Source organism: Chimaeribacter californicus (genome assembly GCF_002858675.1).
GTDB classification, from domain to species: Bacteria; Pseudomonadota; Gammaproteobacteria; order Enterobacterales; family Enterobacteriaceae; genus Chimaeribacter; species Chimaeribacter californicus.
On the sequence record NZ_PJZF01000013.1, the window covers coordinates 1 to 57,671 of the forward strand.

Genomic DNA, 57,671 nt, shown 5'->3' on the forward strand with positions numbered 1-57,671 from the left:
ACCAGGCGGGCCGGTTTAAAGTCAAACCAAGCGGCTTCGTCGGCGATTATGTGCTGACACTGGGGGACCCGACCAAAGCCCACCAGTGCCAGCAGCACTTTGATGTCTTCCAGCGTTACCGTCGGGTTGAGCAACGTCATTTTCAGGCAGGTGACGCCGTCAAATTCCGTTACGCCCACGTTGGCACGCCCGGAGTCCAGCAGGGCATCGCCAATCCGCTGGTTGAGCAGCGCGATGGCGGCATTGTCTGTACCGGCCAGCGCGGCCGGACGGTAGCGGAACAGCACGCTGGCCAGCTGCGGCTGCATCACCAGCTCCAGGGCCGGTTGCTCAGCGACATAGGCCGCGACCTGTTGCGCCAGGGTCACGCCGTGGTCGATGATCTCAGCGTATTGCTTCTGACCCAGCGCTTCCAGGCCCATCCAGAGTTTCAGGGCATCGAAACGGCGGGTGGTCTGCAATGACTTGGAGACCAGGTTCGGCACACCCTGCGCTTCATCGAACTCGGAGTTCAGGTACGCCGCCTGATAGCGCATCAGCTCATAGTGGCGCGCCTCTTTCAGCAGGAAAGCCCCGCAGCTGATGGTCTGGAAGAACTGCTTGTGGAAGTCCAGGGTGATGGAGTCCACCAGCTCAATGCCGTCCAGATAGTCGCGGTACTTCTCAGAGAGCAGCAGCGCCCCGCCCCAGGCGGCGTCCACGTGCAGCCAGATGTCGTGCTCAGCCGCCACGGCCGCGATGTCACGCAGCGGGTCGATAGCACCCGCATCGGTGGTGCCGGCAGTCGCGACGATCGCCAGGATCTGTTCGCCGTTGGCCTGTGCCTGTGCCACTTTCTCTTTCAGATCGCTCAGATCCATACGCGCAAAGCGGTCAGTTTTCACCAGCGTCACGGACTGGTAACCCAGCCCCAACAGCGCCATGTTTTTCTGCACCGAGAAGTGGGCATTTTCAGAACAGAAGACTTTCATCTTTCTGAGGTTGCCCACCAGCCCATCCTGCTGGATGGAGTGGCCCTGGCGGGCGAAGAAGGCGTCACGCGCCAGCATCAGGCCCATCAGGTTGCTCTGGGTGCCGCCGCTGGTGAACACCCCGGCGTCGCCCGGCTGGTAACCGACCTGGGTACGCAGCCACTCAATCAGCTTCATCTCAATGATGGTGGCTGACGGGCTCTGGTCCCAGGAGTCCATGCTCTGGTTGGTGGCGTTAATCAGCACTTCAGCCGCCTGGCTGACGACCAGGCTCGGGCAGTGCAGGTGCGCCACGCACTGCGGGTGGTGTACCGACAGGCTGTCTTTCAGGAAGTACTCAATCGCGCGTTCAATCGCGGCCTGGTTGCCCAGGCCCTGCGGATTGAAATCCAGCGTGATGCGTTCACGCAGTTCCGCAACGCTTTTCCCCTGATACATCTCAGGCTGTTGCAGCCACTGCACCACGGCTGCGCTGCTCTGGGCGATAGCCTGCTGGTAGGCCTCGGTGCTTTGCGCGGAGGCCGCCAGAATCGGGTTGGTCATGTTCTCTTTTCCACTCAAACCGGTTTAACGCCGGCAGCCAACAGGGCGTGTTCGAATTTATCCAGGAAGATCTCCAGCTCGTCGTTGGTGATCAGCAGGGAAGGCAGCAGGCGCAGTACGCAACCGTGGCGGCCGCCGCGCTCCAGGATCAGCCCGGCTTCGAAGCATTTTTTCTGCAACAGGGCAGAGAGCTCACCGTCAGCCGGGTAGCAGCCCATGTGATCCTGCGCTTCGCCGGGTTTCACGATCTCGATGCCGATCATCAGGCCCAGGCCGCGCACGTGGCCGATTACCGGGTAACGTTTCTGCATCTCAGCCAGTTTGCCTTTCAGCCACTCACCCTGAGCCGCCACTTTGTCAGCCACCTGGTTATCTTTCAGGAACTTCAGGGTGGTCAGGCCGGTGGCCATCGCCAGCTGGTTGCCGCGGAAGGTGCCGGTGTGGTGGCCCGGCGCCCAGGCGTCGAACGCTTTCTTGATACCCAGCACGGCCAGCGGCAAACCGCCGCCGACGGCTTTGGACATCACGATGATGTCCGGCTCGATGCCCGCGTGCTCGAAGGCAAACAGTTTGCCGGTGCGCGCAAAGCCCGCCTGAACTTCGTCGATGATCAGCAGAATGCCGTGTTCCTGGGTCACTTTACGGATGCGTTGCAGCCACTCGACCGGGGCCGGGTTCACGCCGCCTTCGCCCTGTACCGCTTCCAGGATCACCGCCGCAGGTTTGCGCACGCCGCTCTCGACGTCGTTGATCAGGTTTTCGAAGTAGTAGGTCAGCGCTTTCACACCCGCTTCACCGCCGATGCCCAGCGGGCAGCGGTACTGGTGCGGATAAGGCATGAACTGCACTTCCGGCATCATGCCGTTGACCGCTTCTTTCGGGGAGAGGTTACCGGTCACCGCCAGCGCGCCGTGGGTCATGCCGTGGTAGCCGCCGGAGAAGCTGATGACGCCGCTGCGGCCGGTGTGTTTCTTGGCCAGTTTCAGGGCAGCTTCTACTGCGTCCGCGCCGGACGGGCCACAGAATTGCAGGCAGTACTCCTGGCCCGCACCCGGTAATAAGGAGAGCAGGTATTCGGAGAACTGGTCTTTCAGCGGCGTGGTCAAGTCCAGTGTATGTAACGGCAAGCCGCTGGTAATGACATTTTGGATGCTTTGCAGTACATCAGGGTGGTTATGGCCGAGCGCCAGCGTACCTGCGCCTGCCAGGCAATCAAGATATTGATTGTTTTCAACATCGGTGATCCAAACGCCCTGGGCTTTTGCGATCGCCAGCGGCAATTTACGGGGATAACTCCTGACATTCGATTCGAATTCAGCCTGACGCGCCAAATAAGTTTCATTGTTACTGTTTAATGAATTAGCACCTAAAGTATCAATACGGACTTTATCCGTCATCATATCACTCCTACAACCAGGGTTATTGTGAATGCCCTGATTGAATAATTGAATTAAAAAAAGGCGTAGCCATGGGTAAAGCGCGGCCAATATAGGTTTTTTTACCCCGGTACTCAATACTTTATTTTGTTTAGATTTGTTTACATTTTTTATCCTATTAATCAACAGGTTGGTGAGTTAATCGCCACCCAAAATGTTATCATTATGTTACACATATTCCGTTAACCGATAAAAACCGCTTTTTATTGCCTATCAGGAGGTAACGGCTGCCATGCAGTACCGCTATCCATTGCCGGCGAAAGCGCAATAAAGTCAAATTTATTATTGCTGTTGAGCAAGGGCTTATTTAACGCTCTGCAACTGGCGGGGAAACGGGGGGAGCTTTTTTAACCGGCACCGGCAGAAGAAAATGGCGCAGGGTCGCCATGTGTTTCATCTACCCTTCCGGCTTATTGCCCTGCCCTTCACCGCTGCGGCCCTGTCTGCCCCAAAAACCGGATCGCACAAAAAAACGCAGCGCAACCACCTGTTAAATAATAAAAAACATCACAAGAACAACCTGGTAACACTTTGTCGTATAAATTCCCGCGCGCAACGCAGGTGCTTCTGGCAGGATACGCGCCACTTAGCGTGCACCGGTACGATCCTTCCATGAAGTGGCTTTCAAAAAACGCAGTTCTGTTCTCTGTAAAAACCTGTCTTGCTGCCTTTCTGGCCCTGTTTATTGCCCTTGAACTTAACCTCGAAAAACCGGCCTGGGCATTGACCACGGTCTATGTGGCATCACAGCTCTATTCCGCTTCGACGCTCTCCAAGTCAGTGTTCCGCCTGCTGGGCACCTTGCTGGGCGGGCTGTTTATTTTCCTGATTTACCCCATCACCGTGCAAAGCCCGATGCTGTTTAGCCTGTGCGTCTCGTTGTGGGTGGCCGTCTGTCTCTATCTCTCGCTGCATGACCGCACGCCGAAAAGCTATGTGTTTATGCTGGCCGGTTACAGCGCAGCGATTATGGGCTTTCCCAGTGTCGCCTCGGCCGGTTCCATCACCACCACGGTGATTTCACGCATTGAAGAGATCACGGTGGCGATTGTGTGCAGCTCCCTGGTACACCGCCTGATCTTTCCGGTGTCGATGCGCAGCCTGCTGGAGCAGAGCGTCAGCGTCTGGTATCAGAATGGGCGCAAGCTGTGCAGCGAGCTGATCACCGTGTTACCGAAAGACAAATCCCTGGCGCGGGAAGATATCCTGATCCAGATGGCGAATTTCCCGCTGAACGTCGAAACGCTGATTACCCATTGCGTTTATGAAGGGGATGCGGCGCGAAAATTGATCCGGCTGGTGAGCGTGCAGTATCAACACCTCTCCTACCTGATCCCGACACTGACGGCCATTGAGGTGCGGCTGAACCTGCTGGGCGAACAGCAAATCCGCTTTCCGGAGCCGGTGGCGCAGGCATTCGGGCAGTTTCTGCACTGGCTGAACGGGGGGGACACCCAGCATGAGATTGACGCGATAAAAGAGACGCTGCACGGCTGCCAGACGCAGCTGCAACACGCCTGGCAGCAAGGCACGCTGAGCACGGAAGAGAGCATCCTGCTGATTGGCCTGCTGGAACGGCTGGCGGACTTCGTGCGCATTGCCGGGGCCTACCAGAGCGTCAGTGTGCTGGTCAGCGATCTCTCCGGTGATACGCGGCTGGCGAAAAAGGCGCGGGCGCACCGCCACATTGATAAGGGGATGTTGCTGCTCTCGGCGTTAACGGCTTTCCTCGCTACCTTCGGCTCGTGCCTGTTCTGGATCGGCAGTGGCTGGGCGGATGGGGCCACCGCACCGATGATGGCGGCGATCCTGAGCTCCTTCTTTGCCGGGGCCGATACGCCGCTGACCCCGATGAAGCTGTTTATTAAAGGGGTGCTGATCGCCCTGGTGGTCAGCGTGCTTTATATTGCACTGCTGATCCCACAAACGGTGACGTTCGAGGCGCTGCTGATTTGCCTGACGCCGGGGCTGATGGCGCTGGGGCTGGTGATCGCCCGGCCCTCCACCAACATGATTGGGCTGAGCGTTGCCACGCAACTGCCGGGGTTTATCGGCATGAGCCACCACTTTACGCCCAACCTGCCGGGGGTGATTAATACGGCGATGTCCGCCATGGTGGGGATTCTGTTTGCGGCGACCATTACGGCAATCATCCGTAACAAGCGCCCGGCCTGGACGGCCAAACGTGCGCTGCGCAAAGGGCTGCGTGACCTGCTGCGGTTTATCAAAGAGATTGAGCGCAACGCCTCATCCTTGCTGGCGCGTCAGCAGTTTATCGCCCGGACGCTGGACAGGGTGAACATTATCCTGCCGCGCAAGCGGCTCGACCCGGACGCTGACCTGGAATCCGGTGGGAACCTGATTGCAGAGGCGTGGATGGGCGCCTACTGTTACGATTTCTATGCCCGCCACCGCGACGTGCTGGAGCAGCACCACATCGACAGCGGGCAGATGTTCCATGAGCTGGGGCTGTACCTGAAACGGCGCATGAAGTCATTACAGGCCGCCCCGCACCCGGCGCTGCGCGAGGAACTGGACTTGCTGCTGTTCCGGCTGGAGATGCTGGCCGCCCGCGACGACCGCGCCTTTATGCCGATGTTCTACCTGTTCAACATCCGGCTACTGCTGTTCCCGCAGTTGCGCTGGCCGGGCCATGAACAGGAGCCCCACGAACCGGCCTGATAACGCCCCCAACCTGCCCGGCGGGCGCGACGCCTGCCGGGCTGCCCTCATGAAAAGTCATAAATCAGTTTAAAGAAGTTCTCTTCATTAAAGGGCGTGACGTGATGCGGCTTCTGGTGGTCAATAATCGCCCAGTTTTCAAAGTTCGCCCGGCTGTCCTGCATACGCAGTTCGAAAAGTTTTTTATCACTGCGGTCGTTGCCGATCGAGACCAGAATACAGCCTTTCGCGCCGCCAAAATAATACAGCCCCTGCGGCACAATATAGAGACTTTTGTTGCCGTGGGTCAGGCACAACTCCTGAATCTGATAGCGGGCGTGAGGCGCATTTCCGGCGGTCAGAAAGATCTCTTTCCTTTCGCACCGGACCCCGGAATCACGGAACCATAACTCAATGTTTTCAAAAAGGAAGGCGATTTCACGTTGAAATACTGTAATATCGTCTTTCACCGCGTCTACCGCTGCCCTCTCCTCTTCCACGTTTTCCCGCATTTTTTTAAAGAAATCATCTTTGGCTGACATAGGAGAGCTCCTGTATTTTTTGCAGGCTATGGATATTTTTACAGAATAAACCCGGGCCGGGTTAAACGCATTTACCAGCATGTCATTTCATCTCACTGATGTATTTATCCGCCATCCTGACCTCTCTTTTTTCTCATTTATACACCGGCAGGCAGCGGTTATTTACCGGCACAGTCAGGTATGGCGGCAGGCGGGGGATCGCGCTCCTCATTTTTACTCACAAATGAGTGTAAGCCGGTAACAAAGCCCCGCACGCGGCGCGCTACTGCCCCCTGTGATGAAGGGCGCAGCCTGCGAAACCCGGCCGCCCCGGGCATGGCTGAGCACACCGGCCCGCTTTTTTTGTTATATAACATGGGGTACAGCCAGTGGCCCATCAGCGTTATTTTTCCGAACGCTAAAGAATACGCACTTTTTAAAAAAAGCGGGTTGACATTATAGTTAAAAATACTACATTTAAGATGACGATGAGATGACAAATGATGAAGACACAAAACGTCACTGTGTTGTTGTTTATATCTTGTTGTTGCAATGTGTAATAGTGAAGTGATGTGCGATAAAGGCCACGAAGTGAATGTTGTATGGGAAGGTTACGCCTGGGGAATAATCCCGGTGTTTGATAACGTAACCACGCTTTCAGGCCATGTAACAGCAGTTTATCATCGCACGCAGGGGGAACTACCGCGATAATCAGGTTCTTTATTGCCGTGGTGTCTTTCGCGGCGCGGTAATATTACGTAACGGCTGCACCATTATGGCCGTGAAATAAAGAATGCCTATCGCAGGGCGGTGTACTGAGCCAGCCAGCATCCGGGCTGGGGGTATAGTGGAGTATTTTCCTACGCGTTTATCTTTTCCGACGCGTTATAAAGGAGGGCATAGTTATCGGGTGTCATATATTCCTGTTATCGCAGTGCACCTCATAAGATGTGCAAATTGAAGTATCATGTTGTTAAGTCATTGAATGTTAATTAGTCAAAATGCAGTACCCTAAAGGCTCCCGCTACACAGTGGGGGCCTTTATCATTTCTGCTTTCTGCCTGGGGTTAAACGCCTGTCCCTGTAGAAAAACCGCACCACACCCTCTTCATACAAACCATTGAATCTTCAAGACAAAAACTTTAACCCTTCTCCTGGCGCTGTTTAACCACCGTGATATTACTCACAGATTTATATCAAGTTTTTCTTGTGGATGCCGATTTAGTGAGCCTCGGCGAGCGTAAAAATTTCCTGCCGCTATTGGCCGGGGCGCTGCCGGTGGGCACTGTACTTGGGCGTTATCCGGGCATACCCGGCATTAAAGGGTGACCGCGCTGCCGCATTCTATTTTAAAGGGGAAGAAGTGATGGTTTCAGTGAAAAATATGAGAGTGGGCCTCCGTCTGGGTGCCGCATTCGGGTTGGTCATCCTGCTTTTGATCATCGTCAGCACTACCGCCATCGTGAAAATCGGCAATATTAATTCCGCCGTGGACAGCATGGTCAATGACCGCTACATCAAGGTCAGGCTGGCGTTTGATGTCCGGGACGGCGTGAACGATCAGATTAAATTCTTGCGCGGCATCGTGATTGATACCCCTCGCCCGCAGTTTAATGAAAAACGGTTTGGCCAGCTTGCGGCGGCCACCACCAGCACCAACGATGCCATTGAGCAAATTGCCCGGTTGCAGACTACCGTCGTCGGCAAGCAGAAAATCGCCGCCGTCAAAGAGGCGGCTGACGCATTCGAAAAACAAAAGCAGAGCCTGCTCACCCTGGTGCGTGCCGGAAATGAAGAAGCCGCCGCCGAATATGTCCTGCTGAAAATTACCCCGGCGCAGAACGCGTTTCTGGACAGCGCGGTGAAGTTTGCCGATTCCCAGTCCGGCCAGTTGCAGTCTGAAGGGGCAAAAGCGCTCGCAGACGGCAGAACAGCCATTAACGTCACCCTGATTTTCTCCGCGCTGGCGATTCTGGCCGCGCTGCTGCTGGGTTATCTGCTCACCCGCTCCATTGTCAGCCCGCTGCGTGATGCCGTCCGTATTGCTGAAAATGTGGCCGCGGGCGATCTGCGCACGGTGATCCGCGTGACGTCCGCGGATGAAACCGGCCAGCTGATGCAGGCGCTGAAAAATATGAACGATAACCTGCTGAAAATCGTTAACGAAGTCCGTAGCGGTACTGACCTGATCGCCACTGCGTCCGGTGAGATTTCCGCCGGGAACATGGACCTGTCGGTACGCACCGAACAGCAGGCCAGCTCGCTGGAAGAGACAGCCTCCGCCATGGAACAGATGACCTCCACCGTGCGGCAGAATGCCGACAACGCCCGTCAGGCCAACCAGCTGGCCGCGCAGGCCTCGCGGGTGGCGGCAGAAAGCGGGGATGCGGTGAAACAGGTGGTCAGCACCATGACTATGATTAACAACTCCTCGAAGAAAATTGTCGATATTATCAGCGTGATTGACGGCATCGCCTTCCAGACCAATATCCTGGCGCTGAACGCCGCCGTCGAAGCCGCGCGTGCCGGTGAACAGGGTCGCGGATTTGCCGTGGTGGCGTCTGAAGTGCGCAACCTGGCGCAACGTTCCGCCTCGGCGGCCAAAGAGATTGCCCAGCTGATTGAAGATTCCGTCTCGAAGGTGGATGAGGGCGGCAAACAGGTCGCAAAAGCGGGGTCGACCATGGAAGAGGTGCTGGCCAGCGTGAAAAGCGTGACGGAAATCATGGGTGAAATCACTATCGCCAGCGCGGAACAGCGCACCGGCATTGAAGAGATCAACACCGCCATCACCCAGATGGATCAGGTCACCCAGCAGAATGCGGCGTTGGTGAATGAGTCTGCCGCGGCGGCCCAATCCATGCAAGCGCAGGCTGACCAGCTGACCCGGGCAATCCGGGTGTTTAAGGTTAAGGCAGGCGCTCACGCCTGATCGGCTGGCACAGCGTTTTACGGTTTACACCGGCCGGTCAGCTGACCGGCTTTTTTATTGCCAAAAAAATGCCTGTATATTTCTTAACCTTTTGTTTACAGGTACCTCTTTTTGCTATAGCGTTTTTTTGAACCAAAATGGTACTTATTAAGCATCATCTTTACACTTTTTTAGTACCAAAAGAGTATCTTTTTCGGTGGTGGGCTCTACGCTTAAAGCAAGGCTCGTCTCTTCAGGCCGGACAGAAAAGCCATTGCCTCTTGCCTGCCCTTCCCGCTTCTCACCTGCCTATGAATGTACATAATTTAACCTACCCACTATCTTAGTAGATATCGCTGGTATTTCCCGCACACGCGCATAAACAACAATAGTCACAACACGTTATTACCCGTACAGTTTGTCGGGCAGCCGCGTGTGACCGGGCGATCCCGGAATTAGACTTACCGCCTCACCTTTGATGTCGTTTGACGAACACAGCGCCTGGTTTTCCGATCAGGAAAGAAAAGTGACCCTGGTCACTCTGTTATGGGGCAGCCTGCCGGTTGGTATGGGCTGCGTCTGTGAACCACCTAACACGCGAGAGTCGCCATGTTCTATCGACGTTTAGAAAGGTTGATTGATATTTTCCAGGCTGCACCCAGTGAGGCGCCCCCGAATAACGTCTTGTCTTATTACCTCTACTACCTGCGCCAGGTCTGGCCGAGCTTTACCGCACTGATGATTGTCGGCCTGATTGGCGCATTGATTGAGGTGATCCTGTTCAATTACCTCAGCCGCATTATCAACATCGTCAGCAATACGGCGGCGGTGGATCTGTTTGACGAGTATGGCGGTGAGCTGATGTGGATGGCGGTGGTGGCGCTGGTGCTGCGGCCCCTGTGCGTTGGGCTGCATGACATGCTGATCCACCAGACTATCAGCCCCGGCATGGGCAGCCTGATCTGCTGGCAGAACCATAACTATGTGATCAAGCAGAGCGTGGACTTCTTCCAGAGTGATTTTTCCGGCCGCATCGCCCAGCGCATTATGCAGACCGGCAACGCCCTGCGGGACTCGGCCGTGCAGGCGGTGGATGCCGTGTGGCATGTGATTATCTTCATCATCAGTTCGATGATTTTGTTCGCCACCGCTGACTGGCGGCTGATGCTGCCGCTGATCACCTGGCTGCTCTGTTACACGCTGACCCTCTGCTACTTTATCCCGCGGCTGAAACAGCGCGGCGTGAAATCGTCCGCTGCGTATTCACGGCTGGTGGGCCGCATTGTCGACAGTTACACCAACATCACCACAGTAAAACTTTTTGCGCACACCTCGCTGGAACAGCAATACATCCGCAAAGCCATCAGTGAACAGACGCAAAAAGCGCAGCAGGCCGGGCGGCTGATCACCGGCATAGACCTGCTGATCACCGTGCTGAACGGGCTGCTGATTGTGGCGACCACCGGGCTGGCGCTCTGGCTCTGGACGCAGTCGCTGATAAGCGTCGGCGCGATTGCGCTGGCGATCGGGCTGATGCTGCGGATTGTCAGCATGTCCGGCTGGTTGATGTGGGTAGTGAACGGCGTGTTTGGCGGCATCGGCGTGGTGCAGGACGGCGTAAAAATGGTTTCGCAGCCGATCAACGTGGTAGACCGCCCGCAGGCCCCGCCGCTGGCGATCCCTCGCGGGGAGATCCGCTTTAATAAGGTCAGCTTCCGTTATGACAACTACAACGCGGTGATCCAGAACTTTAACCTGACCATCCGCCCCGGCGAAAAGATTGGCCTGATTGGCCCGTCCGGGGCCGGGAAATCCACGCTGGTGAATCTGTTGCTGCGGTTTTATGACGTCGAGGACGGCGCGGTGCTGATCGATGACCAGAACATTGCGGATGTCAGCCAGGAGAGCCTGCGCGCGCAGATTGGCATGATTTCTCAGGACACCTCCCTGCTGAACCGTTCACTGCGTGAGAACCTGATGTACGGTAACCCGGCGGCCACCGAAGAGGCGATTATGCATGCGCTGCGGCAGGTACATGCTGATGAGTTTATCGGGCGGTTGTGTGATGCCGAAGGGCGCACCGGGCTGGCGGCGCATGTGGGTGAACGCGGCACCAAGCTTTCCGGCGGCCAGCGCCAGCGCATCGCCATTGCGCGCGTATTACTCAAGGATGCGCCGATTCTGATCATGGATGAGGCGACCTCCGCGCTCGATTCTGAAGTCGAGGCGGCGGTGCAGGAGAACCTGGAGCCGATGATGCAGGGGAAAACAGTGATCGCCATTGCGCACCGCCTGTCGACCATTGCCCGCATGGACCGGCTGATTGTGCTGAACCAGGGGCAGATTGTGGAGATGGGCACCCATCAGGAGTTGCTGGCGCAGAACGGCCTCTATACGCGGCTCTGGCAACACCAGATTGCCGGCTTTGTCGGTGGGCCGTAAGCGTATTTTTATGGTGCCATAATGATGCGTTAGTGACACCAAAAGAGCACTTTTACAGCGCCTTATTGGTACCAATAAGGCGCTATTTTTATACAACTTAACTATGCCCTGCTGCCTGCGTCCGGGCTTTTAAAAAATCGATAAACGCCCGTACTTTTTCCGGTACGTGGCGGGTATTGGGGTAGAGGGCGGAGATCGCCTGCGCCGGGAAGCGGTGATCGGGCAACAGAATGGTGAGCCGCCCCTCATCGATCAGCGTTTGTGCCAGCCAGTCCGGCAGCAGGGCGACCCCGCTCCCCTCTAGCGCGAATGTCAGCAGGGCCGCAGCGCTGTCCGCCAGCCACGCTGCACCGCCCGCGACCTCAAACGTCATGCGGTTGCCCTCCGGCGTTGTCACCGGCCAGCCCGCGCATCTCCGCCGCTCCACTGTGGTTTTCAGCCACACCAACGCCGGATTACTGTGGCGCCATCTGCATGAAACACCGGCCAGCACAGCCTGACAGGATGCGATTAACAAGATACTAAAACCACACTTAATTAGCACCAAAAAGGCACCTTTTTGGTGCCTTTTTTAGCCTTTTTCAGTACCAGATTAGTGTGATGCACTAAAGGCGGCGAGCACCTGCCGGGTGGCGGTCGCCAGCACATCGCGGCGGGCTTCGGCGTCCGCTTTTGGCTGTGTGAAATAGATGGCCAGCACCAGCGGTTTACCGTGCGGCGGCCAGATAATCGCCAGATCGTTGGTGGTGCCGTAGTCACCTGACCCGGTTTTATCGCCGACCTCCCAGCCCGCCGGCACCCCGGCGCGGATACTCTTCGCACCGGTCTGGCTGTTTTTCAGCCAGCCAATCATCTGCTGTTGTTGGGCCGGCGGCAAGGCGTCGCCCAGCGCCAGGTGTTGCAGGTTGCGCGCCATTGCCTGCGGCGTGGAGGTGTCGCGTTCATCACCGGGGATGGCGGTATTTAATGCCGGTTCCCAGCGGTCAAGGCGTGTCTTGTCATCATGCAGACTGCGCGCAAGTTTGGTGATGCGCTGTGGCCCGCCGATCTCGGTTAACAGTAGGTTAGCCGCCGTGTTGTCACTCCACTCGATCGCCGCCGCGCAAAGCTCTGCCACCGTCATGCCTTCCGCCAGATGTTTGCCGGTCACCGGCGCATAACTCAGCAGGGCAGCGCGGTCGTAACGGATACGTTTTGCCAGGAGATCGGGCTGCGTGACGCTGTGTTGCAGCACCGCACCCGCCGCCAGCACTTTAAACGTACTCGCCATCGCAAAGCGCTCCTCACCACGGTAGGTGATTTCCCGCTGGCTGCCGGTATCAATCAGCGCCACCCCGAGCCGCCCATTGGCGCTGCGCTCCAGTTCCGCCAGTTGTGCTGCCAGCGTATCGGTGGCGGCGGCCGCCTGAAAGACCGCACCGGAGAGCATCAGCCCAGCGGCGAGCAAAAGGGTACGGCGACAACGTGACATCAGGTTCATCCATTTCTTTCCTTGTATTAAGTATAATAACAACACTAAAAAGGCGTAAATTTAGTACCAATTAAACGCCTTTAAGACACTATAACGCGCCTTTTATACCGGTTATCTTTCAGGTGCGCCTCTCCCGTTTGGCATTTCAGGATTATCCTTAGAAGAGGGTGACAGCACATCACCCTCCCCGCTTCTTTTTGACGAGTTATGACAATGAGCAAGAAACAGCCCGATCAGATTCAGTTGCTGACTTCCCCCGGCGGCGCGCCGGTAAAAATGTGGACACAGGGCGTGCCCGTCGAGCCGGAAGCCAGGGCGCAGTTACAGAACACGGCAAAGATGCCGTTCATCTTTAAACACCTGGCGGTGATGCCGGATGTGCACCTGGGCAAAGGCTCCACCATCGGCAGCGTGATCCCTACCCGAGGGGCGATTATCCCGGCGGCGGTCGGCGTGGACATCGGCTGCGGCATGATTGCCGTGCGCACCTCATTGACGGCGGCCGATCTGCCGGACAACCTCGCCGGGCTGCGCAGCGCCATAGAGCAGGCGGTGCCGCACGGGCGCACCACGGCGCGTTCCAAACGGGATAAAGGCGCGTGGGATCGCACACCACAGGAAGTGGACAACCACTGGTCAACGCTCGCCCCGCGCTTTAAGCGCCTGACCGACAAGTACCCCCAGTTGCTGAAAACCAATAACCACCAGCACCTCGGCACGCTGGGTACCGGTAACCACTTTATTGAGGTCTGCCTGGATGAGCAGCAGCGGGTTTGGGTGATGCTGCACAGCGGGTCACGCGGGGTAGGGAATGCCATCGGCACGCTGTTTATTGCGCTGGCGCAGAAAGATATGCAGCGCCATATCGCCAATCTGCCGGATCGCGATCTCGCCTATTTTGAAGAGGGCAGCCGCCACTTTGAGGACTATATGGCCGCGGTCGGCTGGGCGCAGGATTTCGCCCGCCATAACCGTGAGGTGATGATGGCGCGGGTGCTGGCGGCGCTCTCCCAGGTGGTGCCGAAACCCTTTTTGACCCAGCAGGAGGCCGTGAACTGCCACCACAATTATGTGCAGCGGGAGAAACATTTTGGCGAAGAGGTGCTGGTGACGCGCAAAGGGGCGGTGTCGGCCCAGAAGGGTGAGATGGGTATTATTCCCGGTTCGATGGGCGCGAAAAGTTTCATTGTCCGCGGGCTGGGGAATGCGGAGAGTTTTTGCTCATGCAGCCACGGCGCGGGGCGGACGATGAGCCGCACCGCCGCCAAAAAGCGTTTCAGCGTGGCCGACCAGATCCGCGCCACCGCCCATGTCGAGTGCCGCAAAGACAGCGAGGTGATCGATGAAATCCCGATGGCCTATAAAGATATTGATGCGGTGATGGCCGCCCAATCCTCGCTGGTGGAGATTGTGCATACCCTGCGGCAGGTGGTGTGCGTGAAAGGTTGACTGACACCAAAAAGGCACCGTTAAAGTGCCTTTTTGGTACTATAAAAACACCTTTTTTGCACTAAAAAAGCATCAGAATGAACAGGGATATGCTACTGCGGCGTGATCTCCCCGCTTTGCAGGTTAACCCGGAAATTGCGGCTGGGTTGGCCGTGCAGGTATTTATCTATCACCCTGAAAAGCGTGCCGAACCGCAGGCGAAATATCTCGTCAACACTGCTTTTTTCATTAACTTTTCGGGTGACCGGCGGCAGGGTGGCGGCAAGCGTGCCGGTTAACAGCTGGTACTGCTTCAGCCGTGTTTCAGAGATATCCCGTAACGCCAGTTCATCCGCATTACGCAGGCGGTAGAAATCCACGGCCAGGTCAAATCCGTTCCAACTCGCAAAATCCTCTAATTTCAATCCCGCCCGCTGTGCCAGTGCCTCCGCTTTCTGTTGGGCGTTTTCCCATGCCGCGCGCTTTTCCTGGGAATAACGCCGGGTAATATCCAGCTTGCGCGGCGTGCTGCCGGGCGCACACTGCGCAGGACCAACGCTCAGCGGCTCTCCCGGCACATCGCGCCAGGCCGGCAGCCCCTCTGCCTGGCTCAGGATGAGCATCTCTTTACCCGTCAGGTTGAACAGCATTTGCCGGATGTCACACGGCCACTCTTCGGGGAGAAAACGCAGGCGGGTCAGCTCGGTGATATGCCATTGTGTGAAGGCATAATAGTTTTCCGCGTTGAGAATGGCCTTATTCCAGAGATGCGGCGAGTGGCTGGCGTTCAGGGAGTCCCACTCTTGCTGATAGTGTTCAAACAGTTCATTGAAACGCGGCACACTCTCCAGGATCACGGTCTGAACCTCCATTTCTGTGCGGTTTTTGATGCTGAGGATTTTATAGGCCGGAACATAGGCGGCCAGCGACGGCGCCTGAATATTGACCAACATGCTGCCGTCAGGGTAGCGGCGAACGCCGGTGTCATTGAAGTGCATATGCCCGCCGACATGAACGCCAATGCCGGTTTTCGCCAGCGCATAGCTGGTTTCTTTACTGGGTGCCCGAGTTAGCTGGAGTTTTCCTTCGCCGAACAACGTTTCAATATCCTGCGCTGCGCCGTTATCGAACTCCACCATCGGGAAGTGGCTGAAGGCCACCAGCGTTTTATTTTGTGCTTTTGCACGCTGTGCGACGGAGGCCATCCAGGCCACGGTCTGCTGTTTGTGGGTCAGCATGCGGTTGTAGCCTGCCTCTCCGGAACCGGCAAAATTACCCGCCGCCCCGGGTTTAGCGGCATCGGCTTTTTCAGCGGGCACATAGACATTCGCATCCACGGCCAGTAACCAGAGGCCGGGAACAGGCTCGGCCAGGTAGCTGCTGTCTGCCACCGTAAAACAGGGGCCATATCCCGGCTGTTTATAGTTCCCGCCGGTGCCCTGGGCACAAATTTCATAGTGCCGGCGACGGAAATCACTGGCCTGTAATGCGGCCTGATAACGGTAAGGTTGCTGGTGGTAACCGGCGTAGGGGGTTTCCCAGTAACGGTCGGCAGGCGAAGGGTTAAGGCCGAACGGCCCCATCGCGTTCATGACATACTCATAACCGCGGCTGGCCATCTCTTCACTGCACAGGGTGGGCAACCCGGTGCCGGTGTTGATGAGGGCGGTACTGCCCGCGTACCCCCGGCACTCTTTCGCACCCCGGCTGAAAATGCGTTGGGTTTGCCCTCCCTTGCCCAGGAAATCCTCCTCGCCGCCCGGCGTATCAAAGGGGCGGTTGGGATCATGGTTGCCCGGTGTGGCAAAGAAACGCATCCCATAACGCTGCTCATACTCATGCAACAGGGAGACCAGCCCGCGAAGATGCAATGACTGCCCGTCATCGCTGAAATCCCCCGGCAGCGCAACCAGTTTAATGCCTTTACGGCCGGCGTCATCCAGGGCGGCCCGCAGCGCGAAGTAATTTTCATTAAACAGCCGCGTGGAGGTCAACTGGGCGTACATGGTGCGGATCACCGCCGACCGGCCACTTTTGCTGTTTTTCAGCCCGTTAAATGCCCCATCGGCAAATTGCCCGTACACATCATGAAAGTGGATATCCGGCATAAAGGCGATGCGATAGGAGTAGGGTTCAGCTGCGGTGACGCTTCCGGCCACGACAGTGAGTAATGCCAGACAATGCTGAATGATTTTCTTCATATTTACCTCGCGACATGCAACGGCATGGTTTGTTGCTGAGAGGGTTTGCACACTGTCGGCTACGCATGTGCGCTGTCGCTGCCCAGTTCGGTTTGCAGGAACGCCACCAGTGCCTCGGGTGCAGGCGCATTCATCAGTTGCTCACGAAAAGCGCTATGCATCAGCTTGCGTGCCAGCGCGGAAAAGATTCGCATATGCTCGGTTTGTGCCTGCGCGCTGAGGGTGAGCATGATCACCAGCCGCACATCCACGCCGTCACCCCAGGGCAGGGGAGCCTTCAGGCGCAGCACGGAGAGGCTGTTGTGGAGGATGGCGGGGGATTTGCAGTGCGGGATCGCCACAGAGAAGCCCAGCGCGGTGGAAAATACTGCCTCACGCTGCCAGACAGCCCGCTCAGCCTCCACCCCGGACACCACACGCCGGTGACGATCCAGATTATCGGTAAGCCGTTTAATCGCCTCGTGCTTATCGGCGATTGTCTCATCGAGCAGTATCAGCGAGGGGGCCATGAGCGGCACAGGGGCAGCCTCCGCGCCCGGCAGATGCTGCGGTTTGTCACGCTCCAGCATGAACCATCGCCCGGCCACCGCATCCGGGTCAGGAATCAGCACCCCGTAGCGCGTGTCCAGCAACACGGTTTTCGCCTGCTGCATCTGCGGGTGTGTTTCCGGCGGCACACAGAGCAAAGGAATAGAGAATGCGCGGGCGAGGATGGCGGTATGGGACGTTTCCGCCCCCGTCTCCATCACGATGCCGTGCAGGTGGGGGCCGCGCAGCGCCAGCAATTGCCCCGGCGTCATGATGCCCCGGCAGATAACCACCGCCGCCCCGTGCAGCACCGGCACCTGCAATCGCGGATCGCGCGAGAGATGCGCGGCCAGCCGGAAACCTACATCCTGCACATCCAGCTCGCGCTGGCGCAAATAGTCACTGTCGCTCTGCCGGAACGGCAAACGAAGCGCGTCGATGGCGCTGGCGAGCGCGGCCAGCGCATTGGCCGCGCCGCGCTGGCTGAACAGCGCCTCTTCCACGGCTTCATCCTCCAGTAACTGGCTATGCGCCGCCAGGATCTGCGCGGCCTCGCCTTGCGCTGCGGCAGCTTCGCGCTCAAGCTGCCCGCGGGCACCGTGCCACGCCGCCCGCAGTTGCTGATGCTGCGTGGGTTGGTCAGCGGCAGGCTCAGAGTGCGCCAGCAGGTGAAGATCGGCGGGCGTAAAGGTCACCGGCACGCCCTGCGCCATCCCCGGGCTGATGCCTTTCCCACGCAGAACCGGGGAAGTGGTGCGCGCAAGGAAGACCGGCAGCGCACCGTCACTGCCCGGCTCACTCTGGGTAAACGGCGTGTCGCAACCGGCCAGCTCATGCAGGATAAAGTGGCTCAACGCCTGATGGGCCGCCTGCGCGTCCGGCCCGTCAATCTGTAACCGGCAGGCATCCTTCAGGGCGACATCCGCCCCCACCAGCGCCAGCGCACTTTTGGCATTCGCCTGACGTGAGTTACTGCGGTTCACCAGCGTAACCGACGACTGAAAGCGGGCGGCGCAGCGCGCCAGTGCACCGGCAGGGCGGGCATGGAGGCCATGCGCTAACGGGCAACAAAATGAAATAGTCAGCATAGGGTTCTCATCCAGTGGCATTAATCGATTAACCAGGAAACAGGGGTACCGGCGGTCACAACCTCATCCGTTTCCCCGGTGGGTGTTTCTGCCAGCGTGACCCGCCGGCATGAACCTTCGGCCACCGGTTGCCCGCAGTGCAGCGGCGTGAGGCCGGGGTTCCAGCCACGCAGCAGCAGCGCGTTGCCGTGCTGGGCTTTTTTGAGCGTGCTGAAATGCAGCCCGCAGTCCCATGAGAGCAGGCTGTAACGCGCCGGAAAGTGCAGCCCGTGTGGATTGGTACGAAAGCGTGACCAGCCGGTATCGAGATAGCCGCAGGCCGGGGTGCGCCACTGCTCAACCGCCCGCCAGAAGCTGGCATTTTGCCCCTGCGCCATGGGTAACACCGCGAAATGGGCGCGATACAGGCCGGGCAGCTGCGAGTCAGGCGTCGGCAATGCCATGCCGGAGGCGCGGCCCGGGCGCCACAGCAGATCAGGTTTGCCCAGCCAGCCCACACTGCGGAACAGGGTGATCGCCAGCGTCTCCGGCTGGTGTGCCGGGATTTCATACTCCCGCAATCCTTCGGTGACGACACACAAACCGCGCGTCTCGTTATGCAGCATCACCAGGCTTTGCATCGGCCAGAGTGACGCCGGGGCCTCTGTCCAGTTTTCCGCCTGCCAGTGCCGTAAAGCGGCTGGCTGGTTTTCCCGTTCAATCAACCCAAACGGCTGATCGGCAAAGTGGAAGGCCTGGCTGACCCCGACCGGGATCTCGACCTGCAAACGGTGGTCGCGCAGCGTGTTGTTGACCTCAATCTCGACATCCAGCCACGGCTGGTCATGGGGAAGGATAAGGATCATGGTGACCTCGAGCGCGGCATTACACTGGCGCGCCTCGCGGGCTGCGGCATCCCGCGGGGCCGGGATGCGCCAGGTGAGCGTCAGGGTGTCGTTCAGCGGCCCGCGCACCCCGTGCCGGCCGGTCAGGCAGCCGTCGCTGCTGATTTTCCAGTCTTCCGGCGGGGGCGAATAGTTGTAGTTATCCCCGGCATCGCCGCCATCCACCAGGCGCAATACGCCGGGGTAGCGCTGCCCGCTGCGTTTATCCTCCAGCGTAAGCTGTCCGTGGATGAGTGCCAGCCGCAACCAGCGGTTCTCCAGCACGTCGATGGCGTCTGAGGCGGTGTCAAACCCGGCCGCCTCTCCCTCCTGTAAAAACAGTGTCTGGTAGCCGCAGGCGGGCAGCGCCTTCACTTCCAGCAGAATGTCGCACTTGCGGTACCAGGTGGTGGTGGTGCTGTTTGCCAGCTCCTGCACGATGAGGGACATATCCTGCGGGGCTTCATGCAGCAATTGCCAGCGGCAGGCGACCCCGGCCTCATCCACAATGCAGAAGTCCGGCTGGGGCGTGTAGAGGGTCAGGCGGACATGCGTATCGCGCTCATAGGGCAGGGCGTTGAACACGATGATTTTTTTGCCCTCACGACAGGCCGTGATGCCGCCTGCCAGCATCGCCATGTTCAGTTCAAAAAGCTGCTGCGCGCTCTCCAGCCCGTCGCACAGGCGTGCTTTTACCATGCGGTTTACGCGGTCAGCATTGCAGCCGCCGATGCTGTCATGCGCCTGGGATTTCATCGCCCCGCGCCAGATATTTTCCAGCGCCTGTTGCGGGTAGGGCAGCCCCAGCCGCCCGTTCATGGCCAAAAGCGGCTCCAGCGTCTGGCTGACGAACTGTTCCAGGCGGGCGTTAAGCTGTTTTATGTCCATGCGGGTGGAGTAAATTCCGCGATGGACACGCATATATTTTGGGCTGAGCAGTTCCCCGCGCCATACCGGCAGCGGGCAGCCGGTAGCCTGCAAGGCGCTGAAAAATGCGGTAAAACTGCTGCGTTCGAAACGATAGGCCTGCTGGCGGTGATTCAGGGTGTCCAGCATCGCAGGTACCGCATATTCGCAGGGGGACTGGTCGTTGCCGTTGGGCAATAACAGATTTCCGGTCAGGGAAAAACGAGCCTGTTTTTCGAGGATGGCAGGCAGGTGCTGTGCCGCCTGCGCCGCGTCCACCGGCAGCCATTTGGCGCAACCATAGCCCCAGGGCAGCACGGCCGTGGTCACGCGGCTGCCGTTTTGCGCGCACCAGGTAAATTCACTGGCGGGGACATCATGTTCGCACCAGCCGCGCCAGATCACCGCACAGTCAATGCCGAACTCGCGCAGAAACAGCGGAAGCTGTGCGCTCTGCCCAAACGAGTCCGGGACATAGCCGACCGGCATATAACCGCCCCATGCCTCGCCGTCTGCCTTTCCCAGCAGCAGGTTGCGGGTAATGGATTCCGCGCCCACCACCATAAAATCGGTCTGGGTATACCAGGGGCCAATCAGGATACGCCCCTGACGGATCAGCGTTTGCAGGCGTTCACGCTGTTCCGGGGCGACCTGTAGATAGTCTTCCAGCACCACGGTTTGCCCATCAAGCATAAAAGGGCCAAGGGCACTGTCCTGCTCCAGGCGGGTAAGCAGATCCTGCATAAAATAATACAGCAGGGTTCTGGAATCATTTTCAGTGAAATACCATTCGCGATCCCAATGCGTATGCTGAATCAAATGCACGATTTTCATTATTCCCCCTTTAGGGTATTACGGGTTTATTCAGGGCGAGTGCAGCCCCAGAAATAACGATTTCTGAAAAGATGCCCCGTCTGAATTAAATAACGCGGATGATTAACGCCCCGCTTTAAATTTAGGCGCGGCAGAGACGTTTTTCTTTTCCGGCAATGTTTCCCCACGGAATATCAACAGGGAGCCGGCAGTAATAATGCCCGCCCCTGTTGCAATAGACAGGATATAAACCGGCCAGTTTTCCACCGCCAGCCAGCCATAAAAACCCGAAATCGGCGCATGGTTCACCGCGCCCAGCCCTACCGCCATCGCCGCACCCACGGCAGAGCCTATGACGTTGATCACAATGATTTTGGGGTTGGACAGCGCAAACGGGATCGCACCTTCCGAAACACCGATAAGCCCCATCAGCGTGGAGGCTTTCCCCGCTTCCCGCAGGGCAGCAGGAAAACGTCCGGCCCAGAGTAAGGTGGCGACGCCCAGGCCGATGGGCGAGACAATGATGGCGACCTGGGCCGCCGTGTTAGGGTCATAAATGCCTGATGCCAAAAGCGCCATGGCCGTCGTGACGGCCGCTTTGTTGACCGGGCCGCCCAGGTCGAACCCCACCATGCCGCCGACCACGGCAGCCAGGATCACCTTATTGGTGCCTGACATGGCCAGCAGCCAATTTTCCATACCGTGGTTCAGCGCCGCCAGCGGCGTGCCGATGACAAACGCCATGACACTACAGGTCAGGAGGGTTCCGCCCACCGGCAGGATAAAAATAGGCCCGGCTGAGGCCAGCGCTTTAGGCAGGGTAATCGTCGCGGCAAGCATCCGCACGATATACCCCGCCACAAACCCTGCCGCCAGGGCACCGAGAAAGCCGGTCCCCAGGCTGTTTGCCAGCAGGCCGCCCACCATTCCCGGCGCCAGCCCGGGCTTATTGGCCAGCGCAAAACTGATATAGCCTGCGACCACGGGCAACATCAGTGACAGGGCCATCCCCCCAAAACCATCAAATTTATGCAACAGCTGCACCACCAGGCTGGCAGCCTGTGCATGCCCGGCATCCCAGATATTATCAATGCCATACAACGAGGCCCCGATGCGTGAAATCCCCATGATGACCGCCCCGGCGATCACAAAAGGCAGCATCCAGGATACGCCGGTCATGATGGCCGTTTTGATCTCACTCCCCAGCGGGGGCGTCTGCCCTTCGTTAAACTTAGCCATGCGCCACCTCCTGTTCCAGCGCCTCAAACACCGCCTCGCCAAACTTGATCGGATCGGCGACGCGGCATTCCAGTTTGATCAGGCCGTTGAACCGCTCTTTATTGATAATGGCGACATCTGCCGCCAGGATAACGGCGTCTGCCCGCGCAAGATCGGCCTCCGTGATGCCATTCTCCACGCCCATGCTGCCCTGGGTTTCGACTTTTATTTCATGGCCCCGCTGCTTGCCGAGCATTTCAAGGGCTTCAGCCGCCATATAGGTATGGGCCACCCCGGTGGGGCAAGCCGCGACACAAACAATAAACATAACAACTCCTTACCGGGTCAGTTTCAGGCAATAAAAAAAGCACAATGGCGAAAGGCGCATTGTGCTTTGCAATAAAACAGAGAAAGGTAAAGCGGCATCATCAGCTTCACCACTGGCGTGACGGCACATCATTAAATGATGCAGGCTACTGATAAGAAAAAGGAAATCTAGCTCATCACGTTTATGGCTGCGCAGCCGGACAGGGTGCCCGGTATTACGCTGTGCTTTCGCGGGCGGGGCAACGGGAGACGACGCGGGAAGGCATAATTTCCCGGCACTGCCCCATAATTGTGTCCAGCTTGCGGCGATATCTTCCTCTGCGTCTTTATTAACGGGGGATTCTTCTTCCGTTAATGCGGACAGAGAGGTAAACCAGCAAATACTATTCAGCAACGCTCTGATCCTGCTGTCGGCATGACAGCAAAAATGCAGTGGTATTAAAAGAAGCCGGATAATATAAGCAGGCATTATTTCCTCCCCAAAAGACAGGGTGAGTATAAGGCAGCGGTAAAATAACGAATGTGACTTTCCACACGTTTATTATCCGCAATTAAAATTCCATCCATGGCGTAATAACGCCCCCGGCAGGGGAAAGAAAGAGAGGGTTGCCATCATTTTCTGCACCTTCACGTCAAACAGTCAGCATGCACCGGCCTTAGTGATTAAGCGGCAATAACCCTTCACCAACGCCAGGAAATAAAAAAGGCACCTTCAGAGTGCCTTTTTGGTACTCTTTGAGCGCCTTTTTGGTACTGCTTAAACACCTTTTTCACACTAAAAATGCGGCGTCATACCAGGCTTGCCGCATTGATGATGCAGTCACGTCCGGCGCGCTTGGCGGCGTAAAGCGCGGCATCCGCGGCCTGTTTCAGGGTGGTGGCATCATCACCGGCTGCCGAGGTACTGATACCGGCGCTGAGGGTGATGATTTTATCCGGCAGCGACGACGTGTGGTGCGGCAAGGCCGCCTTGTGTATCGCATACCGGATGCGCTCCGCCACCTTTTCCGCCTCATTGGCCGGGGTGCCGGGCAGGATAACCGCGAACTCTTCCCCGCCGTAACGCGCCACCACATCGGTGCCGCGGCGCGGCAGATATTTCAGCACATCCGCCACCCGCCGCAGGCACTCATCCCCCGCGACATGGCCGAAGGTGTCGTTGTAGCTTTTGAAAAAATCGATGTCGCACATAATTAGCGAGACCGGTGCGCCGGTGAGCGCTGAACGTGCCAGGCACTGCTCCAGGTAGATATCAAACTGGCGGCGGTTACCCAGCCCGGTCAGGCTGTCAAGCAGCGCCAGATCCTGCAGCGTCAGGTTGACGCGGGTCAGCTCATCCTGCGTCTGCATCAGTTCCCGCCGTTGTTTTATTGTTTTGCGGAATTGCCGCAGCACCAACATCCCAAACAGCGAAATGGTCATCAGCAGCAGCACATTCAGGCAGATAATCGCCAGGTTATTTTTAATCCACTGGGTTTTCAGCAGGTCGCGGTCAATCCCCACTGCCACCACCAGCGGGTAGCTCTCAAGCTGAGCATAGCCAAAGATGCGCGTAACCCCGTCAATCGGTGAGCGCCAGGTGCCGCCGCCCTGTGGCGAGGCTTTCAGCAGGCTGCGGTAGAGTGGGGTGGCCGCCATGCTCTGGTTAATGATGCTGTCCGGGAACGGGCGCACATACATTACCGTGGCATCCAGGTGGGTCAGGCCGAGGATATCCTTCGGCGACATCTCATAGTAGCCGTAAAACTGGCGGAAAAAATCGACCCGCACAGTGCCCAGCACCACGCCGCGGAACTGCCCCTGAGCATCATTCAGCCGTAAGGAGACCGGAATAATCAGATCCCCGGTCGAGCGGCTTTTGATCACATGGCCGACGTGCACCTGATCGTCGTTATGCGTCCGGTGCCAGATAAAATATTCGCGGTCGGCATTATTGGCCTGCGGGTACATTTGCCGGCCGGAAGTGGCCAGCCAGTTACCTTGTGCGTCATAGACGAATAACCCGTGCAGCTGCGGCAACCGGCTTTTTTGCACACCCAGCAGCCCTTGCGGGCCGAGGTAGCTCGCCGGGTTCGCGAAGATGTCATCCCCATGGCGGACAATGTCCTCCAGCGTGATCTGCACTTGCAGAAAAGTGTCTTCTGCCTGGCGGGATAACGAGACCGACTGGTTTCTGGCCTGCTTTTCGGTGTCCTGCAATGTGTGTTGCCAGGATTGCCACATTGACCAGCCCACCACGAAGATCACGGCAACCGCAATGATAAGCAGGAAAACCGCCATGATGCGATCAGGCGATTTAAAGCGGGATAAAGCCAAGACTCCTCCGGAGATTAACGGTGTTACTGCATCAGCTTACTTGCTCTCAGCCAGGGCAAAGGGGGGATAAACAGCCATACAGGTAGCTAATCCCCGCGCTCAGGCGCCAGATACTTCAGGGGCGCTGATGCATTACGTGATTTGGGTTAAATCACTCTATCAGAGATAACACCTTATACTGGTAGGTTGAGCAGAGCTTCTCCCGAAGTTATCCACCGTTTCTGTGGATAACCTTCAGCTTGCCCCAGGGCGTCAGGGTAGGAAAGGGATAACATCAGGGGTAAAAAACAGGTAAAAAAGGTACCTTAAAGGTGCATTAGTAGTACCAAAAAGGTATTTTTTTGATATAAAAAAGAGCCATTTTTAGCACCTTGCCGCTTCCGGGTGGTTTTAGCGCTTCGTTAAACGGATAAAAAGTGTTTTTCACCCCTCTTCTGCTTCAGCCGGGGTAATGTGGGAAACCCGGTTCAATAAAAATGAGGGGTGCGGAAAGAGGCGCCGGGGCCAAACCGTGTTGCCCGGGTGAACTCAGCCTGCTGTATTGCGATCGGCAACCTGCATCAGTTGCGCCACCATCCGCAACACACTGAGCAGCAGCATCCGCTGACGGGGCGGTAACCGCAGGTATCGCCGCAACGGCGGCAGGCGGCACACGACGTCGCTGGCGGCATATGGCTCGATTTCACAGCGCCAGCGTCCTGCAGCCAGAGAGAGGCTGAAATGGCGGTAGTCAAGCTCACCCAGTGTCTGTGCCAATACCGGGTAAGCGGCCAGGAAGGCCAGCAACGGTTGCGCGCCCGACGGTGATGAGGGCGCGTGGAAGGTTACCGGCCGACGCTGCAGCCAGCCGGGTTGGTGCGCCTGCACCTTCAGGGTTTCCTGCCAGCAGCATTCGCCCTCGGCCACAAACCGGGCGCTGTTGATCTCTCCCATAAACAGCCTGCGCCGCCGCGTCATGATGGTGATATGCAACTGCTCATCAAGGTGCAGCCGCATTGCCTGTGGCCCTTGCGCCGTTACCGGCCAGCCGCCGAGATCATGGCTCAGCCTGCGCAACAGCGCATTGTCATAACAATGAACGCAGGACATCCGGCACCTCGTGTTCCGTGCGGTCATGGGCGGCAAACGCCCGCTCGAGCACTGCTTCCACCTCAAGTGGTCTGAAGGGATTAACGCGTTGCACCAGCAGTGTCCAGCCCAATGCATAGGCCGCCGTCAGCCCCAACATGATGCTGAATGGGATCAGGATATCGCTGCTATGCATGCCGGGTGGCGTGATATAGCAGATGGCTAGCACAATGCCCGTGCCTGAAAGGATTTGCGGCAGCGGAAAAAGGGGCGCGCGGTAAGGGCGCGGCAGATCGGGCCGGCGGAGACGCAACAGCACCACGGAAAAGGTCACCAGCAGATAGGAGACGCCCCAGGCACACACCGCCGCCAGCACCATCGGGACAATCCGGTTCAGGTCACCCTGAAGGATAAAGGCATGCACGCATGGGATCGCCACGGCGATGACGATCGCAATCACCGGCGTTTTGAAACGCGGATGGAGCCAGGTCAGGAAAGCAGGCAAAGCGCCATCCAACGCCATGCCGTAGAGGATGCGCGGCACTGCGGCCATCAGGGTATTAAGGGTGGCGGCCCCGGCCAGCAGCAATCCTGCGCCAAGCCAATATTTTCCCCACGGCCCCATCACCCGTTCGGCAAACACCGGGATCGCCTGCGGGGTATCGAGCAGATGTACACCTGAGGTGGCATCCACCAGCACATTGCTGACCTGTCGGTTAAGGGCCGCCCCGTACAGGAACATACATCCGGCTACGCCGCTCAGGCCCAGTGCCATCGCACGCGGGATCGTGCGGTGTGCCTGTTTGATCTCCGGCGCCATCGGCGTGACCAGCTCGCAGCCGACAAACATAAACATCGCCATCCCGACCATGCCAAACAGCGCAGGCAGGCTGCTGAGGTCAAGCGGGGTGCCGAACCAGCCGTCGAGCGATACCGCCGGGGCGAGGATCACCCCGGCAATGCCGAAAAAGGTCAGGGTGCTCCACATCACGAACGTCAGGATCACTTCAACTTTACCGAACGCCTCAATGCCCACGGCATTCAGCAGGCCAAACAGCATCACCATGCCCACGCCCACCAGCCACGTCTGGTTATGCGCCTCCAGATGGGCGTTCACGGTGTCAAAGTTCACCAGCGCCATCACACCGGAAAGAATGGTTTCGGCTGTACCGGCAAAGATATGCACAATCAGGTAGGCGCACAGCGCGCCGGTAATGGCAAAAAAGCGGCCCATTCCGCAGGCGATATAATCGTAGACTGACCCGGTAGTAGGCAGCATCGCCGCCGCCTCTGAGAAGGTCATCAACTGCGCCTGCATCATGATAAAGGCAATCAACACCGCCAGGGCAAAGGTGTCGCCGCCCATCCCGAAACCGTGGGTGACAGTCAGGATCACCGGGCTTGCCATGATTAAACCAATGGAGCTGGCCAGGGTAGTTGGGAACCCCACCGCCCCACGGGCCAGATGAACAGCCAGTTTGTCTTTTAACATGATATCGCCTCGCCACTGACGGATAGAAGGTAAACGCAGGCTTCGCGCCGGGTGAACGCCATGTAAGCAATCTTTCTCCAGGCCGCATATCGTTCAAAAGGACGAGGACAAGGTACTTTCATGAGATTTTTATGTTATTTTACAAAGTGTTAAACATTAATGCGCAAAACATCACTTTTTCATATGAATGTGACGGCTACCAGGGTTGGCATAATGGCGTGATGCATTCAGCCAGCAGAAAATGGACGCCGCTCACGTTATTAAAATGTTTAAATTGTGTTAATAAAAAACGAAATATAGGGTGAGGAACGTCTGAAGAGCGTGGTCTGCTGCGATAAAAACAGGGTGAGGAGAAACGTGAATGACTTGTGTTGCATCGGCAATTACCGGTGATGCTTTTGTCCATACCTGCCTGGAGGCGTTGACCCGGCTGATCCCCGGCTCAACCGGCGTCTATTATTTGGTGGATGACAACCTGGTGCCGGGCCAGCATATACTCGCCGGTATTTCGCCGGAAACCCATCAGGCCTATCTGCGGCATTTTCTGCTGATCGACCCACTGCACCCACAACGTTATAACGATCAGCCTGTTACACTGGCAAGGATGGATGAATCGATCCGTCGCTCCTCCTATTACCGGCAATTTATGGTGCCGAACGCGATGGGGGATATGACGGAAATTTTTGTGCGCCAGCGCAAACAGATTGTGGCCGGTCTGTCACTAATGCGTGATAAACCGTTCAGCCTTCAGGAGCAGCAACGGTTGCGCGCTGCGCTGCCGTTGATTGAACTGGCAACAGAAGAGCTGACCCCCGCTGCCGCCGGCAGCCGGCTGACGCCAAAAGAGCAGATGATTGTGGGTTTGGTGCGTGAAGGGGCCTGCAACAAGCGTATCGCCAGCCAGTTAGGGGTATCGCTCTCTACGGTAAAAACCCACCTGCGTAATATTTTCAGTAAGACCAACGCCAGCAACCGGACTGAACTGGTGGCCGGGTTGCCGGTTTCCCACGACCGCCACTACCTGAACTAAAAAGGCGATGAAATCATCGCCTGGGTAAAGTGAAAAAGGCGATGTCGCCATCGCCTGCCAGCCTGCCTGCTCAGTAACGCACCATCACGGATTTCAGGTTGGTGTAATCCTCAATGAAGGCGCTCCCGAATTCACGGCCAATGCCGGAGTCTTTCATGCCGCCAAACGGCACGGCCGGGTCGAGGAAAGTATGCATGTTGATCCAGACCATACCGGCTTCAAGCTGTTCGCTATAACGCAGCGCCTTCGCCATGTCGTGTGTCCAGACGCTGGCGGCCAGCCCGGAGGGTGAGGCATTGATCAATGCCAGCGCGTCCGCGTCGTTTTCATAGGCGATAAAGGTGCCGACCGGGCCAAACGTCTCCTCACGCATCAGGGTCGCCTGTGGGTCGGTCACGCGGATTGCCGTCGGCGCAATATAATACCCGTCACGATCCAGTGCATAGCCACCGCAGATAATCTCGCTGCCCTCCTGTCGCGCCTGCGCGAACAGGTTCAGCAGCTTTTCATACTGCGGGCGGTTAGCCACCGGCCCCATCTCTGTGCCCTCATCCAGCGGCGAACCGATACGCATTGCCTCTAGTCTCTGACGAAGCGCAGCCAGTACCGGATCCATTTTCCCCACCGGCAGATAGAAACATTCCGCTGCCGCACAGATCTGCCCCTGATTGAGGTACCCCGCTTCAATAATGCCGTTGACGATGGCGTCAACCTCCATGTCCTCCAGGAACAGCGCCGCATTTTTCCCGCCCAGTTCCAACGTGACCCGCTTGCCGCCGGCCATTGCCGCCTGGCTGACGGCCTGGCCGGTCACCACCGAGCCGGTAAAGCTCACTTTGGCGCAATGCGGATGTGCAATCAGCCGTGGCCCCAGCGTTTTGCCGTCGCCGTTCACCACATTAATTACCCCCGGCGGAATACCGCAGCCGGTAGCCAGTTCGGCCACACGCAGCAGCGTCAGCGGCGTAAACTCGCTGGGCTTCAGTACCACCGTGCAGCCACACACCAGCGCCGCTGCCAGTTTCCAGATGGCGATCATAATGGAGAAGTTCCAGGGAATAATGCCGACCACCACCCCAACCGGCTGGCGGCGGGTAAATGCCGTGTACTTTTCGCCGTTGAACGAGGGCAGGGAAACATCCAACGTTTCACCGCTGATTTTCCCGGCCCAGCCGGCAAAGTAGCGCAGGAAAGCCACCGATTGTTCAATCTCCAGCATCCGCGCCAGCATCAGGGTCTTGCCGGAACAGAGGCTTTCCAGCTGAGCCAGCTCCTCACGGTGGGCGGCCAGCGCATCGGCCAGCTTCAGCAATAAGGTGCCGCGCGCCAGCGTCGGCATCGCCTGCCACCCTGCCAGGGCCGCGGATGCGGCCTCCATTGCGGCATCCGCCTGGGCACCGTCTGCCGCCCTGACCTCGGCCAGCGTCTGCCCGGTAGCCGGATTGATCACCGGAAAGGCATCACCGTTGCCGGTTACCGCCTGCCCATCGATATAATGCCCCTGCGGGTGTGCCAGTGCGGCCCGCACTCCCTGAAGTAATGCCACATCACTCATGGGAACTCCTTAACGATCTTCGACATTGGCCAGATAGTGTTTGACAAAATGGTCAGTGAGCACCCGCCAGGTGGTGGGTGTCCCTTGTTCCACAAACCAGCCGTCGCCCACTTTATAGCGTTCTGACTCGCCGGTCAGCTCATTGGTGATCTCGACTTCCCCTTCCAACATCGTGGCGTGTTCGGTGAAGGGGTACGTCATGCGGAAGGCGCCGCGGGTTGAGGCAAACAGCCCACAGGTGAACGCGTCTTGCGGTTCGCCGTAGATCATCGCCACCGACACTTGTGGGTCACCCTCCACGACGGTGGCACCCAGGTTGCTGACGCTGCCGATGGCGGTAAGGGGTGGGGTGGCATGGTTTAGTTTCAGGGGGTTCATGGCTATCCTCTCAATAAGATCAGTTGCGGCCTTTCCAGAAGCCGGAGGTTTGATGCATCAGTTTGCCGGCGGTCACCAGCATGTTGCGCAAGCGGTCACGCCCGTGAATGGTGGCGTGGGGAATGCGGCTCATCAGGTCATAACGCGGCGATCCACCGTTGATGCCTTCTGCCAGCACTTTGCAGACGATATGTGACGGTGTGACACCGAAGCCGGAGTAACCCTGCACATAGAAGACGTTGCGGTGATCGCGCAGGGTGCCGATCTGCGGGAACAGATTGGCGCTGCACGCCATCGGCCCGCCCCAGGCGAAATCGATGTGGGTATCACGCAAGCAGGGGAAGATCTGCAGCATCAGCGTGCGGTTCCAGCGGGCAAAGTCGCCCGGCATATATTCCAGATAACGTGTGGCGCTGCCGAACAGCAGGCGGTTTTCCCGCGTGACGCGGTAGTAATTGATCACCGGGCGGATGTCACTGTACGCGCCGCGGATAGGGCTGATGCGGTTGACCATCTCCTCTGTCAGCGGCGCAGTGGCAATCTGAAATGAGTAGGTTACCAGAGTCCTGGCGTGGATCTCCGGCTCCAGTTTGTTAAGGAAACTGTCGCAGGCCCACAGCAGTTTGGCCGCCCGCACCGTTCCCATCGCGGTACGCACGGTTACACGCGGCCCATAGGTGACGTTGAGCACCGGGGAGGATTCATAAATCTTCACCCCGAGCGAATGGGCGGCCTGCGCCGAGCCCAGCAGCATATTCAGGGAGTGGATCTGCCCGCCGCCCATATGTTTCAGCGCCGCGCAGTAGGCATCGGAGCCTATCACCGTTTTAACGTCAGCCCCGGTATACAGGGCAATCTCCTCATCCGGCGTCACCGACCTGAACTCTTTTTCCCACTGGTGCAGCGTCTTGGCCTGCCGGGCGTTATAGGCGAGGTAGCCATAGCCGGGGATGAAATCTGCATCAATTTGATATTTGGCGATGCGGTCGCGGATGATCCCGGCCCCCAGATTCGCCATTTTGAACAGGGTTTCCATCCCCTCTTTACCGACATGTTTACTGACGGCCTCGATGTCATGGCCGATGCCCGCCATCACTTGCCCACCATTGCGCCCGGTGCCGCCATAGCCAAGATGGCGGGCCTCCAGCACAGCGACATTTGTGATCCCTTTTTCTGCCAGTTCCAATGCAGTATTAATGCCGGAGAAGCCACCCCCAATAATAACGACGTCAACGTCGATATCGTCTGTTAATGAGGGGAAATGCAGGTGATATTTTTTTGTCGCTGCGTAATAGGTCAGCGCATCGAGTTTATTGTTCATCGCTTTGCCTTTGCGTTATTCAGTCTCTGACGGAAGAGGGGGCTGAAAACATAAAAACATTGCAGGTGTAAGAAAACTATCGTCCTTAAGGATGAGCAGGGCAGGAAGGAATATAAAAAATCAAAAAACAGCGGCCTGCATATGGAGGCATTTTTTTGATATTAAAAAGGCACTTTAAAGGTGCCTTTTTGGTACTAAAAGAGAGCTAAAAGAGTATCAGGGAAGCTCGTTCTGACCATGCTCTGCGTAAAACGCCAGCGCGTAACGGATCATATTCAGCTTCGAGCGCTGCGTTTTTTCACATAGGGCTTCAAGCTGCGCGAACTCATATTCGTTAAAGGGGACGCGAATCGCTTTGTAATCACGCTTGGCATCTTTATCGTGCATGGGTTCTGCCGTGACAATATGGTCGGCCTGGGCAGCAAACGCTTCTATTTTTTTATCGACTGGAATAGCCGGGGCTTCGCGGCGTTTTACCATGAGATCAGCTCCTGTACCAGGCACTGAATTTCCGCTTTCGCTTTGCCGTTATCCATTTCCACCACGCCTTTGCCCTCAGACATACAGTCACGGTAAATTTTACGGTCACGGATGACGGTATTCAGCAGGTTAAGGATGGGGAAGTCCGCCAGATAATCTTTGGCTTCCTGTGTCTCATTAATCACCGGGTTGGTCGGGGCCATGGTCAGCATCGCGCAGGGGCGCAGCGTCTCGTTGATGTCCAGCGCCTGAGTGATGATGTCATTGAGCTTCGGCAGGGTATCCAGATCCGGCTGTGAAGGGCGGAACGGCACCAGCAGCACATCGGCCGCGGTCATGCCGGTACGCAACTCCCGGCTGTCACGCCCGGCGGAATCCACCACCACGTATTCATACCGTTTAGCCAGGTCGAGCAGCGTTTCGCGAATATTGTCAAATTTCTGGATGCTGTGAACCACCGGCAGGCTTTCCTGCCCGTTCCGGTCTGTTACCCAGTTTGAGGCCGTGCCCTGGCGGTCTGCATCCACCAGAATGACATCCTTGCCCTGGCGGGCCAGCTCTGCACAGATATTGGCCGCGGTGGTTGACTTGCCGCATCCGCCTTTCTGGCTACCGATGAGTATAATCATGATACCTTCCTGGAGTTAATTAAGTGCTGAATTGGTACCAATTGAATATCAAAACGGAACACAATTCAACCCTGTTTTCAGTGGGTAAGGAAAGGCGGCTTATCCCTCTTCTATTAAGGAAGGGCAGAGATGGGAGTTCACCCGGCTCTCTACCCGGAGAGCCTCTGCACTGTCTGTGCAGCCGGGTAGTTCACTGAATGCGGTCATGGCGCTCGTTTCCCTTCCTTTATACAGATCAATAAACAGGTAGAGCGAACATTTCCCGGCGGCGGGCCGGCTCAAAAAGGTAATCTGTGAAACGTGATAAGAATTGCGGTGCTTTTTTGGTACTAAAAAGGGATATTTTCAGTGTGTTTAACATACTGATACGGCATCAAAACAGCACCAGATTTTTACCGGGTAAGCGGTGCAAACGTGATAAGTTTTGCGGTGCTGAACATGGGCGTTCGCCCGCCTTTTTGCCTGTGCGGCGGTGGCGATACAGGCAAACCCGGCGGCCTCAGCCCTGCAGACGCCATCACGATGCAGGCCAGCTGATGCAGCCAAAGCAAGAGGACTGTTTCTCAAAAAACGCCTTTTATCTGAACCTTTCTTCTGCGCTTTCCCATTTCTTCCATAAAACACGGCATGGTAACTCGCCTTCAGATTCGGGTCAGTATCAAACCGGCATCAAAATAACGCCGGTTAATGCCTGTTTTGGTACCAAAGCAGTATCTCTATGACACTGCTTTTTGTCTTAAGGTGATAAGATTTGCGGTACCATTTATCCGGAACGTCAGCGCAGGCGGTGAAGAGTCTCCCAAACGTGATATGTTTTCGGGCGAAGTCAGATATTTGAAATAAACTGCTATTTATCAAAGAATTATATAGGTAAGGGGACGTCCTTAAACGTGATACCTTTTGCGGTGCATTTCTGGTGCCGCGTCCGGATTGGGAAACGCATACGTGATAAGTTTTGCGGTTCATCCGCAGGGATGCGCTATTTCGCAGCGTGATAAATCACGATCCTGGGGCTGGGATCCTGGGGCGAAGCATGATCCGGCAGGCAGATGGGCAAACGTGATAAGATTTGCGGTCTTACTTTCCTTATTATCTATTACAAAACAATGAAATACCGAATTAATCATTGTTGAATAGCCTTGTTTTGCAATTATGCTGAAGTTGATTGATCTCACAATCTTCAGATCTTAAAAAACAAAGCGAAGCTGCGTTAGTTTGTTTTTTTCTTTGTTTCTTGTTTCTATTGTTTCTTGTTTCTAGGGGCGTTTTTCACTATTTAGTTCAAAGGCTTACAGAGGGATACGTGATAAGATTTGCGGCTTGACGTGATAAGATTTGCGGTCTTACGTGATAAGATTTGCGGCTTAACGTGATAAGATTTGCGGCTTAACGTGATCTCAGGATCTGTTGATAACTCGGTTTTTAAGGTGATATATTTTGCTAAAATATCACCTGTCGGAAAGCACATGGCTAAGCTGGACGTTAAAAAACTGTATGTTACGCAGGATAACAAGTTGCTTGAAGGTGCCTACAGCGCCACACTCGATGAGATGCGTCTGCTCTACTTAGCCCTGGTCCAGATTGACAGCAAAAAAGTACAGCCGGATGGTCTCTACACACTCTATCCTGCTGATTTTGAAAAGATGTTTGGTGTTCACCCCTCACATACCCATCAGCAGCTCAAAAAAGCCGCCGATTCGCTGGGCAGCAAACCGATCATCACCTACGAGTGGGATGAGAAAAAAAAGCGCCTGGACAAGGTCAAACGCTTTTGGTTCTCTTCGATCCGTTACGATGCCTCAGACAATACCGCCGATGTCACCATCCGTTTCTCACCGGATGTTGTTCCCTATCTGTATGATTTGAAAAAAGAGTTTACCCAGGTTGACTTCGAGCACGTCTCCCGGCTGGACACGCCTTTTGCCTTCCGGCTCTACAGCTGGCTGGTGAAGTTCCGCAACCTGGCGCGTAATTCCCGGCAGAACGGGATCATCGAAACCGATCCTTTCGAGATCGACTGGATGAAAGAGCGCACCGGGCTGGTGGGCAAGTACGAAGAGTACCGTTTTTTCAAGCGTGACGTGCTGGTGCCGGCGGTAGAGCGGATCAACGCCAATACGGATATTTCCGTGAGCTGGCAGCCGGTCAAAGTGGGACGTTCCGTCACGGCGATCAAATTTTTCTATGTGATCGAGTCAGGGCAGCGCGCGGCCAAACCCCTGCGCCCGCGTTTACCACGCCGCCCCCACGCGGTGGCCGGATCGGATCTGGAAGGAAAATGGGCGCGCCGGTGCATCAGCCTGATGAAAGAGTACCGCCAGAAACTTGAAGCATTTGATTCTTCTGAAAAAATCACCCTGGCCGATCTGCGTAAATGGCTGGACTGGTACACGATCACCGGTGATACCGCCAACATCAAACAGTTGCAGGCAGAGATCAAAAAGCGCAGCACCCGCAAAAAAGCCGCGTAAAACGCGCTGGAACGCATGCAGAGCGGCGAGACGATCCTTTTCGATCCATCCTTGGATCGTCTCCCGGAACGCCGTAAAACGCGTTCTGCTGCGTTTTAGCCGCCAATAACAGGCTGATAACATCCCGCTTCCGCGATCGGTTGGGTTCACGCTGGATCCTGCTGATAAGCCAGGCAGGATCGCGTCAGAGGATCTTCTGGGCCTGTTTCCGCAGCCCGGAGAAAATCGGATCGCTGATGAATGCCGGGAAACCGTTCGGCAGGTGGCGTTCTACGCGGGTAATGACCGCCTCGGTTTGTGCTGCCATCTCCTCAAGCAGATCGGCGGCCCGCGCGGCAGAAAACGCCACGCTTTTTGCCATCGCCACATAGTGGCGCGGCAGGATCGTCGCCCAATGGAAGTGACGGTTTTTGCCTCTTACCGCCATGGCCATTTTCGCTTTTTGCGGGGCGATACCCGACGGGGTCATCAGCGGGTAGGCGGAGAGGATGTCATACAGCGGGGCCAGCCGGTACGCGCTGCCCGGCTCCAGGAACAGGCTGAAATTTTTGGCGTGCCCGTCGATGGCTGCCAGCAGCCAGAACAGGATCTGGCTGCGGAAAAAGGTCTCCCGGTCCGCGATCGCCTGTTGGGAGCCAAGCAGCAGTTTCATGCCGGCGGCAATGCCCGGCCCGCCGTCAGCCTCATATTTCAGGGCCGGAGCCACCCCCAGAGCCTGGCAGAAGTCCTCTTGCGGCAGGCGCATCAGCCAGCTGCCGTCCTGCGACCAGCGCCGGTCAAACCGCTCCACAATCAGCGCTTTCTGGTCATCAAAATGCGCGATTTCCGCATCCGGAACGCGGAAACCAAAAGCCCGCGCCAGTTGCAGGCAGAGCCACTCGTTTTCACAACTCTCGCTGAGATCGATGTTATTCGCCACGATATACCCGACCGGCAGCTTGAAAATATGGCTGGTCGGCGTACTGCCCCGCGGCCGGTACCATTGCTGGCGATAACGGAGCAGGGCGGTTTTTTCCTGCGCACCGGCGAGTGAAATACGGAAGTCATCACTCTCAGCCTCCATGCCCAGCGGGGCATACTGATAGCCCCGTAACAGTGCGGCGATCTGCGGTTCGCTGAGCGGGTCGGCATGAATTTCAGTGACCGGGTTAATAAACGTGCCGGTGGGGTAGAGCTGGATCGCGCCCACGCAGTCGCTGCCGATGCTGCTGAGCAGGTCAAAAGGCTGGCGGGTCGGGGTATGGAAACGTGCCTGAATACGGCCGCGCACGCGCTCATTATCGGGCAGCAGGTTATCGAAAAAGTTGTATACCACGTCCCCTTCAAAGCGCCCGGCCTGCAACGGCAATGAGAGTGAAATCGCCCGCGCGCCCGGCCGTGCCAGCCAGCTTTCATCGTAACGGAACGTCATGCCGCCACGTTTTTCAAGCTGCCCGACCACCAGCCCATTCAGGGCCACGGTGAGTTGCTGGCTTACCATTCCTGATCCCACTGGGTTGGGGTGCCGGCATCACGCTGTTGCAGGTGCAGTTCAAGGTCTAATGCAGCCAGCAATTTAAACAGCGTTTCCAGCCGGGTGCCGCCCGGATGATTTTCAAACGCGGACAGCGTGGCCTGTTTGACACCAATAGTGGCGGCCGCCGCCTGTTGGCTGAGGTTTTTGGCTTTACGTTGGTTATGCATGGCCTGCGCCAGCATTTCTGGAGAGGTAATGTTCATCGAAACACGCTCATTATCCGGAATAGGGGATAAGCATGATTTTATCCCCTTTAGGGGATAACACAAGTTTTATCCTCTACAAGGGATAATCAGGGTTTTTTAGGTAAATTTAGGGCATCATGCCGCTAAAACAGATGAAAATGGCCATGATTTCCTTCATGGGCTTTCTCGGGTGAGTTACGTTATTCCTCGATTAACCTGCGTAATAATCCGGCGACCAGCGGTAATTCACAGAAGCCGTCGCGGTCAAGAAAATGACCGCTCTCCGGCAGCCCATAAAACGGCGCATTAAGCTGCTGGCTGAGGCGCAGGGTCAGGGCAGGCGGCACAATCTCATCGTTCAGCGAGGCTATCACCATCCGGTGGGGCACATGCTCGATGATGTGCGTCGTGTCGAGTGGGGCACGGGTGAACGCGTCCAGTTCCGGCAGGGCAGGCACCGGCTCACTGAACCCCGATACCATTATCACGCCGCCGGCATGGTTGCCGGGCGGTTGTTGGTTCAGGTAGCGCAGGGTGGTAATGCAACCGAGGCTATGCCCGACGAACCAGGTCTCGCCGTCAACCTCACCGACGGCCGCCTGCAAGGCAGAAAGCCATGCGGCGTCGTCCGGAGCCATCGGATCAGGCGTCGCCGGGACATGCACTGCCATCCCCAGTAACTCAGCCTCTTTTTTGAGCCAGCCAAACCAGTGGTGATCGGGGCCAGCCATAAAACCGTGCACAATAAACAGCCTTTTTGACGTCATCTTTCCGCTCCTTGTGAGACATTCCCTCTGAAACGTAACGTAATTCGCAGGCCGTTTCATCAGGAAGCTGAACATCAGCAGCGGCACATATCCTTTTCAGAAGCGGTCAAACCGGTACAGAGACGGATCGATAAGAGGGGCCTGGCCGGACACCATATCCGCCGCCAGTTGCCCGGCGGCGGGGGCGGTGCCGAAACCATGCCCGGAAAACCCGGTGGCGACCGTCAGGCCGGGCAGGGCGGCGACCGGCCCGATCACCGGGTTGGAATCCGGCGTGACATCAATCACGCCCGCCCAGGCCTCTTCAATTTCCGCCCGTTCAAATGCCGGCCACGCCGCCATCAGGTTAGTCATCGCTTCCCGGTTAAGCACCGGGTTAGCCTGCGGGTCCAGGGTGCGGACACGTTCAAACGGTGAGGCTTTTTTCGTGCCCCAGCGGCGCGGCAGGGCCAGATCTTTCAGGAAATCTTTCCCCAGTGAGATACGCAGAAAATCCCGCTGCGTGCGGAGCTGGGGCAGGTAACGCGGCCCCAGCAGCAGGTGATCCAGCGTCAGGGAGGCATCAAGCGCACCCCGCTGGGTGATGATAAAACCGCCGTCCTTGTGCTTACGGAAGGAGAAATCGGGCGCGCCCACCGCAATTTCGGTCGGCCCTGCCATGGGTTTGGTGCGCAGCACGGAGCAGATAAGCGGCAGCGTCGGCAGGGAAATGCCGAGGTTGCCGAGGAAGCGCCGCGACCACAGCCCGCCCGCCAGCAGCACCTGTTCACAGCGGATCTCGCCTTGTTCCGTGACCACACCGCTGACCTTCCCGCCTGCTGTCGTGAGGCTGCGCACCGCACAGTTCTCCACGATCACCACGCCTCTGGCGATGGCCGCTGCGGCAATCGCGCTGGCCGCCAGCGTTGGCTCTGCCCGCCCGTCGCTGGCGGTGTAAATCCCACCGGCCCACTGCCCGCGCCCCCCGGGTACACGGGCAGCGATCTCCGCCCGGCTCAGCAGGCGGGAGTTGAGCGAAAGATCGCTGACTGAGGTCAGCCAGTTCTCATGCATCGCCATCTGCGCCTCTGTGCGGGCCACAAACATAATCCCGGCCTGCCGGTAGCCTACGTCGCGCCCCACGCGTTCAGGCAGCGCGGCCCAGAGCCGGTCAGCGGCCAGCGCCAGGGGGATGTCCCCGGCGTGGCGGCTGGTTTTACGCACCCAGCCAAGGTTGCGTGATGACTGCTCCCCCGCCAGGCGGCCTTTTTCCAGCAGTACCACCGGAATATTGCGCTCGGCCAGCGTCAGCGCGGCGGTCAGGCCGACGATGCCGCCGCCAATCACCACCACGTGGGTGGACGCGGGGAACCCGGTGGCGGTGCGCACCGGGGTAATAGCTGGAGCCATAAAACACCTCTTCAAATCGGGTTGCCGGGAGGGGCAGGCGGAGCTTACAGGGTAATGGTTTCCACATCGGCCTGGGATGCGCCGTGGTAAGCCGTGACCTCGATTTCAACCTTGTAGACCGTTGAGCCGAGCGGCGGGCAAGTCACGGTGGAGGCCGGGTTAATGCCGTGGAATTTGTCACCGATGATCGCCATCACCGCCGGGACATCGGCCGGGTCCTGGATAAACACCCGGGAGGCGATCACATCGGCCAGCGTGGCGCCCACGGCCGCCAGCGCGGCTTCGATATTGGCAAACACCTGGTGCGTCTGGTCGGTGACCGCCTCCGGGATGGTTTTGGTCGCGGGGTTGCGCCCGGCAGTATTGGAGACGTAGATCCAGTTATCGACGTTGACGAGGCGTGAATAGCTGGCTTTTTGCTCAAAAACAGAACCTGTAGTGACTTTGGTTATTTTGGTCATGGTGTTTTCCATCAGATAAAAGGGCAGCGCCGCGCACTGCCGGAATGTATATCGGCAGGGTGATACGTTTCAGCGTAATGCAGGGGATTCCCACAGGTTGAGGGTGACGCCGATGCCTTTCTCTCGGGCATTGCGGTAGACCACCGTGCCCCAGGCCACATCCTCCACCGGCATACCGCCCACGGACATCAGGATGATTTCGTCGTCGTTCAGGCGGCCCGGCGCGTCACCGGCGACGATTTTGCCGATGTCCTCCAGCTGGTCGCGGGTTATTTTCCCCTCGGCCAGCATGTCCATAAACCGCACGCCGATCACCGGGATAGTGTGGTGCGCCGGCTTCGGCACTTCGTCATACCAGGCCTGGTACAAGCCGGTGTTATCCAACACCTTACGTACCTCAGGCTGTTCCATGCCTTCATCGATATTGCACAGGGCCGGCATAGCGAGAAACGCGCCCGGCTTCACCCATTCGCGTTTTACCAGCGGGTAGGTGGCCGGGTCACCGACTTCGCCTGAGCTGCAATAGGTGACGATGTCCGCACCGCGCACCACCTCTTCCAGCGTATCGACCACCCGCACCTGGGTAATCTGCGGGTAGGTCTGGCTGACCCAGGAGAGAAAGTCATCCAGATTTTTGCGGCCGCGCCCTTTCACCTGAAGGGTATCGATCTGCGGGCAAACCGCGATAAACGCGGCAACGGCGGTTTTCCCCATCACGCCCGGCCCCAGCAGGCCAATCACTTTGGCATCACGGCGCGCCAGGTGGCGTGCGCCCACCCCCGGCACCGCACCGGTACGGTAGGCGGAGAGCAGGTTGGCAGACATAAATGCCAGCGGCGCGCCGGTGTCGGCGTCGCTGAGGGTGAACATCAGGATGGAGCGCGGCAGCCCTTTCTGCCGGTTCTCGATATTCGAGCCGTACCATTTCACCCCGGCGGTACAGAAGCTGCCGCCCAGGTAGGCGGGCATCGCCATCATCCGGCGATCGGCAGTGGGTTTCGGCATGGCGGGAAAGGGCGAGTGCTCAGGAAAGGTCACCATCGCCCCGTGTGAGTCGTTATTCGGCCCGGCCATGCGGTAGTCACCCCGGTAGAGCAGGCCGAACATCTCTTCCATGGTATCCACACAGGCTGCCATATCCGTGACCCCGGCGCGGATCATGTCCGGCTCGGAAAGGTAGATAAAATCAATGTGCGTCGAATCTGTCATGCCGGTACCCCTGTTTCAGTGAGTTGCGCCTGGTCAGCGCGATGAACGGGGTTATCAATAACGCGGGCGGCAACCGGCTGTATTGAAGATTTGCGACAAGGCAAACAGTGGCAGCTGGCATCCGGCTTGCATGGTTCATGGTTATCGCCCCGCTACCCGAGAACCTGACAATGCCAGATGCCCTGCTTACCCGCCGCCATGCCGTTATCCACCCTGAGCAGCCCTGGTTTGTGCTCAGCGCTGCCCGGCACTACACCGTCATGGGATCCGAGAACCCGGCGATCTCCCATTTCTACCGGTTTGACAGGGCACCCATGGCCGGCATGACGCTGGCGATCCCTGACGGCTGTGTGGACATCCTGTTTGACTGTGACGCCACCCGGCCGATGGCCAGGGTGTGCGGCACCACGCTGGAAGCGCGCAGTGCCGAGCTGAAAGCGGGTCATCACTATTTTGGGGTGCGCTTCGCCCCCGGCGTGATGCCCGATTTCCTGGATGTGATGGCGGAAGAACTCACCGACCGGGAGTTCGGTTTTCTGGACGTGATCCCCGGCGCGCGCCCGGCCTTTGAACACATTGTGGAAAATACGCTGTTTTCACAGCAGGTGGCGCTGTTTAACCACTACTTCACCCGGCGGCTGACCCGTAAATCCTCTGCCGTGACCTCGCAGAGCCTGCGTGCAATCCGCGGGCTGCGGGGCAACATCCGGGTTGAGCAGCTGGCGGCGCTGACCGGCTACACCTGCCGCACCCTCCAGCGCCAGTTCCGGCAGGACACCGGCCTGTCACCCAAAGCCTTCAGCCGCATTATCCGCTGCCAGTCCGCCCTGAACTGCCTCCACCAGCCGGAATCGCCCGCCTGCTCCGATCTGGCGCTGGATCTGGGGTTCAGTGACCAGTCCCACTTCCTGCGGGAGTTCAAAAAGCTGGTCAGCACCACGCCGCTGGACTACCAGCGCCGTATCCTGCACGAGGCTTACCGGGAGCGCCTCTGCTACCACTGACTGCCCTAAAAGGGTGCGGCCGCTGCACCTTTGCGCTGTCCGATTTTTTCTATCCCGGCCGCACGCGCTGATGAATGATTCCGGTGAGTCACCTGCCTCAGGAACCAACACCTGAGTAACTTCTCACTGACAGGAAAGGCACCGGCGATGAGCAATGTAATTGATTCAGATAACACAGCGGCTCCGGGCGTCACCGGCAACGCGCAAGCCAGCGGCGGTTTACGCAAGAACACGCTGGGTCTCTTTTCTCTGGTTTTCTTTGTGGTGGCGGCCGCCTCGCCCCTGACCGGGGTGGTCGGTGGCCTGCCGGTGGCGATTTTTACCGGTAACGGTGGGGGCATTCCGGTGGTGTACATCGCGGCCTGCCTGATCCTGATGCTGTTCTCGGTGGGCTACATCGCCATGAGCCGCCATGTGAAAAGCGCCGGCGCGTTTTACACCTACATCGCCACCGGCCTGGGGGAACACTGGGGCGGCCCGGCGTCAGTGCTGGCGCTGCTGGCGTACTGCGCCATCCAGACCGCAGTGGTAGCGATGCTGGGCTTCTTCACCCAGCTGTTTCTGGCACAGCACCTGGGCATAGAGGTGCCCTGGTGGGCGCTGAGTATGCTGTGTGTGGTGATCGCCTGGGTGCTGGGGATTAAGCGGGTGGAGGTCGGCGGAAAGCTGCTGGGCGTGCTGATGCTGGCGGAAGTGGCGATTGTGCTGCTGACCGACGTCATGCTGCTGGTCAACAAGAGCGGGCCGCTGACCTTCGCCTCCTTTCAGCCGTCGGTATTTCTGCACGGCAACTTAGGCATCGCCTTTATCTTTGCCATTGCCGCTTTTATCGGGTTTGAGTCCACGGCGATCTATGCCGAAGAGTGCCGCGACCCACAAAAAACGGTGCCGCGTGCCACGGTCTGCGCCCTGTTGCTGATCACTGCATTTTTCTGCTTTACCAGCTGGGCGCTGGTGCAGGCCTACGGTTTTGACGAACTGGTGACGATCGCCCGCCGCGACCCGGGGAATTTCGTGTTTGACATCACCCGCCAGTATGTCGGCCAGTGGGCGGTGGACACCATGTCCGTCCTGCTGATCACCAGCCTGTTCGCTGCGGCGCTGGCTTTCCATAACAATATTTCACGCTACATTTTCAGCATCAGCCGTGACGGCCTGATCTGGAAAGAGCTGTGCCGCACCCACCCGACCAACGGCACTCCGCATAACGCCAGCCACCTGCACAGCGTGATCCTGCTGTTAATGCTGGTGGGGATGGGCAGCACCAACCTGGACCCGATGGTGCACATTTTCGCCTTTGGCTCGGCTATCGCGACCCTGTGCATTATGGTGCTTCAGGTGGGCGTCTCGGCGGCAGTGATCGTGTTCTTCCGGCGTACTCACGCGCCGGGCAGCAGTGCATGGCGCACCTTCTGGGCGCCGTTGCTGGCCCTGACCGGCATGTCCGCCACCCTCATAATGATGGTCATGAACCTGCAACTGCTCAGCGGCAGCGACTCCCCGCGGGTGCAGCTCATCCCCTGGGGGATCGCCGTCTGCGCCGTCGCTGGGTATGTGCTGTCCCGCCGCCGCCGGGTCAGTACCCCGCCCTGATTTTCCCCCGACGGGCGCGGCCGGTAGTCAGGGCGCGCCCGCCCCTGTGGCTTCCCCACGATAAACAAAGACCTGCGATCAAGTGTCTGGTATCCTCTCTAAGATTATTCCTAATACACTGCGGTGTGCGGCGGTTTGCCCGCTGAAAATAGCCTGGAGCTGTACCATGTCATCTGTCCCTGCATCATCCTTTCCTGACTTGCTGAACCCGCAGGATATCCGCATTCAACGCCTGTTCGTCACGCCGCTGGCGCTGGTCGAACACCCCGCTGCGGCGGAACTCAATGCGGCGCTGAAAGCGGAAATTGCCCAGCGGCAGGCAGAGGACAACCTTGGCGTGCGGCACAGCAACGTCGGGGGCTGGCAGTCCGCCGCTGATTTCACCCAGTGGCCGGGTGCCGGGGCGGTAGCACTGACGGCATTTGCCCGCGCGCTGGCCTACGAGCTGACGGCCGTGCAGCACCCGGAACAGGGGCTGGTGCTGCCGGAGTTTGACTGGAAAATCAACGCCTGGGCGAACGTTAACCAGGCCGGCAATGCCAATGCCCTGCACGCCCACCCCGGCGCGTTCTGGTCGGGCGTCTACTGGGTGGATGACGGCCACAGCGGGGCGGAAGAAGCGGCGACCGGCGGCGAACTGGAGTTCCACGATCCGCGCGGTGTGCTGCCTTCCATGTATAACCCGGAGCTGCGGATGCGCATCGCCGACTGCCTGAGCGCCGGGTTAACCACCGCCATCACGCCGAAAAGCGGCACCCTGGTAATGTTCCCCTCGTGGCTGCAACATGCCGTCACGCGGGTCACCGCCACCCGCCCACGCATCTCCATTGCGTTTAATTTCAGCCTGTAAGGGCCGCAAAAACCTGGAGAACGGATATGGCTCATCCCGTTCGTTATTCCAGCTTTTTCTTACGCTTCTCAAGGTACATCGAGCTGTCGCTCTCTTTGACCATATCCAGCAGCGAGCCATATTCACCTGAATCGCTGTTAAGGGTGCCGTAGGAATAATTGATGTTATAAGGCTTGCCGGCGTGCTGGTTATGCACCTCCAGACTTTCACGCAGTTTATTCAGGAAGAGTTGGGTATGGCTTGCTTTCGTCAGCAAGACGGCAAACTCATCGCCGCCAAGTCGCCCGACGATATCTTTAGGGCTCAGATGCCGGCTCAGCTGTGCCGAAAAAATCTTCAGCACCTCATCGCCTTCGGTATGTCCCCACAGGTCATTAATCGGTTTAAATTTATCAAGGTCGAAATAGATAATGCTGAACCGCGCTTCATGACGCCGCAGTTCCTTAAAACGTTTTTCTCCGCTGTGGTAAAAGCCACGCCGGTTGGGAATACCGGTCAGGCTGTCGGTCATCGCCATGTTTATCACATAAAATTCATCTTCCACCACAAGCGCCAGATCTTTTAGTGAGGCGATATCATCGTCGTTAAAATCACGCGGCGTGGAGCTTATCAGGCACAGTGTCCCTACCACAGCGCCATCCGGCAGATGTACCGGGTAACCCGCATAGAAACGGATAAATGGCTCGCCCGTCACGAGCGGGTTATCGTGAAAACGCTCATCGAGACAGGCATCCTTCACGATAAATGGCCCTTCCTGCAAAATCGCATGGCCACAAAACGAGACATCACGTGTGGTTTCACGTGTGTTCAGCCCCTGGCAGGCGAGCAACCACTGGCGATCGCGGTCGAGCAGGCTAATCAGCGCGACCGGCACCTGGAACAGCTTTTTCCCTATGCGGGTTAAACGTTCGAAGCGCTCATCATCCCTGGTATCAAGCAGATCAATCATATACAGCGACTTCAGCCGCTCTTCTTCATTTTCAGGAATACCAGGAAATTTCATCTTCTATCTCCACGTTAACCGCAGTGCGTGAGCCCGCTTTTTGGCAAAGGTTATTCTCTCAAAAGAGATATGTGTTCATACAAAAGAGTATAAGAGAGAAGAAGAGAACCCTCTCTGAGGTGATAACAGTGCGCTTTCGTGCACCCGAAGAACCGGTGCCCGCATGTTTCTTAAAGTTTTCCCAGGGCGCGGAACCAGGCGTAATCCAGCGGCAGCAGCACCAGAAAGGTGACCACCGCCAGCGCCAGGCACAACAGCATACCGGCGCGTACCGGCACCTTGCCCAAGGCCATCGCCACCACAATCGGCGAGGCCTGATAGGGCAGCAACGGCGTGGAGTAGCCCAATACCTGAATCATAATCACGGACAGCAGCGGGAAACCGGTGGCATCCGCGAAACTCTGTGCCAGCGTGGTGTAGAGCGCCGGCACACCGTTGGCGGTCATGATGAAATTCAGGACGCTGGTGATGCCGGTCAAGGCCACAAAGCTGGTGAACGGGCGAGCCGGGTCCAGCGGCAGGGCGTGCAGCAGCGCCTGCCCCACCGCATTACCGATGCCGGTCTGCGTCACGGTCACGGCCAGCCCCAGAATCCCCGCCACATAAATACAGGTGCGCAGGTTCACATCCGCCGAGAACTCCTCGCCGGTAATAAACCCCACCCGCGGCAGCAGCGTGATGCAGGCGGCAGCCAACCCTGTCCAGGCCGGGCTGATGCCGTGCCAGCTTTCGCTGACCCACATCCCGAGCACTGCGGCCAGCAGCCAGGCCAGCCGCTTCTCTGCCGCGCTCATCGGCGTCACCGGGGCAGGTTCACGCGGAGGGGACGGCTGCCCCGGGAAGAGGCGGTGAATGAGCAGGATCAGCACCAGCCCCTTCAGGATGCCGAGCACCGGCGTGTGCAGCAGCAGGTAGGAAAGGTACTCAAGATGAATGCCGAATGCCCCTTCCGCTGCGCCGCTCATCACCAGGTTGGGCACGTTGGCGGGCAGAATGGTGGCGGAAAGCTGGAAGGTGCCGAACCCCACCGCCAGTGCCAGGCCGTGCCAGGCGCGGGTGCCTTCCTCAATACCGGCGCGTGCGCCCATAGCCGCCACCACCGGCATCAGCAGCGCAATGCGCCCCATGTTGGACGGCATCACAAAGGCCAGCGCGTAACTCAGCAACACCACGGCCGCCACCATCCGCAGCCAGGAGTCCGTCAGCCTGGCGGACAGCATTCCCGCCACCCGGTCTGCCAGCCCGGTTTTACGGATCGCCACGCCCAGCACAAACCCGCTGAACACCAGCCAGAAAGCCGACGAGGCGAAGCCGCCGAAAATGACGCCCGGCGGCGCGATTTTTGCCGCCATCGCCACGGTGAAAAACAGCAACGCGGTGATGAACTCCGGCAGCAGCGCGGTCGCCCAGAGCAGAAGGGTGACGCCAACCACCACCGAGGGCAGGAAAAGAGGGTGTGATAACCAGAGTGACATCGTGTTCCCTTGTCTGTTTTTCTGGGTGACGCGGCGGTCAGCGGCCGAAGCAGTGTTGCAGGGCCAGATGGGGGCTGGTCAGGGGGCGCCGCTGTGGCGGAAAAAGGCGCACGGCCGGGGTCATGGAGACCTGCGCCAGCGCCACATTCTCTGCCCCTTGCTGGTGGGCCTGTTGCGCCGCCTCCGCAATCCGTGACAGATAATGCGCGTGGTCACCCGCCTTAAACGCCTCCCAGGCCCCGGCGATAAGCCGCACCTCCGGGTGCTGTTCCGGCGCGAGGCCGGGCGGGCAGAACAGCGCGGTGGTGGCGGCAAGCGTTGAGGGGGCCGCACACAGCACCACCGATTTCCCCGGCAGCCTGTGCAGGGCGTCGGTCAGCATTTTATCGGTTCTGAGCACCGGGCAGGGGCCGTCGGGGAAATCCTCCGCCACCGGCCCCAGGGTAGAGCAGGTTATTAGGATCGCCTCAAAAAACGGGGTCAGGCTCCGCAGGAAATCTGCCAGCCTGGCCCGCTGTTCCGCCGTCAGGCCGCCGCTTTTTTCCGCCTCCTCCAGCCAGTGCGGCATCACGATATGGCTGAGGCGGGTGGCAGCAATGGCCAGCGAGTTCGCGGCTTCATCAAACACAGCAATATTGCTGGCGGCGGTATGTAAACAGGCGACGGTCATGGCAACTCTCCCGGGAATGCGGCGCGTTTTCAGCTGGCAGTAGAAAACTCTCTGTCAGCAGACATTATCTATTAGCAGAAAACGTAACCGCCCGCCGGATTGTTTTACCTTTACGTCCGGCAGGTCTCTTTGGCGATCCACTTGCCGCGCAGGGCGTCCCACAGCCAGTTCCAGGCCAGGGTATAGGGCAGGAAAAACAGGAAAAAGGCGATCTCAATCAGGAACGCTTGCCACAACGTAATTGACAGCATACAGGCCGCAATCGGCAGGCCGATCAGGATAAACCCGCCTTCAAACCCCACCGCGTGGCAGGCCCGCAGCCCCAGCCCGCGTTTTTTTGCCGGCGGGAAAACGCGGTCAAACAGCGCGTTGTACACCATGTTCCACAGCATCGCGACCGTGGAGAGCGCAATCGCCAGCGCCCCCATCTCAAACAGGGGCTTATCCATCACCCATGCAGCCAGCGGCGACACGGTAACAATTGCCGTCACCTCAAACCCTACCGCATGTAAAATCCGCTCTTTCAGTGAACGCGTCTGCATACTCCCTCCTGTTCATTCATCAGGCGCATATTTTCATCGTTTTTTATGCCAGAATAAAATGAGTTATCATCGGAAAAAGCGATAGACGAGATGCGGTATTCACCGGAAGCGTTAAATGCGTTTGTACAAACCGCCGGAAGCGGCTCCTTTTCCGCCGCCGCACGGGCGCTGGGCAAAAGCCAGTCCACCATCAGCACCGCCATTGCCAATCTGGAGATCGACCTCGGCTTGCTGTTGTTTGACCGCTCAGGCCGCAAGCCCCGGCTCACCGACGCGGGCCAGCGCGTGCTGGCGCAGGCGCAGGAGATCCTCCAGGCGGCGCAGCGGCTGGATGAACTGGCGCTGCGGCTGGCGGATCATGTTGAGCCGAGGCTGAGCATGGCGACCTCGGATTTCTGGCAGGCCGATCACCATGAGCTTCTGCTGCGCCGTTTTTCTGAACGTTACCCGGACATTGAGTTTGAGTGCATGATTGCCGAAGATGAGGATGTGCTGGCGCTGTTGCAGCAGGGCAGGGCTCATCTCGGTATTATTCGCAGCCAGGCGCAGCTTCCCGGCGATATCGCCATGTCACGGTTGCAGATAAAACCGGAGATCGCCGTCTGGCTGCATCAGTCACACCCGCTGGCAAACCAGCCGCAGGTGACCATGGATCAGCTGAAAACGGTGCGCCAGCTACGCCTGAACACCTGGCTGGATAACAGCCGCCAACAGGTGGCGGGGCGCGTCTGGTCTGCGCCCTCTTACCTGTTATTGCTGGAGATGGCGGAACAGGGGTTTGGCTGGGCGATATTGCCGCGCTGGCTGGTGCAGCAATTTGGCCATCACGTCTTGCGGGAGTTGCCGGTGCCCGGCTGGCCGCAACAGATAACAGTGGATGCGGTCTGGAGCCGGGTGGCCCCGCCCGGCCCGGCGGGGCAATGGATGCGCGATCAGCTCTGCGCGCAGCGCGCAGAAGAGACCGGGCCGGGCAGCTGAGCCGGCTGCCGGAGGCCGGGTGTTTCAATGATCGCTTTCGCCGTGTGGGGGAATAGCCCGCCACACACCGCTTATATTTGCAGGCTCCACTGATTATTGTTCTGCGCGAGTGCCGGAAGGACGGAAGACCACTGCGATTTTCTTTCAGGCTCCGGCAACTGACTAATCTGGCGCTCAAACGCTGTGATTTTGACTGCAATAGATTTTAATGCATGCTCAAGCGCATCATATCCTCCTTTAAAATATAATCGGCCTCCCTGAGTCGCTATTACCCCATGACGAGACAAATATCGGAATAACGCGACTGACGAGCGCGCATCATAGTTGTCTTGCGGCGAAGCCTGCAGAGGATATCGGATAAGTCTTTCTGCCAGAATATACTGCACCGCAGCACGGAGCTCAGGTTCTCTCGAGCGTAGTTTTATCAAGGCCAGCAAAGAGAGAATATCGACCCGAAGCTCTTCTGCGCCTGCGCCACTGCGTGAACTTTTCGTTTTTAGATGACCAGGCAGAGGAAGATACCCCGTACGATGAAAATGTTCATGCAGATGAACCCAGATAGCGCTGGCGCTGGTGAGCAGCTTGTCATCGGCATCGATAATTTCTGCAAAAGCCGTAGGGGACCAGAGGGAATTGATCGCCTGACGCGTATAATTTTTAAACCTCAGAACAAATTTGTCGATCAGGTAATAAGCTTTGTGGTGTTCTTTTATCACCGCTCCCCGATAATTTTCAGCAAACACCGCAACCGAAAGCGGATTATTAAACCCTTCGCTACAGGACTGCATAATAACCGGCAGCGCTTCCGAGACGGGAACCATATCAGTGACCACATCGGGAATGGGTATTTTCTTAACGTACATCGCTTCCAGAAACGCATCGGGATTATACGGGATATCAAAAAAACCCACGATCAACTCAGGGTCGTCAAAGCAAGACCGATCAAGTAAATTTCCGGAGTCAAAAGTTCCGCAGCGAATGTTTTCAAGAAGTGTACTGACATGAATATTGTCCCGATAAATCCCCAGGTTCTTTACAGCACAATCATAAATACTTTTTATATCAGTAGGTTTTCCTTCGCGTAGCAGATTCTCACGGCAACGATTAATCGCCGTAACAATGTTGTTTTTCATTTTTATTGCCTCTGGAAAATTCTGGATTAAATGGAGGATGGAACCGGTAAGGCATCATTCGTGTTTCTTGGATGCAACCGTGCCAGATGGCGGATCAAATTCAGTTTATAATCGTCTGTAACACCGGCATCATGGGCACCCTCCAGCAGAAGCTGCCGGTAACGCGGACTTGGGAGGGCTTCTGTTGGCTGTGTGACCTGCGCAAAATAAGTGTCAGCGATAATTTTCTGGCCATCTTGTAAAGTCACCCAGACCCTCTGACGTTTATAACGCTGAAGGGACACGCCTTCCCGTTGGTCAACTTTTTTTAACAGTTCAGCGGGTAAATGATAAATCGCGCCTTGTACACTTTTTCCCATCATAGGGATAATATTGGCGCAGCACACCGGCTCATTCAGAGAGGGGTAATTAAACATTAACCGATGATTTTTCAATATTCCTGGGCCAACGAAATAAGGGTGGCTGGCGCAGCCTAATGTGTTATCCAGGCTTTTCTGATTCATGCAGGAGCCATAGGCAAAAAGATACGTACGCGATGTATCAGACATTATTTCAGCCCTCTGCCTGTTCCAGGATATAACTATCATAAACCGAATTAATGTTTTTAATAGCCGAAATTGAAAAATCGCCGATATGAATTTCCTTGTTAAGTGTTTCTTCCAGGTAGATAACAAATTCAACAGTATTCAGGGAGTCGAGCAGACCGGAAGAAAATAAATCCGTATCCACATTAAACGCTTCCGGAAGGCTTTTATCCGATGAGATAAAGTAGTGTCGGATTATCTCAGTGAGGGCGTCTAAACTTAGTAAAGCCATTGTGGCCTCCTTTCGAACAGAAAAATTAAGTCAGATCGTTATTTCTTCGGTCGCAAGCGTTTTTAATACAGCGGGCCGCTTCCTCATATTTTCCGTATGGCGTTGCCAGCAGGGAAAAGCACTCATATCAAGACCGAGTAAATCTCCCCAGCGGTAAAAGATCATTAGCATCGGATCAACAACGGTAAAGCGCTCACTGACTGCCCACGTTTTATGCTGAAGTTTCTGCTCAACCATCTGATAAAAACTTTCACATTCAGCCTGACCTCGCGCCTGAATTCCTGCCCAGGCTGACTGCTCATCCGTAAAACGATAGGGATGGAGCCTGAGAGCAATGCTTGCCGGTAGCATACTGCTTAGCCAGTTGAGCCACTCCACCACCTGTGCCTGGCCCACGGCAGCATCAGGCAGAAGATGCTCCCCGGGATAACGGAGTGCCAGATACATCAAAATAGCTGATGACTCGGTCAGTATTCCCTCTGCTGTTTTTAATACCGGTACTTTCCCTTTGGGGTTGACGGCGCGAAACTCTGCCTGGGCGGTGTCGCCACTTTTAATTGATAGACAGCGGCGCTCAAAGGGAAGACCAATTTCATTTAAAATGACATGCGGCGCAAAGGACATGTGTCCAGGGCAGTAATAAAGCATTAAAGGGGATGACATGAATTATTTCCCCATGTCGAGATCAACGTGGCGCAGCCAGGGAGCCGTCAGCGCGTCCGCATGTCCGGCCTGAATCATGCCAAGTGTGTTTGCCAGTAATTCCGACAGGGCAGGTGAATTCGCGGTATAAACCTCTGACCATCCGGAACTGTCGTAGCGGGTATATGCCATGACGGGGCCCCAGCCTTCAAACACCGGCGACGGCGTACTGTGAGGCGAGACCTTTTGCTGTAATACCATAATATGCCTTCTCCAAAGGATGTCGTCGTTAACACATCGTCCCTGACGCGGGTTTCCTTAAGCACCCGCTAGGCTTTACCGTGCCCTTGTGAAAACGGCCCCCGGGCGAACTCTTGTAAAGCGTCTTTATTCAGTTCAAAGCCAAGGCCCGCTTTTGACGACATGATGACGCTCTCCCCGCTATGCTCAGGCAGACCAATGAAGAGTTGGTGGCAGATATCGGTCACCGCGACGTGAAATTCCACCATCCCGCCGTTCGCCACACCAGCATGAAGGTGCATATTTTGATAAGGGAAGGTTCCGCCGTTATCAATGGGTACGCCGAAAGCACGCGCCAGGCTTGCCACCCGCAGGCCCGCGGAAAAACCCCCACATACGCACACATTAGGCTGGAGCACATCAACCGCATTGTTCATCAGCATGTCGCGGAAACGGAACAGCTGGCCTTCGCTCTGACCCGCGGCCACCGGAACCGCGATCTGACGGCGCAAATCGGCAAGTTTGTGGGGATCGTTATCGACGATGGGTTCTTCAAAAAAAGCGATATCACACTCTTTGAGCCACTGTGCCAGACGCAATGCGTGGTAATGATCGAGCCCGCAGTTCGCATCGATGTAAATCTCAGCCTCATCGCCCACCGCTTCCCGCACAGCACGCACGCGACGTGCATCCTGGCGGATCACGCTGTCCAGCGAACGTCCCTGATCGCGACGGGCCATGGCGTGGAAACCTACCAGCATTTTTATCCGCTTATGTCCCTGCTTTACCAGCGTCCGGGCAGCATGCGCCAGTTGCTCGTCATCAAGGGAAGGGAAACCAAACGTGGTGTAATGCATGACTTCTTCGCGGGCGCCACCCAGCAGCTTCCATACGGGCAGGCCCGTGGCTTTGCCGGCAATATCCCACAGCGCAATGTCGATGGCCGAAATAGCATGGCTTGCATAGCCGGTCTGGCCACGTGGCGTCAGCAACCAGTACAACCGCTCGATAATAGCTTCACGCTGTATGGCATCCATACCTATCAGGTTGGGTGCGACAACGGTTTTAATCACCGCAGCGGTCACTTCTTCATCCGTAATAGCCGTAAAGCCATGACCGGTAATGCCTGCGGCCGTTTCTATTTCAACGATCATGCCGGAGAGCTTTCCACTGACCGGCACCCCGCCAATTTCAGCGTTTCCGGACATAAAAATGGGTGTTGCTTCAATTCTGATGATGTTCTGTTGCATAACTTTCCTTATTTTCAACATGAAAAGAGACAACCGGTGTTTACGCTGCTTTTAACTGGCGCTGACGTAAAAAGAATGTCATCGCCAGGCCGGCGACCAGTCCCCAGAATGCGCCGCCGATACCGAAGAAGGCATGCCCACCAATAGTGATTAAAAAGGTAATGACGGTGGCATCCCGGTTTTCTTTGTCTGACAGAGCATTCATCAGCGAGTTGCCTAACGCACCCATCAGCGCCAGACCCGCGACGGCCTCTATCAGGACTGGCGGAGAAATGGAGATAAAGCGGGTCGCTGCGCCGGCAGCCAGACCATAAAATAGGTAAGCTACGCCACAGACGATGCCGGCCCAGTAACGTTTACCGGGATCTGCACCTGCCTCTTCCCCTGCACATATGGCGGCGGTAATGGCGGCCAGGCCAATCGCCGGCCCACCGAAAGGGGCAGCGAACAAACTGCTGACGCCGGTACTGGTAAACAAAGGCGCGGCGTCAGGCTTATAACCATTGACGCTTAATACAGCCATGCCGGGAATATTCTGCGAGGCCATGGTCACAATAAAAAGCGGCACAGCAATGCTGATGAATCCGGAGAAAGTAAATTCAGGTTTAACCAGAATAAAGTGTGGCATGATATCGCCAGCGTGAATATTCCCCACTTTTGCCGTGAAATAAATGACGGCGAGTGTGGTGATTGCCGCTGCAGGTATTGCCAGCATGCGTTTTATTTTCAGCATAATTAACCAGACGATAAGCACAGGCGCAATATACAATGGATAAGCAGCCAGCGCATGCACCGGGGCTACGCATAAGTTCAGAATAATGCCGGCCAGCATCGCATTGGCAATGCCGGAAGGAATTTTGTTTATCGCTCTGCTGAGAGGCTTCCATAATCCGGCCAGCGTCAGCATAAAAGCAGCCATGATCAGTGCGCCAGTGGTCGTAGAGAATCCACCTTTTACGACACCCAGCCCAAGTAATAGCGCAGCGCCGGGTGTGGACCACGCCACACTGACAGGCATGCGGTATTTAAAACTGAGTAGGATACCGGCCAGCCCCATAGCAATCGACACCGCCATCAGGCCGGTAGCCGCCTGCTGCTGCGTGGCGCCTGCATTGATCAACGCCTGCACAATCAACGTAAATGTTGAAGCGAACCCGACAAAAGAAGCAAGTAAGCCGGCGCCAATAGCATGCCAGGAATAGGTAAATTGATTACTTTCCCTAAAGGTATTTATTTCCATTTCAACTCCTGAAATTAAAGGTATTTTTATTCAAGACAGACAGGCATGCCTTGATGCTCAGCATTATTATTTATTTGGATTATTTATCGAGGGGGCTTATTGGTCGTGGAAGGCCTATATTTTCACGCAATGTGTTTCCTTCATATTGAGTCCGCATCAGGCCCCGGCGCTGTAACTCAGGTACCACCATAGTGATAAAATCGTCATAGCCATCAGGAACCGTGTGAAACACGATAATATAACCGTCACAGCCTTCATTCATTAACCAGGTTTCCATCTGATCGGCAATCTCCTTTGCAGTACCGACCAGCTCCCCGGTGCCGGACTCCGCGGCTCTCTTGGCCAGTTCCCGCACCGTGAGCTTTTCCCGCCTTGCCAGGGCAACCCATTCTCTCTGGTTACCCTGTCCTTGCTCGGTAACAGGAAGTTCAGGCAGTGGTTGATCCGGATCGAAACCGGAACAATCTACGCCCAGCCGGATAGACAGGTTGGGGATGTTGCTTTCAATGTGTACCAGATCGTCCATATAGCGTTTCTTCGCCAGGGCTTCCTCCCGGGTTGCGCCGACATAGACCTGGCACGCCGGCAGGATTTTTATCTCGTCAGGGTTGCGTCCCAGCGCACGTGCACGCGCTTTCACATCACGATAAAACTGTTGTGCAGTTTCAAGACTGCGTGCATTGCCAAACACCAAATCTGCTGAGCGGGCTGCTAAATCCCGGGCCCCTTCAGAAGCACCCGCCAGAGCGATAACTGGCCAGCCCTGAACCGGCCTGGCAATATTCAGAGGCCCCTGCACTGAGAAAAACTCCCCTTTATGGTTAAGTGGGCGAATTTTTTCCAGGTCGCTGAAAATCCCGCTTTCTTTGTCCATTGTTAACGCCTTATCTGACCAGCCATCCCATAATCCGGTGACAACGTCAAAAAATTCCTCTGCACGGGCATAGCGGTCGCTATGGCGCAGCGCATTTTCCAACCCAAAATTACGCGCGGCCTCGGGGTTAACCGTCGTCACAATATTCCATCCTGCCCTGCCGTTACTGAGATGATCCAGAGAAGCAAAACGCCGTGCCAGTAAGTAAGGATCTTCATAGCTGGTTGAACCGGTTGCGATAAGCCCGATATGTTCTGTACAGGCAGCGATAGCAGAAAGCATGACCAGAGGATCGTATGACGTTACCGTTGCACTTCGCCGGAGAGCCGCAGGCGGCATCGGCATCAGCGCCAGATGATCCGCGGTGAAAATGGCATCAAAACAGGCATTTTCCAGCTTCTGGGCCAATGACTTGATCGTAGGCCAGTGAAAATTGGCGTTAGCAGGCGCAGAGGGGTGCCGCCACCAGGCCGTGTGCAGGCAGACAGGGCGCATAAACCCGCCCAGACAAAGTTGTTTGCTCATAACATATCCTCAGAAAAGTGCCGGTACTTAGCGGGCAGCCTTAAATCGCTGTAAGCCTTGTTCTAAATCGCGTTGTAGATCGGCAACGTTTTCCAGTCCGATATAGAACCGGATGCAGGGCCCGACAGGTTTTCTGGCAGGAAAATGCCGGTATTCGGAACAGTCAAAAGGCAGGGCCAGGCTTTCAAAGCCGCCCCAGGAGTATCCCAGGCCGAACAGTTCCAGCCCTTCCAGAAAATGGGCGACGGCATCTGAAGAGGCGGGTTGGAGGATGACGGTAAACAGGCTTGCGGCTCCGCTGAAATCACGCTGCCACAGGGCGTATCCCTCATCGCTCTCCAGAGCCGGATACCAGACCGCCTGAACCTCATCCTTTTGGGCCAGCCAGCGGGCAAGGTGCAAGGCGCTCTCCTGATGCTGACGCAGGCGAACGGCCAGCGTACGCAGCCCGCGTAGCGTCAGCCATGCATCATCAGGGCTCACACAAACGCCGGTATCACGATGAAACTGCTGGAGCGCAGGTAAAAAGCGTGACGAGGCCGAAACGATGCCGAGCATGACATCAGAGTGGCCCGCAAGGTATTTTGTGGCGGCCTGAATAACAATATCTGCGCCGTGAGCAAAGGCATCAAAAAAAAGCGGCGTTGCCCATGTGTTATCCAGGATAACGATCAGATCGAATTCGTGCGCCACAGCAATCAATGCCGGTAAATCAGACATTTCCATCGTCTGAGAACCCGGTGCCTCAAGATAAATAGCCCGGGTCGATGGGCAAATCATCTCGCGCAAGGTTGCGGCATCCGTCCGATGATCAAACCATTCAGTAACAACCCCTGTTTTATGCAAAATTCCTTCACACAACCGCCGGGCCGGACGATAGGCAACGTCGCTCATAAGAAGCCGATCGCCAGGGCCAAGCGTGGCCTGTAACGCCAGGGCTATCGCGGCCAGCCCGGAAGAACAGAGCAATACGCCTGCGCTGCCGTCCAGCTCCCGTACCGCATCCTGCAGTGCAGCCGTTGTCGGCGACCCCAGCCTTCCATACACAAAAGGTTGCCGGTAGTTAAGCAGATCCTCCACAGAGGGCGCGAGTACGGTCGAACCACGAAAGACGGGAGGATTGACGAAACCGTAATGGTCTGTAGACGCTCTGCCACCCTGAACCACCCGGGTATCAAACCCTTGCGTTATCGCCGCCGGTTTCATTCTTCGTCCTCAACCTTGCGCACTGCGCCAAAGGCAGCACTGGAGGTCATCGCGGCATAGGCTTTTAACGCCCCGGAGACACGCCGCTGCCGCTCAACAGGTTTCCAGGCTTTCTTCCCCCTGGCTTCCATTTTTTCGCGACGCAGCGCCAATTCGTGATCGTCCAGCTTGAGGTGAACAGAACGATTAGGGATATCGATTTCAATCAGGTCGCCATCTTCGATCAGGGCAATATTGCCGCCTTCGGCCGCTTCCGGTGAAGTATGCCCGATGGAAAGACCCGAGGATCCCCCGGAGAAACGCCCGTCTGTGATCAGGGCACATTTCTTGTTCAGCGCTTTCGATTTCAGATAACTGGTAGGATAAAGCATCTCCTGCATACCGGGGCCGCCGCGCGGGCCTTCATAGCGTACCACCACGATATCACCCGCTTTAACTCTATCCGAAAGGATGCCCTCTACCGCTTCATCCTGCCCTTCAAAAACCCGCGCGCTGCCGGTAAAGCGTATCATGCCCGGATCCACGCTGGCCGTTTTCACGATACAGCCATCCTGAGCAATATTGCCAAACAGTACCGCTAAGCCGCCATCCTGCGAAAACGCGTGCTCCCCGCTACGGATACAACCTGTCTGACGATTAGTATCCAGAGCCGGGTAATAATTATTCTGGCTGAAGGCAACCTTCGTCCGTACCCCACCCGGTGCAGCCCGATAGAACTGCCGGATGTGTGGATCCTCGCTGCTTTTGATATCCCATTTCGCCAGTGCTTCACCCATTGACGCCGCATGTACCGTACCCGTATCGGTATGGATCAGTCCGGCACGATTCAGCTCTGCAAGCACGCCCATAACGCCGCCGGCGCGATGGATATCCTCCATATGCACGTTCTCCACGGCAGGAGACACCTTGCACAGCACCGGGACCCGGCGCGACAGGCGATCGATGTCCGCCATATGAAAATCAACCTGCCCTTCATGCGCGGCGGCCAGCAAATGTAAAACCGTATTGGTTGATCCCCCCATGGCGATATCCATC

At 57.1% G+C, this 57,671-nt stretch carries 48 protein-coding genes and 1 pseudogene (1 of these 49 running past the window's edge); 10 read left to right on the forward strand and 39 right to left on the reverse strand.

Features of this window, described 5'->3' with window-relative positions:
* A partial coding sequence (locus tag CYR55_RS14540; RefSeq protein WP_241522162.1) for a pyridoxal phosphate-dependent decarboxylase family protein occupies positions 1-1,514 on the reverse strand: 1,514 nt, incomplete at its 3' end.
* 14 nt (positions 1,515-1,528) lie between these two features.
* Positions 1,529-2,911 (reverse strand): diaminobutyrate--2-oxoglutarate transaminase, encoded by a 1,383-nt coding sequence (locus tag CYR55_RS14545; protein ID WP_175580809.1) that lies wholly within the window; start codon positions 2,909-2,911, stop codon positions 1,529-1,531.
* Positions 2,912-3,562: 651 nt separating this feature from the next.
* On the opposite strand from CYR55_RS14545, the gene CYR55_RS14550 reads away from it, so the two are divergent.
* Positions 3,563-5,632 (forward strand): FUSC family protein, encoded by a 2,070-nt coding sequence (locus tag CYR55_RS14550; RefSeq protein WP_101817016.1) that lies wholly within the window; start codon positions 3,563-3,565, stop codon positions 5,630-5,632.
* A gap of 47 nt (positions 5,633-5,679) precedes the next feature.
* On the opposite strand, the gene CYR55_RS14555 is transcribed toward CYR55_RS14550, so the two are convergent.
* Positions 5,680-6,234 (reverse strand): helix-turn-helix domain-containing protein, encoded by a 555-nt coding sequence (locus tag CYR55_RS14555; protein WP_146000988.1) that lies wholly within the window; start codon positions 6,232-6,234, stop codon positions 5,680-5,682.
* A 1,264-nt stretch (positions 6,235-7,498) separates the two neighbouring features.
* Here CYR55_RS14555 and CYR55_RS14560 point away from each other — a divergent pair.
* Together CYR55_RS14560 and CYR55_RS14565 are read left to right on the forward strand one after the other, a co-directional pair.
* A complete protein-coding gene (locus CYR55_RS14560) occupies positions 7,499-9,064 on the forward strand; it encodes a methyl-accepting chemotaxis protein (RefSeq protein WP_101817217.1) in 1,566 nt (521 codons plus the stop codon).
* A 588-nt stretch (positions 9,065-9,652) separates the two neighbouring features.
* Positions 9,653-11,485: an ABC transporter ATP-binding protein gene (locus CYR55_RS14565; RefSeq protein WP_101817019.1), complete on the forward strand. Its 1,833-nt coding sequence runs from the start codon at positions 9,653-9,655 to the stop codon at positions 11,483-11,485.
* A gap of 97 nt (positions 11,486-11,582) precedes the next feature.
* On the opposite strand, the pseudogene CYR55_RS14570 reads toward CYR55_RS14565, so the two are convergent.
* Together CYR55_RS14570 and bla are read right to left on the reverse strand one after the other, a co-directional pair.
* Positions 11,583-11,888: pseudogene (locus tag CYR55_RS14570) on the reverse strand (LysR substrate-binding domain-containing protein); the annotation flags it as partial.
* A 189-nt stretch (positions 11,889-12,077) separates the two neighbouring features.
* Positions 12,078-12,965, reverse strand: coding sequence for a class A beta-lactamase (gene bla / locus CYR55_RS14580; RefSeq protein ID WP_101817024.1), 888 nt, complete (start codon positions 12,963-12,965; stop codon positions 12,078-12,080).
* A gap of 204 nt (positions 12,966-13,169) precedes the next feature.
* Between bla and CYR55_RS14585 the strand changes: the two genes are divergently transcribed.
* Entirely contained in the window at positions 13,170-14,405 is a 1,236-nt protein-coding gene (locus tag CYR55_RS14585; RefSeq protein ID WP_101817026.1) for an RtcB family protein, read from the forward strand.
* Between the two features lie 92 nt (positions 14,406-14,497).
* On the opposite strand, the gene CYR55_RS14590 is transcribed toward CYR55_RS14585, so the two are convergent.
* From CYR55_RS14590 to CYR55_RS14625, 9 genes are all read right to left on the reverse strand, one after another.
* Entirely contained in the window at positions 14,498-16,585 is a 2,088-nt protein-coding gene (locus CYR55_RS14590; RefSeq protein WP_101817028.1) for a metallophosphoesterase family protein, read from the reverse strand.
* Between the two features lie 59 nt (positions 16,586-16,644).
* Complete coding sequence (locus CYR55_RS14595) at positions 16,645-18,201, reverse strand: PTS sugar transporter subunit IIA (protein ID WP_101817030.1); 1,557 nt, start codon at positions 18,199-18,201, stop codon at positions 16,645-16,647.
* Between the two features lie 20 nt (positions 18,202-18,221).
* Positions 18,222-20,804: a glycoside hydrolase family 38 N-terminal domain-containing protein gene (locus CYR55_RS14600; protein WP_101817032.1), complete on the reverse strand. Its 2,583-nt coding sequence runs from the start codon at positions 20,802-20,804 to the stop codon at positions 18,222-18,224.
* A gap of 102 nt (positions 20,805-20,906) precedes the next feature.
* Positions 20,907-22,022 carry a PTS fructose transporter subunit IIC gene (locus CYR55_RS14605; RefSeq protein WP_101817035.1) on the reverse strand — a complete coding sequence of 372 codons (1,116 nt, stop codon included), beginning with the start codon at positions 22,020-22,022 and terminating at the stop codon, positions 20,907-20,909.
* Entirely contained in the window at positions 22,015-22,329 is a 315-nt protein-coding gene (locus CYR55_RS14610) for a PTS fructose transporter subunit IIB (protein ID WP_101817037.1), read from the reverse strand. Before CYR55_RS14610 ends, CYR55_RS14605 begins: the two co-directional genes overlap by 8 nt.
* A 9-nt stretch (positions 22,330-22,338) precedes the next feature.
* Positions 22,339-22,797, reverse strand: a complete 459-nt coding sequence (locus CYR55_RS23355; RefSeq protein WP_146000989.1) for a hypothetical protein — start codon at positions 22,795-22,797, stop codon at positions 22,339-22,341.
* 320 nt (positions 22,798-23,117) lie between these two features.
* A complete protein-coding gene (locus tag CYR55_RS14615) occupies positions 23,118-24,644 on the reverse strand; it encodes a sensor domain-containing diguanylate cyclase (RefSeq protein ID WP_338153012.1) in 1,527 nt (508 codons plus the stop codon).
* 528 nt (positions 24,645-25,172) lie between these two features.
* Complete coding sequence (locus tag CYR55_RS14620) at positions 25,173-25,733, reverse strand: DUF3156 family protein (RefSeq protein ID WP_165699603.1); 561 nt, start codon at positions 25,731-25,733, stop codon at positions 25,173-25,175.
* Positions 25,711-27,204 carry an APC family permease gene (locus CYR55_RS14625; RefSeq protein ID WP_101817045.1) on the reverse strand — a complete coding sequence of 498 codons (1,494 nt, stop codon included), beginning with the start codon at positions 27,202-27,204 and terminating at the stop codon, positions 25,711-25,713. The genes CYR55_RS14620 and CYR55_RS14625 overlap by 23 nt, the downstream gene beginning before the upstream one ends.
* Positions 27,205-27,565: 361 nt before the next feature.
* Here CYR55_RS14625 and CYR55_RS14630 point away from each other — a divergent pair, with 361 nt between their 5' ends.
* Positions 27,566-28,234: a helix-turn-helix transcriptional regulator gene (locus CYR55_RS14630; RefSeq protein WP_101817048.1), complete on the forward strand. Its 669-nt coding sequence runs from the start codon at positions 27,566-27,568 to the stop codon at positions 28,232-28,234.
* A 70-nt stretch (positions 28,235-28,304) separates the two neighbouring features.
* Here CYR55_RS14630 and CYR55_RS14635 read toward each other — a convergent pair whose 3' ends face one another.
* The 5 genes from CYR55_RS14635 to CYR55_RS14650 form a co-directional block, all read right to left on the reverse strand.
* Entirely contained in the window at positions 28,305-29,789 is a 1,485-nt protein-coding gene (locus tag CYR55_RS14635) for an aldehyde dehydrogenase family protein (RefSeq protein WP_165699604.1), read from the reverse strand.
* Positions 29,790-29,798: 9 nt separating this feature from the next.
* On the reverse strand, positions 29,799-30,167 hold the full coding sequence (locus tag CYR55_RS23585) for a cupin domain-containing protein (protein ID WP_165699605.1): 369 nt from the start codon (positions 30,165-30,167) through the stop codon (positions 29,799-29,801).
* 19 nt (positions 30,168-30,186) lie between these two features.
* The gene (locus CYR55_RS14640) at positions 30,187-31,488 is read right to left on the reverse strand and encodes an NAD(P)/FAD-dependent oxidoreductase (protein WP_101817051.1); all 1,302 of its coding nucleotides are present in this window, start codon (positions 31,486-31,488) and stop codon (positions 30,187-30,189) included.
* 216 nt (positions 31,489-31,704) lie between these two features.
* Complete coding sequence (locus tag CYR55_RS14645; protein ID WP_101817055.1) at positions 31,705-31,968, reverse strand: hypothetical protein; 264 nt, start codon at positions 31,966-31,968, stop codon at positions 31,705-31,707.
* Positions 31,962-32,597, reverse strand: a complete 636-nt coding sequence (locus tag CYR55_RS14650; protein WP_101817057.1) for an AAA family ATPase — start codon at positions 32,595-32,597, stop codon at positions 31,962-31,964. Before CYR55_RS14650 ends, CYR55_RS14645 begins: the two co-directional genes overlap by 7 nt.
* A gap of 1,466 nt (positions 32,598-34,063) precedes the next feature.
* On the opposite strand from CYR55_RS14650, the gene CYR55_RS14655 reads away from it, so the two are divergent.
* Positions 34,064-35,068, forward strand: coding sequence for a replication initiation protein (locus CYR55_RS14655; RefSeq protein WP_101817059.1), 1,005 nt, complete (start codon positions 34,064-34,066; stop codon positions 35,066-35,068).
* Positions 35,069-35,252: 184 nt separating this feature from the next.
* Here CYR55_RS14655 and CYR55_RS14660 read toward each other — a convergent pair whose 3' ends face one another.
* The 6 genes from CYR55_RS14660 to CYR55_RS14685 form a co-directional block, all read right to left on the reverse strand.
* Positions 35,253-36,548: a type II toxin-antitoxin system HipA family toxin gene (locus CYR55_RS14660; protein WP_101817061.1), complete on the reverse strand. Its 1,296-nt coding sequence runs from the start codon at positions 36,546-36,548 to the stop codon at positions 35,253-35,255.
* Positions 36,542-36,787 carry a helix-turn-helix domain-containing protein gene (locus CYR55_RS14665; RefSeq protein ID WP_101817063.1) on the reverse strand — a complete coding sequence of 82 codons (246 nt, stop codon included), beginning with the start codon at positions 36,785-36,787 and terminating at the stop codon, positions 36,542-36,544. Before CYR55_RS14665 ends, CYR55_RS14660 begins: the two co-directional genes overlap by 7 nt.
* A gap of 182 nt (positions 36,788-36,969) precedes the next feature.
* Complete coding sequence (locus CYR55_RS14670) at positions 36,970-37,536, reverse strand: RBBP9/YdeN family alpha/beta hydrolase (protein ID WP_101817065.1); 567 nt, start codon at positions 37,534-37,536, stop codon at positions 36,970-36,972.
* Positions 37,537-37,632: 96 nt separating this feature from the next.
* Positions 37,633-38,925, reverse strand: a complete 1,293-nt coding sequence (locus CYR55_RS14675; RefSeq protein ID WP_101817067.1) for an NAD(P)/FAD-dependent oxidoreductase — start codon at positions 38,923-38,925, stop codon at positions 37,633-37,635.
* A 44-nt stretch (positions 38,926-38,969) separates the two neighbouring features.
* The gene (locus tag CYR55_RS14680; RefSeq protein WP_101817218.1) at positions 38,970-39,386 is read right to left on the reverse strand and encodes a RidA family protein; all 417 of its coding nucleotides are present in this window, start codon (positions 39,384-39,386) and stop codon (positions 38,970-38,972) included.
* A gap of 69 nt (positions 39,387-39,455) precedes the next feature.
* On the reverse strand, positions 39,456-40,595 hold the full coding sequence (locus CYR55_RS14685) for an ornithine cyclodeaminase family protein (RefSeq protein WP_101817069.1): 1,140 nt from the start codon (positions 40,593-40,595) through the stop codon (positions 39,456-39,458).
* A gap of 170 nt (positions 40,596-40,765) precedes the next feature.
* Here CYR55_RS14685 and CYR55_RS14690 point away from each other — a divergent pair, with 170 nt between their 5' ends.
* From CYR55_RS14690 to CYR55_RS14700, 3 genes are all read left to right on the forward strand, one after another.
* Positions 40,766-41,599 (forward strand): helix-turn-helix domain-containing protein, encoded by an 834-nt coding sequence (locus tag CYR55_RS14690; protein WP_101817219.1) that lies wholly within the window; start codon positions 40,766-40,768, stop codon positions 41,597-41,599.
* A gap of 147 nt (positions 41,600-41,746) precedes the next feature.
* Positions 41,747-43,192, forward strand: coding sequence for an APC family permease (locus CYR55_RS14695; protein ID WP_101817071.1), 1,446 nt, complete (start codon positions 41,747-41,749; stop codon positions 43,190-43,192).
* A gap of 166 nt (positions 43,193-43,358) precedes the next feature.
* On the forward strand, positions 43,359-44,042 hold the full coding sequence (locus CYR55_RS14700) for a TIGR02466 family protein (protein ID WP_101817074.1): 684 nt from the start codon (positions 43,359-43,361) through the stop codon (positions 44,040-44,042).
* A 43-nt stretch (positions 44,043-44,085) separates the two neighbouring features.
* On the opposite strand, the gene CYR55_RS14705 is transcribed toward CYR55_RS14700, so the two are convergent.
* The 4 genes from CYR55_RS14705 to CYR55_RS14720 all read right to left on the reverse strand — a co-directional run bounded on the left by CYR55_RS14705 (position 44,086) and on the right by CYR55_RS14720 (position 47,732).
* Complete coding sequence (locus tag CYR55_RS14705; RefSeq protein ID WP_101817077.1) at positions 44,086-45,045, reverse strand: sensor domain-containing diguanylate cyclase; 960 nt, start codon at positions 45,043-45,045, stop codon at positions 44,086-44,088.
* A gap of 170 nt (positions 45,046-45,215) precedes the next feature.
* Complete coding sequence (locus CYR55_RS14710) at positions 45,216-46,520, reverse strand: SLC13 family permease (RefSeq protein WP_101817080.1); 1,305 nt, start codon at positions 46,518-46,520, stop codon at positions 45,216-45,218.
* Positions 46,521-46,557: 37 nt separating this feature from the next.
* The gene (locus CYR55_RS14715; RefSeq protein WP_101817082.1) at positions 46,558-47,190 is read right to left on the reverse strand and encodes a glutamate racemase; all 633 of its coding nucleotides are present in this window, start codon (positions 47,188-47,190) and stop codon (positions 46,558-46,560) included.
* A gap of 110 nt (positions 47,191-47,300) precedes the next feature.
* Positions 47,301-47,732, reverse strand: coding sequence for a multidrug/biocide efflux PACE transporter (locus CYR55_RS14720; RefSeq protein ID WP_101817084.1), 432 nt, complete (start codon positions 47,730-47,732; stop codon positions 47,301-47,303).
* Between the two features lie 90 nt (positions 47,733-47,822).
* Between CYR55_RS14720 and CYR55_RS14725 the strand changes: the two genes are divergently transcribed.
* The gene (locus tag CYR55_RS14725) at positions 47,823-48,710 is read left to right on the forward strand and encodes a LysR family transcriptional regulator (protein WP_101817087.1); all 888 of its coding nucleotides are present in this window, start codon (positions 47,823-47,825) and stop codon (positions 48,708-48,710) included.
* A 71-nt stretch (positions 48,711-48,781) separates the two neighbouring features.
* On the opposite strand, the gene CYR55_RS14730 is transcribed toward CYR55_RS14725, so the two are convergent.
* From CYR55_RS14730 to ilvD, 10 genes are all read right to left on the reverse strand, one after another.
* On the reverse strand, positions 48,782-49,843 hold the full coding sequence (locus CYR55_RS14730; protein WP_101817089.1) for a DUF6421 family protein: 1,062 nt from the start codon (positions 49,841-49,843) through the stop codon (positions 48,782-48,784).
* A gap of 26 nt (positions 49,844-49,869) precedes the next feature.
* Positions 49,870-50,391, reverse strand: coding sequence for a gamma-glutamylcyclotransferase family protein (locus CYR55_RS14735; RefSeq protein WP_101817091.1), 522 nt, complete (start codon positions 50,389-50,391; stop codon positions 49,870-49,872).
* A gap of 4 nt (positions 50,392-50,395) precedes the next feature.
* Positions 50,396-50,659, reverse strand: a complete 264-nt coding sequence (locus tag CYR55_RS14740) for a phosphopantetheine-binding protein (protein WP_101817094.1) — start codon at positions 50,657-50,659, stop codon at positions 50,396-50,398.
* Between the two features lie 30 nt (positions 50,660-50,689).
* Complete coding sequence (locus tag CYR55_RS14745; RefSeq protein ID WP_101817098.1) at positions 50,690-51,322, reverse strand: glutathione S-transferase family protein; 633 nt, start codon at positions 51,320-51,322, stop codon at positions 50,690-50,692.
* 3 nt (positions 51,323-51,325) lie between these two features.
* Entirely contained in the window at positions 51,326-51,562 is a 237-nt protein-coding gene (locus CYR55_RS23590; RefSeq protein ID WP_101817100.1) for a hypothetical protein, read from the reverse strand.
* Between the two features lie 68 nt (positions 51,563-51,630).
* The gene (locus CYR55_RS14755) at positions 51,631-52,791 is read right to left on the reverse strand and encodes a mandelate racemase/muconate lactonizing enzyme family protein (RefSeq protein WP_101817102.1); all 1,161 of its coding nucleotides are present in this window, start codon (positions 52,789-52,791) and stop codon (positions 51,631-51,633) included.
* A gap of 40 nt (positions 52,792-52,831) precedes the next feature.
* Positions 52,832-54,031, reverse strand: a complete 1,200-nt coding sequence (locus tag CYR55_RS14760; RefSeq protein WP_101817104.1) for a benzoate/H(+) symporter BenE family transporter — start codon at positions 54,029-54,031, stop codon at positions 52,832-52,834.
* A gap of 79 nt (positions 54,032-54,110) precedes the next feature.
* On the reverse strand, positions 54,111-55,430 hold the full coding sequence (locus tag CYR55_RS14765; protein ID WP_101817106.1) for an LLM class flavin-dependent oxidoreductase: 1,320 nt from the start codon (positions 55,428-55,430) through the stop codon (positions 54,111-54,113).
* 27 nt (positions 55,431-55,457) lie between these two features.
* Complete coding sequence (metC, locus tag CYR55_RS14770) at positions 55,458-56,636, reverse strand: cystathionine beta-lyase (RefSeq protein ID WP_101817108.1); 1,179 nt, start codon at positions 56,634-56,636, stop codon at positions 55,458-55,460.
* Positions 56,633-57,671 carry the 3' portion of a dihydroxy-acid dehydratase gene (gene ilvD, locus CYR55_RS14775; protein WP_101817111.1) on the reverse strand. It continues 803 nt past the right edge of the window, so only the last 1,039 of its 1,842 coding nucleotides appear in the window; its start codon lies off the right edge, out of view; its stop codon occupies positions 56,633-56,635. The genes metC and ilvD overlap by 4 nt, the downstream gene beginning before the upstream one ends.

Excerpts from the sequence above, each read along its gene's own strand:
- CYR55_RS14545 (WP_175580809.1), bottom strand. The coding sequence starts at position 2,911 with ATGACGGATAAAGTCCGTATTGATACTTTAGGTGCTAATTCATTAAAC.
- CYR55_RS14550 (WP_101817016.1), top strand. The coding sequence starts at position 3,563 with ATGAAGTGGCTTTCAAAAAACGCAGTTCTGTTCTCTGTAAAAACCTGT.
- CYR55_RS14555 (WP_146000988.1), bottom strand. The coding sequence starts at position 6,234 with ATGCTGGTAAATGCGTTTAACCCGGCCCGGGTTTATTCTGTAAAAATA.
- CYR55_RS14560 (WP_101817217.1), top strand. The coding sequence starts at position 7,499 with ATGGTTTCAGTGAAAAATATGAGAGTGGGCCTCCGTCTGGGTGCCGCA.
- CYR55_RS14565 (WP_101817019.1), top strand. The coding sequence starts at position 9,653 with ATGTTCTATCGACGTTTAGAAAGGTTGATTGATATTTTCCAGGCTGCA.
- bla (WP_101817024.1), bottom strand. The coding sequence starts at position 12,965 with ATGAACCTGATGTCACGTTGTCGCCGTACCCTTTTGCTCGCCGCTGGG.
- CYR55_RS14585 (WP_101817026.1), top strand. The coding sequence starts at position 13,170 with ATGAGCAAGAAACAGCCCGATCAGATTCAGTTGCTGACTTCCCCCGGC.
- CYR55_RS14590 (WP_101817028.1), bottom strand. The coding sequence starts at position 16,585 with ATGAAGAAAATCATTCAGCATTGTCTGGCATTACTCACTGTCGTGGCC.
- CYR55_RS14595 (WP_101817030.1), bottom strand. The coding sequence starts at position 18,201 with ATGCTGACTATTTCATTTTGTTGCCCGTTAGCGCATGGCCTCCATGCC.
- CYR55_RS14600 (WP_101817032.1), bottom strand. The coding sequence starts at position 20,804 with ATGAAAATCGTGCATTTGATTCAGCATACGCATTGGGATCGCGAATGG.
- CYR55_RS14605 (WP_101817035.1), bottom strand. The coding sequence starts at position 22,022 with ATGGCTAAGTTTAACGAAGGGCAGACGCCCCCGCTGGGGAGTGAGATC.
- CYR55_RS14610 (WP_101817037.1), bottom strand. The coding sequence starts at position 22,329 with ATGTTTATTGTTTGTGTCGCGGCTTGCCCCACCGGGGTGGCCCATACC.
- CYR55_RS23355 (WP_146000989.1), bottom strand. The coding sequence starts at position 22,797 with ATGCCTGCTTATATTATCCGGCTTCTTTTAATACCACTGCATTTTTGC.
- CYR55_RS14620 (WP_165699603.1), bottom strand. The coding sequence starts at position 25,733 with ATGTCCTGCGTTCATTGTTATGACAATGCGCTGTTGCGCAGGCTGAGC.
- CYR55_RS14625 (WP_101817045.1), bottom strand. The coding sequence starts at position 27,204 with ATGTTAAAAGACAAACTGGCTGTTCATCTGGCCCGTGGGGCGGTGGGG.
- CYR55_RS14630 (WP_101817048.1), top strand. The coding sequence starts at position 27,566 with ATGACTTGTGTTGCATCGGCAATTACCGGTGATGCTTTTGTCCATACC.
- CYR55_RS14635 (WP_165699604.1), bottom strand. The coding sequence starts at position 29,789 with ATGAGTGATGTGGCATTACTTCAGGGAGTGCGGGCCGCACTGGCACAC.
- CYR55_RS23585 (WP_165699605.1), bottom strand. The coding sequence starts at position 30,167 with ATGAACCCCCTGAAACTAAACCATGCCACCCCACCCCTTACCGCCATC.
- CYR55_RS14640 (WP_101817051.1), bottom strand. The coding sequence starts at position 31,488 with ATGAACAATAAACTCGATGCGCTGACCTATTACGCAGCGACAAAAAAA.
- CYR55_RS14645 (WP_101817055.1), bottom strand. The coding sequence starts at position 31,968 with ATGGTAAAACGCCGCGAAGCCCCGGCTATTCCAGTCGATAAAAAAATA.
- CYR55_RS14650 (WP_101817057.1), bottom strand. The coding sequence starts at position 32,597 with ATGATTATACTCATCGGTAGCCAGAAAGGCGGATGCGGCAAGTCAACC.
- CYR55_RS14655 (WP_101817059.1), top strand. The coding sequence starts at position 34,064 with ATGGCTAAGCTGGACGTTAAAAAACTGTATGTTACGCAGGATAACAAG.
- CYR55_RS14660 (WP_101817061.1), bottom strand. The coding sequence starts at position 36,548 with ATGGTAAGCCAGCAACTCACCGTGGCCCTGAATGGGCTGGTGGTCGGG.
- CYR55_RS14665 (WP_101817063.1), bottom strand. The coding sequence starts at position 36,787 with ATGAACATTACCTCTCCAGAAATGCTGGCGCAGGCCATGCATAACCAA.
- CYR55_RS14670 (WP_101817065.1), bottom strand. The coding sequence starts at position 37,536 with ATGACGTCAAAAAGGCTGTTTATTGTGCACGGTTTTATGGCTGGCCCC.
- CYR55_RS14675 (WP_101817067.1), bottom strand. The coding sequence starts at position 38,925 with ATGGCTCCAGCTATTACCCCGGTGCGCACCGCCACCGGGTTCCCCGCG.
- CYR55_RS14680 (WP_101817218.1), bottom strand. The coding sequence starts at position 39,386 with ATGACCAAAATAACCAAAGTCACTACAGGTTCTGTTTTTGAGCAAAAA.
- CYR55_RS14685 (WP_101817069.1), bottom strand. The coding sequence starts at position 40,595 with ATGACAGATTCGACGCACATTGATTTTATCTACCTTTCCGAGCCGGAC.
- CYR55_RS14690 (WP_101817219.1), top strand. The coding sequence starts at position 40,766 with ATGCCAGATGCCCTGCTTACCCGCCGCCATGCCGTTATCCACCCTGAG.
- CYR55_RS14695 (WP_101817071.1), top strand. The coding sequence starts at position 41,747 with ATGAGCAATGTAATTGATTCAGATAACACAGCGGCTCCGGGCGTCACC.
- CYR55_RS14700 (WP_101817074.1), top strand. The coding sequence starts at position 43,359 with ATGTCATCTGTCCCTGCATCATCCTTTCCTGACTTGCTGAACCCGCAG.
- CYR55_RS14705 (WP_101817077.1), bottom strand. The coding sequence starts at position 45,045 with ATGAAATTTCCTGGTATTCCTGAAAATGAAGAAGAGCGGCTGAAGTCG.
- CYR55_RS14710 (WP_101817080.1), bottom strand. The coding sequence starts at position 46,520 with ATGTCACTCTGGTTATCACACCCTCTTTTCCTGCCCTCGGTGGTGGTT.
- CYR55_RS14715 (WP_101817082.1), bottom strand. The coding sequence starts at position 47,190 with ATGACCGTCGCCTGTTTACATACCGCCGCCAGCAATATTGCTGTGTTT.
- CYR55_RS14720 (WP_101817084.1), bottom strand. The coding sequence starts at position 47,732 with ATGCAGACGCGTTCACTGAAAGAGCGGATTTTACATGCGGTAGGGTTT.
- CYR55_RS14725 (WP_101817087.1), top strand. The coding sequence starts at position 47,823 with ATGCGGTATTCACCGGAAGCGTTAAATGCGTTTGTACAAACCGCCGGA.
- CYR55_RS14730 (WP_101817089.1), bottom strand. The coding sequence starts at position 49,843 with ATGAAAAACAACATTGTTACGGCGATTAATCGTTGCCGTGAGAATCTG.
- CYR55_RS14735 (WP_101817091.1), bottom strand. The coding sequence starts at position 50,391 with ATGTCTGATACATCGCGTACGTATCTTTTTGCCTATGGCTCCTGCATG.
- CYR55_RS14740 (WP_101817094.1), bottom strand. The coding sequence starts at position 50,659 with ATGGCTTTACTAAGTTTAGACGCCCTCACTGAGATAATCCGACACTAC.
- CYR55_RS14745 (WP_101817098.1), bottom strand. The coding sequence starts at position 51,322 with ATGTCATCCCCTTTAATGCTTTATTACTGCCCTGGACACATGTCCTTT.
- CYR55_RS23590 (WP_101817100.1), bottom strand. The coding sequence starts at position 51,562 with ATGGTATTACAGCAAAAGGTCTCGCCTCACAGTACGCCGTCGCCGGTG.
- CYR55_RS14755 (WP_101817102.1), bottom strand. The coding sequence starts at position 52,791 with ATGCAACAGAACATCATCAGAATTGAAGCAACACCCATTTTTATGTCC.
- CYR55_RS14760 (WP_101817104.1), bottom strand. The coding sequence starts at position 54,031 with ATGGAAATAAATACCTTTAGGGAAAGTAATCAATTTACCTATTCCTGG.
- CYR55_RS14765 (WP_101817106.1), bottom strand. The coding sequence starts at position 55,430 with ATGAGCAAACAACTTTGTCTGGGCGGGTTTATGCGCCCTGTCTGCCTG.
- metC (WP_101817108.1), bottom strand. The coding sequence starts at position 56,636 with ATGAAACCGGCGGCGATAACGCAAGGGTTTGATACCCGGGTGGTTCAG.